The following is a 47,783-nucleotide window of genomic DNA, read 5'->3' as shown; positions in this document are numbered from 1 at the left end:
GTGAAACGAACTTGCGCCAATGATAGTGTACTCTTCGTATGCGAAAGTAGGTCATCCCCAAGCTCCTATTCTAAAAAGGCCTCAGCACCATGTGTTGAGGCCTTTTTTATTGCACGAAAATAGGGTTAGATATGAGGGCCGCCTCGTGAAATATACAAAAAAGCCTCTTTAAAAGAGGCTTTTTGCTTAGCGGATCGTTTAATTGATTGTTTGCCATTGCCCCTGTTCTGCTAAGCAAGCGCGATTGTTAGCTTGTTGTCGCTTACCCTGTTCTATCCATTCAAGCCGGTAAGATTTACATTTTTGATTGCCTTGCATAAAGTCTGCGGTTGGTGTGAGGTTGTATTCAATACGGCTATTAGGATTTACCCAATGAACTCGTTGGCCTATGCGTCCGAGTTCGAGGGCGTGGCCTATACAGCCCCTGTCATTATTATCAATCGCTTTGCCGATCTGGTTGCCGATGACTGCACCGATAATAGAGCCAAGAATAATCGCAATCGGTTTATTTGAGCCTTCGCCGACGCTGGCGCCAACTGCGCCGCCGATGACGCCGCCAGTGACTGTGCCGACAGTTTGCCACTGACATTCCCCACTGATGACGCCATAGTCATGCTGCCATTGATAGCCAGAATAGCCGCGATAATATGGGTCGTGTTTCTTCCTCCAGCCATGTGCTGGCGCGTGGGCAGGCGGGTCCGCGTAGCTGGTGCCTAATGTTGCGCACAGGGAGAATAAGACGCTGCTAATGATTACCTTGGTATTGTTCATGATTTGCTCCCGAGGGTCTATTGTTATGATGGGTACTGCTACTTGATTATAAAATGACTTTTTAACGGGTGTTGCGTTAAGCCTCAAAGAAAGGTAGGTAAGCAGCATGATGATGGCCACTTGTTGCAATATCAGTCGCTTGATTCTTCGTGTGCCAAAGAAGTGCATGCCTGCATGATAAAATGACAGGATGACTCAATATCATGTCCTGATTCCAAGTGCCGGCAGTGGCTCGCGTATGCAAAGTGTCGCGCCCAAACAATATTTGCCGCTCAATGGGAAACCAATCTTGCGTCACGCTATCGATACGTTTGAGGCGATACCTGTTATCAGCCGTATTTTTATTGTAACTGCACCTGAAGATGCTTATTGGTCGGGTGATTTGTTGCAAGGGTGTCATAAGACTCTGGTATTGTCTTGCGGTGGCGATAGTCGCGCGGCTTCTGTCTATCAAGGTTTGCAGGCGATGGCGTCATATATTGATCGCGAAGATTGGGTGTTAGTCCATGATGCCGCACGTCCTGGTGTCGATGCGGTGATGGTGCAGCGTTTAATTGACGCGATCGGACCGGCAGAAGTCGGCGGATTGCTTGCCTTGCCTCTGGCAGACACTTTGAAGCGTGCAGATGCTGAAAATCATGTAGCTGAGACTATTCCGCGTGAAGCATTGTGGCAGGCACAGACGCCGCAAATGTTTAAAGCTGGCATGTTGCAGCAGGCACTGGCTACATATTTGCACAGGCTGCCGACAGACGAAGCGCAGGCGATAGAGTGGGCAGGCCATTCACCCAAGCTGGTGCTGGGTGATTTGAAAAATTTAAAAATTACGTATCCGCATGATGTTGCCGTTGTCTCGGCGTTGATGCAGGCTACGCAGAGCGAACAGGATGCAGAATGATCCCCTTTAGAATTGGCCATGGCTTTGATGTACACGCGCTAGTGACTGGCCGCGACTGTATTATTGGTGGTGTTAATATCCCGCACAGCCACGGCCTGGACGGACATTCTGATGCGGATGTATTGCTGCATGCGATTTGCGATGCTTTGCTAGGCGCGGCTGCTTTGGGCGATATAGGCAAACATTTTCCACCAACCGATATGCGCTTTAAAGGCATAGATTCACGTGAGTTGTTGCGGCACGTGGTGGCCTTGCTCAACGATAAGGGGTATCTGGTTGGTAATGTGGACGCGACGGTGATTTGCGAAGCGCCACGCTTGGGTAAGCATACGGCGCAGATGTGCGCCAATATTGCGGCTGATTGCCAGGTCGCCCTGGATCAGGTGAACGTGAAAGCAACCACCACAGAAAAGCTCGGCTTTACCGGACGCAGCGAAGGCATCGCTGCCGAAGCTGTTTGTACCATTTATTCCAAGTAGTTTACATGCGATTGTTTAACCGTTTTGAAACGCTGATTTCTCCTTTTCCGCGAGAGATTATTTCTCAGCTGCCAACCAAGTTCTGGCCATTTATGTGGGCATGCTCGTATGGCATGCGCCGCTATATCCTGGCAATGACGATACTCACTGCCTGTATTGGTTCGTTTGAGGCGTTACTGTTCGCGTTGATGGGCAAAGTGGTCGACAAATTGACTGCGATTGAACCTAGCCAGTTGTGGACCAACCATCATGACACCTTGTGGCTGGTCGCCTCGATTTTAATGGGCAGTACGCTGATTATTGTCTTGCAAACCCTGATCAAGCACCAGACGCTGGCGGGTAATTTCCCCATGCGTTTACGCTGGCAGTTTCATCAGCATATGCTTAACCAGAGCATGGGTTTTTACCAAGATGAGTTCGCCGGTCGCGTCTCTGCAAAAGTCATGCAAACGGCGCTCGCCGTGCGTGAGGTCTGGTTTATTTTGGCCGATATCATGGTGTATGTGCTGCTGTATTTCACCACGATTGTGACGGTGGTCGGCAGCTTTCACCCATGGATGGTGCTACCGTTCCTTGGCTGGCTGTCACTCTATGCATGCGCCCTGGTGTATTTTATTCCGCGTCTGGCCAAGGTCTCCCAGCGCCAGGCCGATGCACGTGCCATGATGACGGGCCGTATTACCGATGCGTATACCAATATTTCTACCGTGAAATTATTTTCGCATGCCGGGCGCGAGGCGGGTTATGCGCAATCGGCCATGCAAGAGTTCCTGGATACCGTACATGGGCAAATGCGCATGGTCAGCGGTGTCGAGAGCATCAATCATTTCTTGAATATGTGTTTGATTATTGCCAGCGGCAGCATGGTGTTGTGGCTGTGGTCACAAAGCCTGGTGGCCGCCGGGGCAGTGGCGGCGGTGATGGCCATGGGTTTGCGCCTGAACGGGATTTCACACTGGGTGATGTGGGAGCTGACTTCGCTGTATGAGCAAATCGGTACCGTACAGGATGGCATGAATACCTTGTCGGTAGAAAACCAAGTGGTGGATGTGCCTGATGCGGTCGCTCTGCATGTGCCCAAAGGCGAAGTGGTGTTCCAGCAGGTCGATTTTGCTTATGACAAACAACCTCCCTTGCTACAAGGTTTTGACTTGCACATTCAGCCGGGCGAGCGCGTCGGTCTGGTCGGGCGTTCTGGCGCCGGTAAGTCGTCACTGGTGAATTTGCTGATGCGTTTTTACGATATCCAGGCCGGGCATATCCGTATTGATGGGCAGGCGATTGATACGGTAAAACAGGATTCTTTGCGCCAGCATATTGGCATGGTGACCCAGGATACGTCCTTGCTGCATCGTTCGGTGCGGGAAAATATTCTATATGGGCGCCCGGATGCCAGCGATGAAGAAATGATCACGGCAGCCAAGCGTGCCGAAGCCCATGACTTTATTCTCACCTTGCGCGATGCCAAAGGCCGCACCGGCTATGATGCGCACGTGGGTGAGCGAGGCGTTAAACTGTCTGGCGGCCAACGCCAGCGTATTGCCATTGCCCGTGTCATGCTCAAAAATGCACCGATACTGGTGCTGGACGAAGCGACCAGTGCACTGGACTCCGAGGTTGAATTAGCCATTCAGCATCACCTTGCCCAACTGATGGAAGGCAAAACGGTGATCGCCATTGCGCACCGCTTGTCGACCATTGCTGCCATGGACAGGCTGATTGTGCTGGATCACGGACGCATCGTCGAAACGGGGACGCATCATCAATTGCTGGCACAAGAGGGTATCTACGCCAAGTTGTGGGCACACCAGAGTGGTGGGTTTTTAGGCGAGTAACCGTCGTCACAATGGTGACGGTGCGCCTGAGTCACTTCTTTAATCAATTTAAAAACATATCAATAAATGTTATCCTCTATTGGGAGGTATCCGCCCAGGCAGAGTATGCATCTCATTACTTGGCAGTTTTGTTGTGTTAATCGAACATTACAACTGTGACAGTTTGTCATATTGCCGCCACTTTTCTGCAATCTAATCTGCTTAGTATTGTCATCAAATTTTCATGGAGTGTTAGCGATGTCTTGTCGTTCTATCTGGAACAGTCGCGGATTTACCTTACTAGAATTGCTGGTGGTGATGGTCATTATTGGCTTGCTGGCTGGCTATGTGGGGCCGAAGTATTTCCAGCAGATAGGTAAGTCTGAGGTGAAGACGGCGAAGGCACAGATTGCGGCGCTGGAGCAGGCACTGGATCAGTATCGATTGGATGTTGGTCACTATCCGGCCACCGAGCAAGGCTTGCAGGGCTTGATGACTAACGCCGATAACAATACACACTGGAGCGGCCCCTACCTGAAAAAAGAAGTCCCCAATGACCCGTGGGGTAAACCTTACCAGTACCGTGCACCAGGCCAACATGGCGAGTATGATTTGTTCAGTCTGGGTAAAGATGGCCAGGTTGGCGGCAGCGACGAAGCACAGGATATTACCAACTGGTAAATTGCCATGCATTATCAGGCAAAAGTTCTCAATGGTTCTACGTTGGCAATGGTGGAACTGCAGGCCGACGATGAACAAGATGCGTACGCGCAACTGAAATCCAAAGGCCTGATGCCAGTATCGCTGCATGCGCAAAAAGCGGCTAAGGTCTCCAGGCGCGAAGCGTTTCCGCTGGCCTTGTTCAGCCAAGAGTTGCTGGCGTTATTGCATTCAGGCTTGAACCTGGTAGAGGCCGTTGATGCCCTAGCGTTGCGCCAAGATCATACGCGTACGGTGTTGCAGGGGATCTTGCAGTCGCTGCAGCAAGGCAAATCATTCTCAGCTGCCCTTGAACGCCAGCCAACGGTGTTTCCGCCGCTCTATATCGCTACCGTCAAGGCCGCTGAGCGCACCGGTGATTTGGGCAATGCCTTGACGCGCTACATTGCCTACGACAACCAGGTCTCATTGCTCAAAAAGAAAATCGTCAGTGCGTCTATTTATCCAATGTTATTGATTGTGGTAGGCGGGTTGGTGATTGCCTTTTTAATGGGCTTCGTCGTACCCAAGTTCAGTAGTGTGTATGAAGGCACCGGCGCGGATTTGCCCTGGATGTCCAAAGTGATGTTGCAATGGGGCACGCTGATTTCGCAACATGGCGAGACCATGCTGGTGATATTGGCAGCGATGGTGGTTGGCCTGGTGTTGCTCTTCAAAACGCCGACAACGCGACAGTCTATGCTCAAAGCCATTTGGCGCATTCCGGCCATTGGTGAAAAACTCCATCTCTATCAGCTCGCCCGCTTTTACCGCACCTTAGGCATGTTGCTGGCAGGCGGTACACCGATTATGACCGCGCTTGATTCTTTGGGCGGCTTGCTGGACAGCAGCATGGCGCGCAGCCTGCAACAGGCGCAAACCATGATTAGCCAGGGGCAGCCGCTCTCCCATGCGTTTCAGACGGTCGGAATGACCACGCCGATTGGCGAGCGTATGCTGCTGGTCGGCGAGCGTGGTGGCAATGTGGCGCAGATGATGGACAGCATTGCCGGTTTTTATGATGAAGAACTGGCGCGCTGGATAGACTGGTTTACCAAATTGTTTGAGCCTTTGCTCATGCTGTTTATCGGCCTGGTCATCGGCGTCGTTGTGTTGTTACTGTATATGCCTATTTTCGAACTGGCGGGGCAAATCCAATGAACCAGCCTTTGTCCATGCTTTCGGCCGACGCGTTATCCCTTGCGCAAACACAGGCTTTGCAACAACAACGCCGCGTGATTGAAGTGCTGGAAGACATTGTCCCGGCTGACAGCGAAATGATGGTGAGCCAACTGGCGCAGTTGCTGCATTATCCGGTGGCGACCATGCGTGACATGCGCGAATGGCAAGTGGCCTTTGACGTGGTGAGCTATAACGAGGCACAGCAGAAAGAATGCCTGGCGTTTTATGATGCGGCACAAACCCTCATTCTGGTGTTTGCTGACCCGTTTAACCGCCAGTTGCCACTGTGGGCACAGCATGCGGTGCAAGTGCCGTTTGAGTGGCGCCTGGCGCATCGGTTAGAGATTAGTGCTTATCTGGCAGGCGAAGAAGAAACCATGCGCGCCATGGATGGCGTCGGGCTCTCGACGGAGCATGCCGCAGCCGAAGGCGACGAAGAAGTCGTCATGCAGTTATCGTTGAAGTCTATTCACGAAGATGCCAACCCCATCGTCAAACTGATTAACTCCACTTTGTATGACGCGCTGAAAACCGGTGCCAGTGACATCCACCTGGAAACGCATCCTGGCGGCCTGGCGGTGAAATACCGCATTGATGGCGTGATGGCCAGTATTGCCAACAGTCCTGGCCTGGACAGCGCAGAGCAGGCGATTTCACGTATCAAGGTGATGGCGCAACTGGATATTGCCGAGCGTCGCATTCCGCAAGATGGCCGCTTTAAAGTGCACGCCATGGGCAGGTTGATTGATTTCCGCGTTTCTATCATGCCGAGTGCTTTTGGTGAGGATGCCGTGTTGCGTGTGCTGGACCGCAAAGCCCTGACCGAGCAGGCGCAAGGCCTTAGCTTGAAAGCGCTGGGTTTTGATGCTGATGTGATTGCCCGGTTTAGAAAATTGGCCAGTGAGCCTTATGGCATGGTGCTGGTGACGGGGCCGACAGGTAGTGGTAAAACCACCTCTTTATATGCGGCGATTTCAGAGGTGAACACTGGTTTTGACAAAATCATCACCATTGAAGACCCGGTCGAATATCAATTACCCGGCGTGCTGCAAATCCCGGTTAATGAGAAAAAAGGCCTGACTTTTGCGCGCGGCCTGCGCTCGATTTTGCGCCATGACCCGGACAAGATCATGGTGGGGGAAATTCGTGATGCCGAAACTGCGCAAATCGCCGTGCAGGCCGCGCTCACCGGCCACCTGGTGTTTTCCACTGTGCACGCCAACAGCGTGCTCGATGTGATCGGCCGCTTTATGCATATGGGCGTCGATCCTTACCATTTTGTGTCGGCGGTCAATGGCATCGTCGCTCAGCGGCTGGTGCGCGCCTTGTGTCCGCATTGTGCCGAACCATTTGTGCCGGATGAGGACATGTTACGCACTTCTGGCCTGACTGCAGCGCAGGCTGCTGGCATGCAGTTCAAACACGCGCAAGGCTGCGGCCATTGCCGCGGCACTGGTTACAAAGGGCGCAAGGCCGTGGCAGAAATGCTTGTACTCAATGATGAGCTGCGCGAGATGATTATCGCCAGGCAGCCGATCCGTCAATTAAAAGAAGCGGCAGCCAGAAATGGCATGCGCACGATTCGCGAGGCTGCCGTCAGTGCGGCCGCAGAGGGCATGACCAGCTTACAGGAGATCAACCGTGTCACGTTTATTGCCTGAGTGGTCATGGTGTGGCCTGACCAAAGTGCTGGTGACCGCAGACCAGTTACTGGCAGAGCACAGGCCTGCGGGCTTGCGCACGCGTAGCCTGACCGCGCAAAGCAGCTGGAACGGCACTGATTTGCAAGCGGCGCTGCCAGCGCTGTTGTCACAACTCCCCGCCAGTCGTTGGCAGCGGATAGAAGTGTATATTGCCGACAAGCATGTGCACCTGTTGCGCTTGCCTGCCATGACGCAAAGCTTGCAGTCGCTGGATGTGTCTGGGCAGGAGCAGCAGGCCTATGCGCGCGCGATCTTGATGCAAACTTATGGTGAAGCGGCACGAGCCTGGCCGTTCCGTTTGCAGGATATACAGCCGCCGCAAGACAGCTTGCTGGTGGCGATTTCTGCCTTGGCATCCCTGGATATAAATGCATTATTGGCCAGCCATGCCATGCAGTGGACTGTGCAGCCTTATGCCAGCGCCTTGTGGGCGAATACGCGTTTGCCAGCAAGTGGGACTGTGCTGACGGCTGAGCCACAGATGCTGCGATTATTGCAACTGGATCACGGTCGCATGACCCATGTCGCCAGCCTGGCGGCAGACATGACTGACGTGGCGATTATCGCTGCCTGGCTCATGCGCGAACGTACCTTGCTTGGTGTGCAGGCTTCCTCGTGCTACTGGTTGCTGGAGCCTGGTTGCCAGGTGATGGAAAAGACTGGACGCCGCCTAAAACAGGCATTGTCCGACCAGGTGTCATGGCAAGTCTTGCCATCCAGCCGTGCGGTTGCCCCATTGCGGCAGGAGCTTGCGCATGTGGCCTAACCCGAATTACCAACTGGAATTTTCGCGGCCAGTATTTGCCTGGCAGGCGTTGCGCTGGCCGGGCGGCTTGCTGGTGGCGGTATTAAGCGTGCTGGTCGCTGTCAAGTACGCGGCATTCACTGAGATGGAGGCGCAATTGCAGCTTCTGGCGCAACGTCAGCAGCAATTGTCGCAACAACAAGCAAGTGCAACCACCGCAGTACATCAGTCTGTTAGCAAAGTGGTCGCCAGGCAAGCCGTCGCAGTCCTCAGTCAGCCGCAACAAAAGGCTGCCGAAAAAATGGTGCAACAGCTCAATGTGCGCTGGTTTGATTTGCTACAGGCGCTGGAGTCGCAACAAGTGCCGGAGATTGCTTTGTTGCAATTGTTACCAGATGCCAACCGCGCTCAGTTTGTGTTGTCAGGCGAGGCCAAGAGTTACCAAGATTTATTGAAGTATGTGAGTCAGTTGCAGGCGGTACCGGTGCTGAGCCAGGTACATCTGCAAAAGCATCAGGTCAACGAGAGCCATCCGCAGCGCCCGGTCAGTTTTGAGATTCAGGGGGGCTGGCAGCCATGACTGTAGTACGGTTCCCCTCGCCTATGTACGTGGTCTGGCTGGCGCGCCGCGCTGCCTGTTATCTAGGCTGGGTGCCCATGGTGTTATCGCTTGCATTACTGCTGATGTGGGGAGTGTTATCACATCAGCAGTCTTCGCAGGTGGCGCAGATAGACGCATTAGAAAAAGACATCCGGCAACTGGCGGCGCACCGCCTGGCCGCCGCGCCTGTGGTCGCAGAAAAAAACTCGGCGAAACCAGATTCTGCTGTTAAAGCACAGTCGTTACCGGATGATTCTGTGCAGTTGGCAGTGCTTTGGCAGCAGTTGCCAGCATTCAGTGATCTTTCGCCGCGCATGATGCATATTGCTAGCCTGGCGCAAAAACGGCAGATCGCCCTCAATGTGGGCGATTACCAGTGGCAGGCACACCAGGCTAACACTGCGACACATGACATTCAGCAATTTGATATGCGTTTTACCATTCAGGCCGACTACGCGACTTGTCGCCAGTTCATCCTGGATGTGCTGCGGCAATATCCCTCTATGGCGTTGACCGGGCTGGAGCTGCGTAAAAATGAAACGGTACAACCCGTTGTCGATGCCACGTTGACGTTCTCAGTGTTTATCCGCGGAGGGCGTGCTCATGGTGCCTGAATCCAAACCATCCACACGACCACTGTTGTGGCTGGCCCTGTTGCTCACGCTGGGCCTGGTCTATTGGCAATGGTCGCAAGAGGATGTCGCTGCTGAGACTACCGTTGTCGCTGCCAAACCAAGGGTGAACAGCCCCCTGCTGCGCGTAGAAGCGGCCGCGATGCCGCAAGCACCTGACAGTCAGCCCGTTGTTGCACCTGCGACGGCATCAGTCTCGGTCGCTGCCATGCCTGCCAGTGAGGGGACTTATTTCACACGCCAGTTGCCAGCCAAAAAGCTGAGTCATCCCCTTTTTGCGGCACATGAGTGGTTGCCACCGCCGCCCAAGCCGCAACCACCGCCACCGCCTGAGGCACCCCCTTTGCCTTATAGCTATGTGGGCAGCATGCAGGATGTGCCAGGCGGCGATGTGGTGATTTTAATACAGCAGAAAAAAGTGCTACTGCCCAAGCTGGGGAGCAATGTCAGTGCGCAGTGGCGACTCGACCGTGAGGATATGCAGTCTGTGTATTTCACCTATGTGCCACTGAATAAGGTGGTGGTACTGAGCAAAACCAAAACAGCGACAGCAGCTGGCCAGCGCCAGGCGATGGCTGACGCTGACAACAATCATCAGGAAGAAATGCTTAACCAATGAATGCTTTTCAGTTAAATCAGCCTTTGCGGACTGCGATCCCGCGTTATATCGCCATCAGCATGTCGGCCTGGGTGTTGTCATCGTGTGGCCTGTTTCCGCCCAAACTCACTGCGACCACACCAGAAGGTAAAGTGCATGAGTTGGCGCAACAAGTGGCAGAGCGCCCGGCGGATGTGGTGTTGCGTAACCGCTGGTTCCGCGAGCGCGAACAGGCGATTAATGCGCTGTCTGCCGAGGCTGAAGCTGCCGATGCCAGAGGAGATATGGCGGCGGCCAAGCAGGTGTACGCGCGTATTTTAACGCTGGATCCGCACCATATTAAAGCGCAGGCCTATGAAAACGCCAGTGCGCGTGAAGTTGCCTTGCGCAAGCAGTTGGATGCTGTCAAACAGCATATGGATAGCCCCAAACAGGCCTTGAAAGAGGTGCGTGATATCTTGCTGGAGCAACCGACCAATGCCGAAGCGCAGGCCCTGGAAAAGCAATTGATCGCCATGGAGCCGCGTGCCCGTGCAGCCTTGCCGCAATTGCAGACCAGCTTGAACAAGCCGGTGACACTGGAGTTGCGTGATGCCAATATCAAAGTGGTGTTTGAGGCCTTGTCTCGCGCCACTGGTGTGAATTTTGTACTGGATAAAGACATCAAGCCGGAAACCAAAGCGTCGGTGTTCGTGAAGAAAATGCCGATTGAAGAAGCCATCGACATGGTGTTGGCCAGCAACGGCTTGCAAAAGAAAGTGCTGTCTGCCAATAGCGCCTTGGTGTACCCGGCGACACAGCAAAAGAACAAAGACTACCAGGATTTGCTGATCCGTAATTTTTACTTTGCCAACACCAGTGCCAAGCAATGTGCTGATATGTTGCGCACTATTCTGAAAATCCGTGATGTGTATGTGGACGAGCGCCTGAACATGCTGGTGCTCAGAGACAAGCCGGAAGTACTGGCGCTGGCCGAGAAGATGATCAAGGCGCAGGATATTGCCGACCCGGAAGTCATGCTCGAAATTGAGGTGATGGAAATCACGCGCGGCAAAATGAACCAGTTGGGGATTGTCTACCCATCGTCACTCACGGTACTCGATAGCCAGTTAACGCTAGAAGCGCTCAAGCGCATCAAATCGTCTGATATCGGCGTCAGCCCTAATCCCAGCCTGCAATTCAAAACCACAGACAGTGATTTGAACCTGTTGTCCAATCCGCGTATCCGCGTAAAAAATAACGAAAAAGCCAAAGTACTGGTGGGTAACAAGGTACCGGTGATTACCACCAATACCACCGCCAACGTGGGGACGTCTGAGAGCGTGTCTTATGTGGATGTCGGCCTCAAACTAGAGGTTGAGCCACGCGTGATGCTGGATGATTTTGTCAGCATTAAAGTCAACCTGGAAGTCAGCTCACTGGGCGAAGCGATTACGCTGAGCAATAACTCCAAGGTGTATAACATAGGCACCCGTAACGCGACCACCATGTTGCGCCTCAAGCATGGCGAAACACAAATTCTGGCAGGCCTGATTCAGGACTCGGAACGTAAAAACGCTGACAAATTACCGGGCCTGGGTGAAATCCCGATTTTGGGTCGTTTGTTCTCGCGCCATATTGATGAAAAGAATAAAACCGAAATTGTGCTGGCGATCACGCCCAAAGTCATCAGCAATGTGACCTTGCCGGAAGCCACCTTCTCTGAATACTGGAGCGGGACCGACACGGTGATTTCTGACAAGCCGTTGTTAAACAGCATGCCGAGCAACACACTCACACGTAGCCAGCAGGCACGCGAACAACAGTTGCAACGTCAGCGCGAGTTGAATGATGCTGCAGATGTACCGGGTAATGATACGCCGGAGTCTGCGCCAGCCCCTGAGCCGGTGGCCTTGCCTGCCCCGGATGCACCACCAGCCAACAATGAGTCTACAGAGCCTGCGTCAGCCATGCCGGGTTTGTCTAACAATGTGAATGGCATTTCGGAGCAGGGCACAACCACCTTACCGGCCCCCAAGGTGATTCCTTGATGGTTGACAACGTGAAACGCACGCCTGGATTTACCCTGATTGAACTGATGGTGTCGCTGGCTATTATTGCCATCATGGCCAGTATCGCCACGCCCATGATACAACTGACGGTGCAGCGGCAAAAAGAGCAGCAATTGCGCGAGCATTTGCGCGAGATGCGGCGCGCGATTGATGCTTACAAAAAGGCAGCGGATGAGGGCAGGGTGAAAAAGAATGCCGATGCCAGTGGTTATCCGCCCAATTTGCAGGTGCTGGTCGACGGCGTGGAAGATGCCAAAAGCGCCAAGCATGAGCGCATACGTTTCTTACGTCACATTCCTCAAGACCCGATGATGAAAAATCAGGGCGCTGGCAGTTTAAATCAGGCGTGGGGGCTACGCAGCTATGACAGCTCACCTGAGCAGCCGCGCTATACGCAGGATGTCTACGATGTGTATTCATTAAGCACGCAAACCGGCATCAATGGAGTAGCTTATGCGCAATGGTAAGCGGCGTGGTTTTACGCTGGTAGAGCTGCTGGTGGTGCTATCGATTCTGGCTTTGCTGTTGTCGCTGGCGGTGCCGCGTTATTTTTCAGGCGTGCAACGCGCCAAGGATCAGGCGCTCAAACAGCAACTGATCACCACGCGTAAGGCACTGGATGAATATTATGCCGATCAGGGACAGTATCCGGACACCTTGCAGGAGCTGGTCGACAAACATTACCTGGACAAATTACCCTGGGACCCGATTGCCGAGCGCAATGATGTCTGGGTGATTACGCCGCCGGAGTTGCCTGTGGTGGGCGGCGTATATACCCTGCACAGCAGCGCGACCGGCCAGGCCGCCGATGGCTCTGCCTACACCGACTGGTAAGCGAAGGCATGCGCAGGCAAGACGGTTTTTCTTACATAGGTGTGATGGTGACGCTGGTGATTGCAGCCATTGGCATGCAAGGTGCCGCTGTGATGTGGCAGCAGCAATCCCAACGCAGCAATGAGGCCTTGTTGCTGGAGACCGGCGAAGCTTACCGGTTGGCGATCGGACGTTATTATGAATCGACCCCGCAGCCAGTCAAACAATACCCGATACGGCTAGAGGAGTTAATTGAGGACAAGCGTTTCCCGGTGCCCAAGCGGCATTTACGCAAGCTATATGCAGACCCGTTTGTTGTGAAGCAGGGCATGACCTTAATCATGCGCGATGGCCGGATTGTTGGCGTGCATAGCCAGTCCTTATTAGCGCCGATACGCAGTAGCGGCTACCAGGAGTCGCAGTCAGGTTTTCACGGCGCCAAGCATTACCGCGAGTGGCTGTTTGTGTATGAGCCGAATACCCTGGCTGACCTTGAGCTGGCGTGGGTCAATCGTTAAACCAGGTCAGTTACTGACTTGGCTGGCATAACCTGTGGGTGCAAGCCTGGTTTTGAACGCCTGGTAATAGCCAAGCACTTTGGGGATATATTGCCTGGTTTCGGCAAAAGGTGGCACGGCGTGCTGGTGGGTCTTCACTGCTTGTGGCCCGGCATTGTAGGCCGCCAGGGCCAGGGTGACATTGCCTTCAAACATATCCAGCATGCGCTTTAAATAATGTGAACCCCATAATATCTGCTGTGGCACTGACCATTGTCTGACCGGAATGGCGGTCATGGTTTGTGCTGTGGCGGGCAGCACTTGCATCAGGCCATAAGCACCTTTACGTGATAGCGCCTTGGGGTTGTAGCCGGACTCAGTGGCAATCACGGCGTGAATCAGTGCGGGCTCTATCTGCGTGGCTTCGGCGGCAGCCTGTACCTCAGCCTGATAGGGCACAGTACCGCCTTTCCATTGAGATGACTGGCGACCGCGGGCTGGCGCGAAAGCGTCATTTTCTGCCTCTGAGGCGTCAATATTACTGATGACTAATTCACTGTCACTGGAGTTATCCAACTGGATATGTTCGGCGAGTATCTGTGTTGTTAAACCAACAGCCGTTGTCTCCGCATTGGCGGTACCACAAACGATCGCCGTCGCTAACAACAGGGCCAGTCTGGTTCGGTGCGAGCTGTGAGCGGGTACATTCATGATGGCACTGATTGTGTCACAGTCATGTGACACGGCAAAGACAAGCGGCCATGCGCTGCCAAACATGCTTGGGCAAGCAATTCATGTGATTGTCACGCTTGTACAGGCCCGTGGCAATAAAACCAGGCGTTTAGAAAATGGCGATTTTCCCTCCTAGTCATGTCACTAATCCGTTGTCATGAATTTATCAATCAACTGACATGTGCGAATCATTTTTCTGTCACAAATTCTGAGCAAACTTGCTGCATTTATATAAATGTGGTTAACACATGGATACAACAATAACAGGGATGGATCAGGTCAACGACCAATGGACGTTGGCGCTGAACGAAGAGCAACGCGCGCTATTTATGGAAGTGATTGAGGAGTCGTTGCGCCTGCAGCATCGCTCACACCTTTTTAATTGGCTACAGCGAGGGTTTCAGTGTTTATTGGCGCATGAGGTGGTGATTATTGGTGTGCGTAGTTTAGAGCGTGCCAGTTATGACTATGAATACCTGACCTCCAGCCGTTATTTTGGCGATACCCAATTCGACCAGGTGCTTAATGATGAGGATGGCCTGGTGAATGAAGCCTTTACGCGCTGGAGCAAGCTAGGCATGCCGGTGTTCTACCATACCGAGCTCACCGCGCAGCAATATAACCATTACGCTGTTGAGCATGTGGAGGCTGAACGCATGCTGGCCTCAGAGCTCAAGCGCTTTGTGGTGCATGGCTTTGGCAATGAACACAGCCGCATTGCCACCATGGTCATGTTTGGTCGTTTGAGCTCACCGGCCAACGCGCAAACGGCCCATTTGCTTGAGTTACTGATGCCACATCTGCATTGCGCGATCGTCAAAGTCACGGCCAATAAATGTCCTTCGGTGCTATCTACTACCGCGCGCAATGGTCGTATCAAGCCGTTAAGCAAGCGTGAGCTCGAAGTGCTGGAATGGCTGCAGGCAGGCAAAACCAATTGGGAGATTGGTAACATCATGCAGGTCAGCCCACTCACCATTAAAAATCACGTACAAAATATCTTACGCAAACTGGATGTGGAAAACCGCAGCCAGGCCGCCAGCAAAGCGCTCAAGCTGGGGCTGATTACCCGTAAACAATAAATACTCCCCTGCCGTATTTTTACCGCTTTAATGCAATCACTCTAACTAGTCCGAACGGACTAGTTTTTACTTTAAGCCTGTCATGTTGAGTTCCTAAACTACTCAGGATTTTTATGCAGCTATTTTGCGCGGTCAGACTAGTCCATATGGACTAGGTTTACAAAGTAAGGCTGTCATGTAGCAACCGCATAATTTTTCGGGATGAGTTTCATCGTATTCGCTCAGGTATTAGTAGTTTGCTCTTTCTATCGGTTTGCTCAAAAAATTAAGGAGAAGTTTATGAAATTTCAAGTAAAAGCATTGGTTGCTGCATTGGCTCTGTCCGCTGCAACTATTCCAGCACACGCGGCTATGACATTTGCGACAAGCGGTAGCTCTAGCCTGATCCTGACTTTGCTGGACTTTAACAGCAATACGTCAGCCACTTTTGATCTGGGCTACGGCTACGATAGCTTCCAAAGCCTGGTGGTTGATGCGCATACAAACGGTACGTTGTCAGCAGATGGTTTGTCTAAAACCTTCTCTTTTGATTTGGCTGGTGGTGATTATGCTAATGCATGGAGCTCTTTCTGGAACACGGCTTCAGCTTCAACAACCAAGTGGGCGATTTATGCTGCTGATGGTACTGGCACTGGTTTAGATTCCCGTGGCATTATTTCCACTTACAAATCAGGTAGCAACCTGACCAACTCTAACCAGTTGCAAACTTCGATTGCAAACTTCAATAGCTACATGACTAACAACAACGCGTTGGATAACCACAACACTGTTGATGATGGTGCAAGTATCGTCACTTCAAACCTGTCACAAGCCTATGCAGGCCGTGCCGTCGCTTACGGCTCTACAGGCCGTATTAATGCCCAGGGCCACGTCTCTATGGATAACCTGGATAGCACTATGACGGTTGTGCAACAGAAAATGGGTGCAACACAAGCTTCTGCGCCTTCTTTTAACACATTGGGTCTGAATGGTAATTTCCAATTCAAGATGAACTCTAATGGTGCTTTGGAGTTTGTAGTACCAGTCCCAGAAGCTGACAGCTACGCAATGTTGCTGGCTGGCCTGGGTGTCGTTGGCTTGGTCGCTCGTCGTCGCAAGGCTTAATACAACATTAAAAAAAGCCATGAAAAACGGCCTGTTTACAAACTGGCCGCTAATCAAATCTTTTATCGAAGGAAGCGAAAAATGTTTAAATTTAATAAAGTATGCTTGGCTGTTGCAGCTACCCTGTTTGCTGGTCAAGCGTTTGCTGCCCCTGTGACTCAAGCACAGATCAATACTGCGCGTGGCAACGGTGCATTGAATGAAACCTGGATTTCTGGCGCTTCAGCACCAACTTACAACGTTTTCCAGGGCTTTGCTGCTGGTTGTGATGCAAACACACTATCCGTGTTCAACAACGGCTCAGCAACAGCCGCAGTAAGACCAGGTAACTCAGCTGCAAGCAACTTCCTGGCTTATGCTTGTACACGTGGTGGTAAGGTGTCTGTGGTTTACCACACGATTGATGGCGGTTCTTTTAACGCCTACGCACCACACATTCCTAACGATGTTGATGGTGATGGCACAGTGGGTACTACTAATTTGCGCCGTATTGGCAAACTGGGTGCTAACGCTGGTTGTGTGGCTCAAACTGGTTCTTTGTCTCTGCCAGGTCAAACTGCAATTGCAAGCTATCGCTCATGTGCGATTGTGACTCCAGCAACTGCTGCTGATGGCGCAACGGTTAAACCAGCAGGTGGTTTCTCTGACGTTGAAGCGGCATTGTTCGGTGTATCCGTTGACGGTTACGGTGTTGAGTCAAACGCTAACGTTGGCCAAGCATTCGGTATCGCTACTTCAACCTCCTTGTACCGTGCGATGCAAGTTGCACAAGGTATCTATGCAAGCGTAGCCGCAGCAAACTCTGCTGATCCTGATTACTTGCCAGCCAATGCTCCTAGCATCTCTCACGCACAGTATGCTTCTATCGTGAGTGGTACTGCTGCTGATGCGGGTATCTTGGTACCAGGTTCTACAGCTGCCTTGAATCTGGCTCGTCGTGTACCTACTTCTGGTACTCAAGCGTCTTCTAATGCGACTTTCCTGCGTAACCCATGTAACGGTGATGCTGCCATTGGTGGTGTGTTGGCTCCTGTAGGCCTGGCTGATTCTACACCTACCTTGATTATCACTGAAGGTTCCGGTACTGGTAACGCAAAAACTGCATTGTCTACAGCTGGCTTCGCGATTGGTGTGTTATCTCTGGAAAACAACTGGCGTACAGATACATCATCCAACGGCTATCGTTACATCAAGTTGGATAACGTTCACCCAGAAGCACCAGTAGCTGGCTCCGGTCAGACAACAGATGCTAACGCACGTTACACCGCTGCTCAAGGTTTGTACGATTTCCACATGGAAATGAAATCTTTTGTTGCTAACTCAGCTTCCGGTACATTCGGCGAGACTGTGATCAATGAAATCGTTGGTGCTTTTGCTGGTTTGGATTGTGCTGAAGTACCACGTGGTTTGACCATCAACCCGTTTGCCGGTTCATCCTGCACAGTCGGTACCATCGTTGCTAAAGGCTCACGCAATGGTAACAACTGCCAAGCACAGCAATTGTTCTAATCTCAAGCACTAGCAGTCAAAAGCTGCGACGCCTGATTAAAAGCACACCCGTACTGGGTGTGCTTTTTTATTGCCTAATTCAATCAAAAACCAGTCGCGACTCGCGGACATCTGAGTGTCTCCTGACAATGGCTCACATGGGCTATAAAAACAAGTCCGCGGACTAGTCCGTATTTCATCTTTGTGACACGCGGCGCTTTCAAAATGGCAAGCCTCGGGAAGTGCCTTAGGCGATTGAACCAAAAAAGAAAGGTGTTGCGATTGTTGCTGCGTGTGATGAGTTGTATGTGTGTTCTGTGGTCTTTTGCATTGCATGCAGAGGAGGCTTCAGAGTCCGCCCAGCAGCCTGTAAATGGTTGGGGGGCAGAGGTTCCCGGGCAAGCGGCTGCAGAAGTGTCCACTAAAGACCAGTTTGATATTTTTGAATACGTGGTCAATGGCAACTCCGTGCTCAGCGTGACAGAGATTGAAAAAGCTGTTTATCCTTATCTCGGTGAGCATCGCTCGATTGATGATGTAGAAAAAGCGCGTAGTGCGCTGGAGCAAAGCTTCCATGCAGCGGGCTACCTGACAGTGTTCGTGAGCATTCCCGAACAAGAAGTGAACGGTGGGGTCGTGAAGCTGGACGTGTTGGAAGGGAAGGTTGAGCGCTTAAGTGTGGTTGGTTCCCGCTATTACTCTCTGGGCAAAATCAAGCAAAACGTTACCGAGTTCAAAGAGGGGCATGTTCCCCACTTCCCAACGGTGCAAAAACAAATTGCCTCGGTCAATATTAACCAGGACCGTGTGGTAGCGCCTGTGCTGCGTCCAGGCAAGTCACCGGGCATGGTTGAAGTGGATTTGAAGGTGGATGACAAGTTTCCGTTACACGCCAGCATGGAATACAACAACCGGTACACACCGAACACGACAAAGACACGTCTTTCCGGCAACTTGAGATACGACAATCTGTGGCAGAGCGATCACAGCATTGGCCTGGGTTTCCAGGTGACGCCGGAAGATGCCAACGAGGTGAAAGTATTTTCGGGCACCTATGTGATCCCTTATGCTGGTGACTACTGGGCGACCTATGCTGTCGTTTCCCAAAGTGATATTAGTGCCGTTGGCGATTTGAATGTGGTGGGTAACGGTAACATTTATGGCTTGCGCTATATCCATCCGATGCCCAGCCCAATCAAGTCTTTTAATCACAATTTGACCCTGGGCGTCGATTACAAAGATTTTAAAGAAAGCACCCGCAGGCTGGGGGCTGACCTGGGCAGTAATCCGATTACCTATCTTCCCATGCTGATTGGCTATACCGGCAACCTGGTGACTCCAGAGAGTACCACCAAACTCGACTTGAACTTTGTCTTCTCAACCAAGGCATTAGTCAATGAAGAGGATGAGTTTGCACAGCGACGCTATCTGGCGCGACCAAACTTTTCTTATTTGAGAGGGCAGCTCGAGCATACCTGGACTTTACCTTATCAATGGCAATGGTACGGTTCTTTGGGGGGGCAAGTCACCGGCGACTCACTGGTTTCTAACGAACAGTTTTTTATTGGCGGCCTGGATACTGTGCGCGGCTTTCTCGAGTCCAGCGCGCTGGGGGATACCGGTACCAACCTCACCATGGAGTTGCGTTCGCCGCCGTTACAGAAGTATGCGGGCTCCTGGGTCAACGAAATGCGTTTGCTGGCTTTTTACGATTATGGTTTGGCGACCACGCGTGATCCGGTTACGTTTGCTAATGACCGCTTCTCGCAAATCCAGCGTTACATTTTGTCCTCTTACGGATTTGGCCTTGATGTGAAGGCTGCACACGGTTTGTTTGTGCGTCTGGATTTTGCGCGCGTGTTGCAATCAAGCTGGATATTGGAAAACGGAAACACGGCACCGCTCAAGCCAGCCGGAATGGCTGAAAGTGGTGATACGCGCCTGCATTTTAAAGTGGGTTTTGACTGGTAATAAGCGCTTAGCTGAAGTAAACGAGGTGAAATGATGAACAAGTTACGATTCAAACTGGTATTTAGCAAACGCTTAGGCATGTTAGTGCCGATTGCCGAAATTGCACGTACTCATCAAAAAACAGTGACTTTGGCGAGTGCTGCCACTGTGGGTGACAGTCAAGCTGGTGCTGAGCAGCCCTGGTGGAAAATTTCTACCGGCAGTATGGCCTTGTTGTTTGCTGGCTGTTTAACCTGGATGTCTGCACCAGTGCTGGCGATGGACGCCAATACCTTGCCAACGGGCCACAATATTGTGCCCGCCATCGGTAATATCAATGTCAATGGCAATACCATGAACATCAATACGGTGGTCAATAATGCAGTTATCCGTTGGGACAGCTTTAATATTGGCTCTAATGCCACCGTCAATTTTAAAATGCCTGATGCCAACTCTAGCGTGTTAAACCGGGTCATGGGTAGCGGTGCCAGTTTTATTAATGGCATGTTAAATGCCAATGGCCATGTCTATATTGCCAACCAAAATGGCATATATTTTGGCGCCGGTTCGCAAGTCAACGTCGGCTCGCTGACTGCGACGACGCTCGATAACCTGGCGAACAATAACATTGAGACTATTTATAAGAATGGTATTTTGTCTAACACCACCTCCCCGGTGTTTTCATTCGCGGATGCCATTGGCGTGATTGATGTTGCCAAGGGTGCGAACATTACCACGGCCACGGGCGGGCGTGTCATGTTGCTGGCACCAGATGTCACCAATAGTGGCGTGATTAAAACACCGGATGGCCAGACCATTCTGGCGGCGGGCAAGACTGTTTACCTGAGCACGCTGGATAAGTTTGCAGGGTTGCTAGTGGAGGTGAGTTCGGGCGGCAAGGCGACTAACCTGGGTGACATCATTGTCAATCATGGTAATGCCAGCCTGATTGGCCTGGCAGTGAATCAGCAAGGGAATATTTCTGCGTCTACTTCGGTGCGTGCCAATGGTTCGATTTTTCTCAAAGCCGAACAAATTGGCTCTAAAAGTGGCGAGCTGAATATCAATCCAGAGTACGGCAAAGTGACGTTAGGTAAAAATAGTAAAACGACCGTCACCATTGATGTGGATGATAAAGAAGAAATTATTGATGCACAAAAGCTGCCGGTATCAGTTTATAAGCTGGATGGTACACAAACGACAAAAACGGAGCTTGAAGGGTCGGTGATCAATATTCAGGGTAAGGATATTGTGATTGATGGCACCATCACAGCTAATAGCGGTCAAGTTTTTGTGACTGCTACAGATATCCAGACGAATAACAGTAGCATCTATCTGGGCGAGAACGCGGTGATTGATGTTTCCGGGGTAGATGCCACGGCCCCAATGAGCCGTAACCAACTGGCAATTCAGCTGTATTCTGACCAGTTAAGAGACTCCCCGGTATTAAGAGGCGGGGCCTTGTTTGGTGAAGTATTGTATCTGGATGCCCGTAAAGGAACTAAGATACTGAGCCAGAGCGTGATTGATCAGGCAAAAGCGGGTATCACCAGAACAGTGGCTGAACGCTCCACCAGTGGTGGTCAGGTGAATTTGTCCGGTGTGAATGTCGTCAGCAAAGCAGGTTCTACGATTGACTTGTCGGCAGGCAGTACCACTTACACCGAAGGTTCTATCCGAGAAAGCAGTTTGCTCATTAATGGTAAATGGGTACTTGCGTCTGAGGCATTGCCTAATCTGCCGTATCAGGGCATGAGTGACTATTATTCTGTGACCAGTGGCCGTTGGGGGCAGACCCGGCAATGGGCGCTGACAGCCAATGCTTTGAATGGTGTTTCTGCGCAAAGTGTCGCCACAGATGCGACAGTCAGCGGTTATTCACAGCCCACTTATCAACAGGGTGGTGATGCCGGGACGCTGAGTGTTTCTACCACCAATATGGCGTTGCAGGGCAATGTGCTTGCCAGTACGGTGAGCGGTCTTTATCAGCGCGGAGAGACTGACGCACATAACATACCGTTGGGTGGTACCTTCAAGTTGACCTATAACAACTCCGGTGCTTTAAATATCGTTTCATCTGCAGCCCCGCTGTCTGAGAGCTTTAATGAAGACAGCCAACTGAGCACAGAACAGAAGCAAACGTCTGAGTTAAGCACCGCCATGCTGGCCAATGGGGTAAATCATGTGGTAATCAAAACCACTGGGCAGGTCAACCTCAACACAGACATCAATATGCAGGCAAATGGTAGCCTGCATGTGCTAGGTAGTGGCGGTGTAAACGTTAATCACGATATTCGTTTGCCTTCCGGCACAGTCAATCTGTCTGCTAGTCAAAGTGCCGACGTGACCGTGGCTAACAATGTAAAGATCAATGTTGCGGGCCTGTTTACCAATGATTTGCCTGGCGTCAATGGAGCAATGCTGGGTAAAGTTGCGCTCAATGGCGGCAACATTACCATCGGCAGCATGGTTGTTCACAAGGATACCGGTGACATCATTACCGATAGCAGCACTCCCAAAGAAGACACCATTACCATTAGTAGTGGTTTGCGTATGGGGCAAGGTGCAAGCATGGATGCCTCATCTGGGGCATGGCTCAATAATAAAGGCCAATTGAATGCTGGCCATGGTGGTGACATTACCGTGACCATGGCAGATAACAAGATCGGCGCTGGCAGCTTTAGCAGCTATGGCATGATGGTCGATGGTCAGCAAACACAAGGTGGCCATTTAACCGTGAAGTTACAGGGTGAGCAGGCGACGGGGATTGTTGATCATATCCAGTTGGGCGGCATCAATCCCCAGCAAGAAAATACACTGTGGTTATCTGAAGGCTTTTTTCAGCAGGGTGGTTTTTCAAACTACACCATAAGTAACGCGGGCCGCCTAAACGGTGATGTGATGATCGGTGACCAGGTCAATAGCCTGGTGACAATACACCCGGAGCAACACTCGCGTGTTCTTGGGGGCTCTGCGCGGATGGCACAAAGTGGTAGCGACTTAAGCACACTGGTGAGTAAGACATCACTCGCCGGTAGCATGCGAACACCAGCCAGCCTGGCTGTCGTGGCGGGAGATGACCTGACGCTGCAGTCGAATGCCAGTATCGTGACAGATACCCCCGCTAGCCAATCTGGGCCTAGAGGCAATGTGAGCCTGACGTCTAAAGGCCAGATGACCATTCTGGGGGATATTACTGCGCCTGGTGGTGACATTAAACTAGCTATAGACGCGATTCCCGATACCAGTGATCTGACCCTGCCGAATAACAGCTTTGACCCTACACTGAGTTTGTTTGTAGGTGATACTGCTACGCTGAGCGCACGGGCGCAATACGTGAAGCCGCCATCCAGTGATGGTAACCTGCGCACGGCTTTTGTGACCAAAGCAGGAAATATTTCTTTATCGGCAGGCAATGGTGTACTCATTACCAAGGCGGGCTCGGTGATTGATGTTTCTGGCACCAGTGGCAAAGTTGATTTGCCAGTGTCAGGCGGTTATTCCCGGCAGTCTGTGGCAGGCAGTGCAGGCGTGATTGCGATTAACGGCCGTGATGGTATCGCGCTGGATGGCACCCTGATGGGTAATCCCTCTGGGGCCGGTGAAGGGGGCACACTGAATATCACCCTCGGTGGCAAGAATGCCTCGGGGATTGAAAACGACATCTCCACCCCTCTATATTTTACAACTGGCACACGTGTATTGAACGTTACTAACAGCAAAGAACTGATGGCCGCCAATAATACCGCTGGTGGTAGTACTGCTAACCTGATTAACACCTCCAATTCGTCTACTGAGCCATTGAGCACAGCACAAGGAGTCGGTCAGATTTCAGCCGATCAGATTCGTCAAGGTGGTTTTGACAATGTCAGCTTGAAGGTGGATAACGTGAGTGCCGCGACTGGCGACACTATCCATTTCGCCGATACCACCCTGAATGTGCCTTCGCTGCTGACGCTGGATGCGACCACGCTATCGGGATCGGCCAATATCAACGCGTCTACCTTGGTGTTAGCCAACAACAGCACGATTACCATGAGCGATAGCCAACTGGCCGCAGGCACAGACCGCTTTACTGCCAAGGCAAACTTTATTGACTTGCAGGGCAATATTGCGATGAACGGTGTTGCCGAAACACGTTTGCACAGTAAAACGGATATTCGTGCGCGTGGCATTACATCGTCTCTGCAAGGAACGGCCTCTCTTGCTGCGCCAGGCCTGATTCAGCTAGATGCCGCCCAAATTTACCCGGCAACCGCGGTTGATTTCACGGTGACGGCCACCGGTGCTGGCAGTCGCATTGAAGTGACCAACCAGTCTAAAACCGCAAGCACGGTGCCTTTGTCAGCGGTGGGTAGTATGACATTAAATGCAGACTCTATCTTGCAGGCCGGTGTGTTACGTGCGCCTTTAGGGCAAATTACCCTGAATGCTGCCCATGATTTAACGCTGGCCCCAGGTAGCCTGACCTCAGTGTCTGCTGAGGGTAGCTTGATTCCCTATGCCGTGACTGTATTGGGTGGTAGTGAGTTGGCTGATACCAAAGGTGCCATCAACAACTTTATGGCTGCAGTTGATAAGAAGAAGGTCACGCTGAACGCCAATAATATGAATCTGCAGGCGGGCGCACGTGTCGATATTTCCGGTAACGGCGATACCATGGCTTACGAGTGGATTCAGGGCATAGGCGGCTCGGTCGATGTGCTATCCCAGGCAGGCTATTATGCTGTGCTGCCGTCTCTGGGTAATCAGTATGCACCGTATGACTATTTAATGAGTGCCGGTTCTGACGTCGGCATCGGCCAGGCTATCTACTTGTCTGGTGGCAATGGCCTGGCAGCAGGTAAATACACGCTCCTGCCTGCGCACTATGCGCTGTTACCAGGCGCGTTTCTGGTCAGTGCCAACGGTGCCAATATGCAGATCAATACGCAGTTAACGCAGGCAGATGGCACAGGTTTGTCTTCAGGATATCTCACTAAAATTGATGGCACTAGCCGTGGTCAATATACGAGTTTTAATATTGTTAATGGCAATAGTTTTTACAAAGACTACGGCACCAAGAACTATAAAGGCCTGGCAGAGTATCTGGTCAGCTCGGGTAATGCCCTGTTAACCAAGAATGCCATCCGGGATGGCAAAGAAACCCCAAGGCTGACAAACGATGCTGGTCAATTGGTACTGGCAGCAGGCAGCAGCCTTAACCTGGAATCGGATATTAATACCAGCAATGTGGCAGGTGCCAAAGGGGCATTGGTAGATATTTCTTCTAACGATATTCGTGTGGTTTCAACCGTTGATCCGCAGCAGGCAGGAGTGTTGCAGATTTCTGCTGATCAGTTAAGTAAAATCAGTGCTGACTCCATTCTGTTAGGCGGGAGTCGTTCTGTCAGTGGCAAGACGCAGACCATCACGACCACTGCTTCTAACGTGACGTTCAGCAACGATGCAGATCATGCGGTGCAAACGGATGAGTTAATTGTTGCCTCCAAAGATACGATTACTGTTAATCAAGGCGCGGTGGTGAAGACCGGCGCCAAGCAAGACAAAACAGGGACGACCACCTTGGTCGCTAATGGTGATGGCGCGCTGTTGGCAGTGTCAGCCAAAAACGACTTCGACTTCTCTAGAACAGGCGTGACAGCAACGCCAACGACAGGTAAGTTAACTATTGAAGATGGCGCAAGTGTGAGTGCCGCAAGATCTATGGTACTCGATGCAACGAGTGCCTTTGATCAATCGGGCGCGATTGAGGTCGCTGATGGTGGCACGGTGACTTTGGGCGCCAATCAATACGCCATTGGTGATCAACCTGTGAATGGTGCGACACGTATTACTTCAGAGACCTTGGCTGATTTTGGACGCTTGTCAGGGATTACCTTTAACAGCTATAAAAATATTGACATCTTAGGCGCTGTTAATTTTGGCAATAACAACCTGAATATCACGTTTAATACTGCTGGAATTGCGCATCATGACGCCGGTAATGTGAATATTAATGCCAATAACTTTGTCCTTAAAAACACAAATAATGCTTTATTTACTGCCCCTGCAGCACTTAACGGACAACTGGCCATTAACGCCAACCAGATTACTTTCGGCGACACAGGGAGTGTGTCCAGCAATATTGGTGGATTTAATAGTGTCAGCCTGAATGCCAATAAAGACATCCGCTTTACAGGCACTGGGACAGTCAATATCAATGCTGACCAGACCACCATGAGCAGTGCTGTGATGACGGCGGACTCTGGCGCCAACTACTCCTTCGCTAGCAATGGCAGTCTGCAGACGTTGAGCAATGGACAACAGCCGACAAATACTTCTGGGCTGGGCGCAACACTTAATTTGTCTGCCACCGAGATGCAATTGGGAGGCAAACTGGTATTGAATGCCGGGGCCGTGAATGCTGTGGCGCGCAGTGGCAATCTGACCGTGGCCTCAGGCGGGGCCATTGACGTTTCTGCGGCAACGGTTGCGTTTGATAGCACCCATTCAGCGACGACGGATGCAGGTAATGTGCACCTGACTTCTGCGCAGGGCAATGTCCAGATCGAAAGTAATGCGCTGTTAAACCTCAAGGGAGGGACCACTGCCGGGGATGCTGGTACGTTGCAAGTGGATGCGAAGAGTGGTCACTTTGTGGTGGCGGATGGTACGCTACAGGGCCAGGCAGCCAAGGGTGAAAAAACAGCATCACTCAAGCTGGATGTTGGCAGCCTGGATAACTTCAGTGCAGTGAACCAGGCTCTGGAAAGCGGCCACTTTAATGAAAGCCGTGACATTCGTGTCCGTAGCGGGGATGTCACGATTGCCGCTGGCGATACAGTCACTGCGCATGCATTGACCATCGGGGTTGATAACGGTAATGCGACCGTTGCCGGGCATATTAATGCAGATGGTAGCAAAGGTGGTGATGTGGCCATTTATGCCAATGGCTTGGTGACATTGGCTAATACTGCGCAAATCACGGCCCGCGGCCAACAGGCTAATCAGTCTCTCGGCGACTTGCAAACCGGCTCTGGCGGTTCTGTACTGTTATCCTCGAACAGTGTATCTACTGCGAATGCCGTATCTGCTGAGGCTGGCGCCCTGATTGATACCAGTGGCTATGATGCTGCGGCCAACGGTAATAAAGGGGTTGATGGTTACGATGGCTCGGTGACATTAAGAGGTGCACGCGGAACGACCGGCACTGCTAATACCGTGAATGTGGCATTGAACACGACTGCTGCAATCAAAGGGGCCAGTGAAGTGACGGTTGAAGGTAGCCGCACCTATACCACCACGGCATTTACCGCTGCCAATATGGCCAGCATGATCAGTGATACCAACAGCTTCTATAATGCGAATGCTGGTGCAGGAGGCTATGCAGCGACGCAGGATGGCCTGGCTGCAAAAGTGCTGCCACATATTGAAGTGCGTAGCACCACGGGTAACACGGCAACCGCCATGACCGTGGGCACGGCAGACGTGAACCTGCGCTCATTTGGTGCGCTGCTGGCAGGGCGCGGTGGTTCGCTGACCCTGCGCTCAAACGGTAATTTGACTTTCAGTGGCTCTTTAAGCGATGGCTTCAACACAGCGACGACAGCAGGCGTGTTGCAGTCGAATGCAAACACGTTTAACTACAACCTGATTGCCGGGGCTGACTATAGCGCTGCGAATATCACCGAGACCAAAGCCGGGGCGGGTGATTTCACGCTGGCCAATAATAAGTTAATCCGTACGGGTGAGGGCAATATCACCATTGCTGCGGGTGGCAATATGACCTTGGGGAATGTTGGCTCTGTTATTTATACGGTAGGTAAAGAGGCGGCACCACTGGCCGGATTTACGCCTGCATCAGGTGGGACTAATGTGCCAACGGCGGCCAGCTATGTGAATAATGGCGGAGATATTACCATTGATATCGCTGGCAATATCTTCGGTGCAGCCACGACGCAAAGTGTTAACCAGTGGTTATTGCGCCAGGGCGGTAATGGCACTGATACCAGCTGGTGGGTGCGCCCGGACTTGTTCCAGCAAGGCGTTGCAGCATTGGGTGGCGGTAACGTTAATATCCAGGCAGGTGGAAACATCACTAACGTATCAGCTTCTTCAGCAACCAATGCACAATTTGTTAAAACGCTGGATGCTAAAGGAGATGAGGTCCGCACGAGTTTGGTCAACGGTGGCGGTGATGTGTCTGTTTCCGCAGGCGGTAATTTGACGAATGGGGTGTACTACGTTGGTCGTGGCGAGTTAGCGTTAGAGGCCGGGGATAGTGTACTTAAATCGGGAACGACAGGCACTGTGATTGCCTTGCAGGACGCTAGTGCGGACGTGCGTGCAAAAAACAATGTGAAAATTGAGACCGCGTTTAATCCTACTCTTTGGGTGCAAGGCAGTACATTGGCGCAGAACCAGATTGCAAATAGTACTTTCTTTAATACCTATTCGGCAGATTCTGCCTTGAATGTAGCTTCTTTATCAGGCAACGTTGAAGTCGGGCAAAGTAACAGGCAGTCGATTGCGAGTACGGGCCTTAACTCAGCGGGGTACACGACATTAACCAATAATGATATGGCGGCTATCCACCCGGGTACAGTCAATGTGACTGCGTTTGCTGGGGATATTACGACCTATAAGATGCTGTTGGCGCCAGCAGCGAGTGGCAACTTAAGTTTATTGGCCGCTGGTAGTGTTGTCAGTGGTGTGAATACAAGTGGAAACATCAATCCTACAGCGAATATCTTGATTTCGGATGCCGATTTAAGCGCTGTGTTAAACGTCTTTAATCCTACGACAGGCAGCCCAAGCGATAGCAGCATTACAAGCATCTTGGGTAGCATCAAAACAGGCGTTTCCGCGGTACCCGTGCATCAAAACGATTCAACAACAGCTGTGATTGTGGCACGTGATGGCGATATTCGACTGACTGGGACGCCTACTGACAGAGATAGTACCAATATCTATGGTATCAAGTCATCAAAACCGGTTTATATCAATGCTGGTAGTAATGTGACCTTGCATGCGTCTATTCAGCATAATAATGTGGATGATGTGTCAGAAATTCACGCCGGTAAAGATTTTGTCATGGAGAACGGTAAACAGCAGGCGCGTATTGATATCAACGGCCCTGGTGAAGTGTTAATCAAGGCTGGCCGCACGGTCGACTTGGGTAATACCAGCGGTATTCTTTCGTTGGCGAATACGGTGAATCCTAACCTGGCTGACAACAGCGCTAACATCACCTTACTGGCTGGCCTAGGCAAATCAGGCACCAATATTGATGGTTTTGTCAGCACCTATATTGACCCAACGGGAAGTGGCCCTGCATCGCTGCAAGGTGATGCTAAGGCACTGGCCAACTATCGCCAGTCAGCAGCGGCACGCGTACAGGCTTACATGAATGAAATCACCAGCAGCAAAAACCCGGCGACTGGCAAGCCGTACACTGCGCAGGAGGCCATGGCAGAGTTCTTGACGTTGGATACGACCAGAAAAGAGATTTTTGCCTTGAGACAATTCCAGGCGGAATTGCTGGAAGCAGGCAGGGAGTATATTAAAACCGCTAGCACCACCAGAAGTGATGATGTCATTGCCTCCTTGTTCTCTGGCAAGGACTACTCCGGTGATTTGTTGATGTATCAAAGCCAGATCAGGACTTCCAGGAACGGCAATATCAATCTGTTTGCACCTGGTGGCTTGATTAATGCTGGCGTGGCTTCTAATAACTCACTTGAGCATGATATTGGTGTAGTGACTGAGAAAGGTGGCAATATCGGTGCTTATGCAGATGGTAACTTCCTGGTCAACCAGTCGAAAGTGATTACGCAATATGGTAGCGATATTCTGATCTGGTCTAATCATGGCGATATCGATGCCGGTCGGGGCTCCAAAGCAGCACAGTCTGTGCCTGAGCGTGTGGTCAGTATCAATGCCAACGGTGATGTGACCGTCGAGGTCAAAGGGGTGGCTTCTGGCTCTGGTATTCGTGCACAGACTTATGACCCCGATGGTCCTAGTGGTCCACTGCAAGGTCCTAAACTCGAGGATGCTACAGTTGCGTTATTCGCGCCGCGTGGTGTATTGGATGCGGGTGAAGCAGGGGTTGCCGCTGGTAATTTGCTGGTCGGTGCTACCCAGGTGTTGAATAGCTCTAACATTACTGTGTCTGGTACCTCCTCTGGGGTGCCTGTAGCAGATACAGGTAGTCTGGCCGGTGCTGCGTTAAGCTCTGCAAGTACTTCTGCAGGGGCCGCGAACACTATGACTGAAAATCTGGGTAACCAGATGAATAATCAAAACGTTGCCCCTAAAGAGTTGCCACCTATCGTGACAGTGAAGACGATTCGTTTGGAGGATTAATGCGCTTGTAACAAGATGGTTCTTTGATAAAACGCCCACCTTTGGTGGGCGTTTTTATTGCTAGCAGGTTAATGTATCGCTTGGAAGTCATTGAATGCCTTGCGCAGTTCAGCAATCGCAAACACTTGCGCTTCCCTGGCTTTGGCGACAACATCAGCCATGCCGAAGAACTCATGCGCCACGCCATCAAAATGGCGATAGTTCACCGGGACACCGTCTTTTTGCAGCCGTTCGGCAAAGGCCCTGCCTTCTTCACATAAAGGGTCGATTTCTGCCGTGATGATAGTCGAGGGAGGTAGCTCTTTCAGTGAGTGTGCTTTATCGGGTAGCGCATAGGCGCTTTCGGCCTCAGCAGGTTGGCTGTAGTGTCCGAAAAACCAGTGCATCATGGCGGCATTCAATGGTTTGGCGTGGGCATTGTCCTCATAAGACGCATTCTGCGTATCGTTATTGACCAGTGGGTAAATCAGCAATTGATGGATCGGCATAGGTACATCCTTGTCGCGCGCCATCAATGAAATGACAGCCGCAAGATTACCGCCCGCACTTTCTCCGGCGACGGCAATGCGCTGGTGGTCGCCATTCAATTCTCCTGCATGCAGCCGCAGCCATTGGTAAGCTGCAAATGCTTCATTGGGCTGGGTAGGGAACGGGTGCTCGGGCGCCAGGTGATAATCGACCGCGACCACGATAGCCCGTATACCTTGTGAGAGTGCCAGAATCGACGCTTCATAGGTTTTACTGTCGGCTAGCACAAAGCCACCGCCATGAAAGTAGAGGATGACCGGAAAAGGCCCTTCGCCGATAGGTGTGTAGACGTGTGCGGGAATACTCTCTAACGGCCCGCCGGGTATGCTGATTTCCTGGCTGGAAACCTGGGCAGCGGCGGGGAACTGGCCTTTTTCCTGCAACAAGCGCTTGACCGCATCTGCGGGTGTCGGCTGCTGACGCGCTTCCGTTGGCGTCAAAGTTTCAATCGGCTTGCCACCCAGTGCCGTCAATGCATCCAGCACTAATTGCATGTCCGGGTCCACCTGTGGTGGCTCAGGTAGCGCAGGCATCATTTCGGCCAATGGGGCACCGCCTTCAATGCCAGGCACTGTATCAATACTGGGTACTAGGGCTGCGACTTTGTCGAGTAACGATTCATGTGTGTTTGCCATTCTGCGTCCTTTCTTGAGTTCAAACTGATCAAAATCAAACTGTAGGCCAGCTTGCGGGAGATGGCTGTCGGGTACGAGAGCAATCTCATGTAGGACAAGCCATCCGGCACGCTTTTGGTGCATATGACTAGGCGTCAGGTCTGGTCATTGACCAAAAACTGTACCAATTGCGGCCGATTTATGGTGGTTTTCTAGTCCGACCTGCCTAGCACGCTGGAGTGAAACTTAATATTGACGGCAATCTAAATTGCTAAAGTGTTCAGGCTTTTATCGAGTCATAAAAACTTCGGAGTCCTGAATGAAATTGAAAAAAATGCATTGGGCGTTGGCCTGGTTAGGCCTGTCTTCCCTAAGTCTTCCTGTCTATGCTGAGGTGGTGATTAGCCAGATTTATGGCGGCCAGGGCAGTGTGTATAACCAGGACTTTGTTGAGTTATTCAATGCTGGTTCTGCCGCGGTGAATATCAATGGCTGGTCTGTGCAATATGGTAGTGCGACCGGTACCGGCAACTTCGCTGCCAATGGCGTGACCACACTGTCTGGCGTATTGCAACCTGGTCAATACTACCTGGTGGGCTTGCGCAGTGCCGCCAACGGCCTGGCATTGCCTACGCCTGATGTGGGCAACAACGCTACCGACATGAGCGGCACCAATGGCAAGGTGGTGCTGGTGAATAACAGCACTGGCCTGGCCTGTAACGGTGGTTCAGTGGTGTGTAGCCCGGCCCAGTTAGCACAGATTGTGGACCTGGTCGGCTATGGTACGGCTAACTTCTTTGAAGGCGCAGTGGCTTCGGCCATCAACAGCAGCACCGCTTTGTTACGTAAAAACAATGGCTGCCAGGATACTAACCAGAACGCCAGTGACTTTGTTACTGGCGCGCCTGCACCGCGTAATAGCAGCAGTGCAGTCAATGTGTGTGGCGGCGGCAGCGGCACCAATCAGCCGATTGTGACTTCTTGTCCGGCAGTGACTTTGCAAGTGGGCGAAGCTGGCTCGGTATTGCTGCAAGCGTCTGATGCTGACAGCATCGTGAATGCGGCAACCTTGTCAGCCTCTGCGCCAGCTGGCGTCACATTAAGCAACTTTGTCGCCGCGGGCAGTGATGGCCAGTCCGCCAGTGCGAGCTTGCAACTGGATGGCAGCTTGCCAGCAGGTAACTATGCGGTTGACGTGCAGTTTGCCAACAACGAAGCGCAAACGGCCACTTGCAGCGTGAGCATCAATGTACAAAGCAGCAGCATTACCCGTATTTTCCAGATTCAGGGCAGCGCCTTAGGCGTGGACTCAGTGAGTCCGCTCAATGGGCAGACCGTGACCACTGAAGGTGTCGTGACAGCGGTGTTCCCAGGTTTGAATGGTTTTTACATGCAAGATGTCAGCGGCGATGGCAATCCACAGACCTCTGACGGTATTTTTGTTTACCTGGGTTCGGGCGTGACACCGACGGTGAGCAAAGGCCAGAAAGTCCGCATGACCGCCAGCGTGACAGAATTCAACACTATCACCGAGCTGATCAATATCAGCGGCTTGCAAGTGTTGAGCAGCAACAATGTGATTCTGCCAACAGACATCACGCTGCCAGAAGTGACGGAAGGCGATCTCGAAGCGTATGAAGGCATGCTGGTGCGTATCACCACGCCAATGACCGCTTCACAGAATTACTTTCAAGGCCGTTATGGCCAGGTGACCTTGTCTGCCGAAGGCCGCATGATCAAGCCTAGCAATGTGTTCCCGGCGACGTCTGCGGCGGCGGCACAACTAGCGGATGACAATGCGCGCCGCCGTCTGGTGCTGGATGACGGCAGCAGTGTGCAAAACCCGAATCCGATTCCATTTATCGGCGAAGATAACACCTTGCGTGCGGGTGACGTCGTGGAAAACCTGACCGGGGTGATAGACCATGGCCTGATCACGGCGTCTAACCCAGGCCCGCGTGATTACAAACTGCACCCCACGGAGGCTGTGCAATTTACGCGTGAAAACCACCGTACTGCCGCACCTGCCAGCGTGCAGGGCAATCTCAAAGTTGCCAGCTTTAACGTGCTTAACTATTTCACCACCTTCACTAACGGCGCCACTGCCAGTGGTCAAAGCGGGCAGGGTTGCAGCCTGGGTGGCAGCGTGTCTGCGTCTAACTGCCGCGGTGCCAATAACCTGGTCGAGTTCAACCGCCAGCGTAACAAGATCATCCGTGCCTTGACGGCGATCAACGCCGATGTGGTGGGCTTGATGGAGATCCAGAACAATGGCACAGCTGCGGTGCAAAACTTGGTCGATGGTTTGAATGGCGTCTTAGGTGCCAATACCTATGCTGTGATTGCTGACCCGGTGACCGGCACTGGTACTGACGCGATCAAGGTGGCCATGATCTACAAACCGTCCAAACTGACCCCGACGGCTGCGGCACTGTCTGATAACGACAGTATCAATAACCGTCCAACCCTGGCGCAGACCTTTAAGGCGGCCAATGGCGAGAAGTTCTCGGTACTGGTTAACCACTTTAAATCCAAGAGCTGCTCGGATGCTGCAGGCGGTAACCAGGATCAGGGCGATGGCCAAGGCTGCTACAACCCGCAACGCCTGGCCCAGGCCAACCGTTTGTTGCAGTTCATCAATACGGTGCAAACGCAGTCAGGCGATAGCGATGTGGTGGTGATTGGCGACCTCAATGCGTATGGTAAAGAAGACCCTATCCTGACCCTGGCGGCGGGTGGTTTGCAAGACCAGATCGCCCGTTTTAACGGTGACACGGATTACTCCTACGTGTTTGATGGCGAAGCCGGTTACCTGGACCATGCCCTGGCGAGCAGCAGTATGGCCGCACAAGTGACAGGCACCTCGCACTGGCATATCAATGCGGATGAGCCGTTTGTGATTGATTACAACACCGAGTTCAAACCGCAAGACCTCTATAGCGATAGCCCTTACCGTTCTTCAGACCATGACCCGGTGATCGTCGGCGTGCAACTGGTGAAAACCATCAGCGGCAGCAGCCAGCGCGACACGCTGGTAGGCACCGTGGGTGACGATGTCATCACCGGTGGTGTGGGTGCAGACACTATCACCGGGCTGGCTGGGCATGACACCTTTGTCTACCAAAGCATGCGTGATGCGACTGACACCATCACTGACTTTACGCCAGGCGAAGATCAACTGGACATCGTTGAACTGCTGCAAAGCATAGGTTACACCGGTAGCCAGCCGTTTGCAGACGGTGTTGCACGCTGGGTAAGTGTTACAGGCGGTGTGCAATTGCAGATCGACACCGACGGCACTGCAGGGGCGGCGACTGCCAAACCGCTGGTGACCTTAAAAGGATTAGCCATGAATCAACTGGACGCCCACAGAGATGTGCGCTGGTAATTCAGTATCAATCATCAATCAATGTTTCAAATATCTAGTGAGAGGATAGTTTTATGAAAAAGATCAGTTTAATCGCCGCTTTGTTGTTGTCCAGCCAGGCCAACGCGGCCCTGAATGCCGGTGACATCATGTTCACTGCCTTTAACGCCGACGAAGATGGTTTGTCTTTTGTGACCTTTGTCGACATTGCCGCTAACACCACCATCTACTTCAGCGATAACGAGTGGACTGGCAGTGCATTCAATACTGGCGAAAGCTACAACCAGTGGGTTTCCGGCGATGTGGTTGCTGCTGGTACTGTGGTGCGTTTCTCCGCTTATGATAAAACCACGCTGTCAGCTTCTACCGGTGTGTTGTCCCGCGTGACCGTGGCTGGTAGCAGCAACTGGGGTATTTCTAACAGCAACGAAACTGTGTATGCCTACCTGGGCACCGGTGCAACAGCACCAACCACTTTCCTGTCTGCCATCACTAACGGCAAATTTGTGAATGATGGTTCTTTGACCAACACAGGTTTAACAGCAGGTGTTAATGCCATTGAATTAACCGCCAAAGCAGGCGCTTCCAGCGAGCCTGACTACGCTGAATATAACGGTGTGCGTGATGGCCTGAATAACTTTGCTGATTACAAAGCGCAAGTGGCAAACGTGAATAACTGGAACGTAGACACCGTGAATAACAGTGCCTCTGCCGCATTGGTGCCTAACACCACTGCCTTTACTGTCGCTGCGGTGACTCCAGTGCCAGAAGCTGACAGCGTAGGCATGTTGCTGGCTGGCTTGGGCGTATTGGCCCTGGTACGTCGTCGTCAATCACGTTAATCAATAAGCGTAATGCGTGCCGTGATGCGTCACGGCACGACATGGAGAATACAATGTTTAAACTGAAACAATTAACCGCTTGCGTGGCACTGGCATTGACTGCCGGTGCTGCCTGGGCTGAGGGTGTGACGGTGTTACACGTGGGCGACCAGGAAAGCTGGTTGCTGTCTGCACAAGGTAACCTGCGCGATAACGCTGGTCAGGCCATTTCTTTTTATGGTGGCATCGACCGCCTGGCGTCTGTGATTAAAAATGCAGAAACCGCAGCGACCAGCCAAGGCCGCACTGTACTGAAGTTGAATGCTGGTGATGCATTCTTGCCTGGCCCGCGTTTCACCGCCAGCCTGAACAATCTGGCCAATAGCTACACCGATGGCGGCCAGGATTTTTACGATGCGATTGCCTTGCGCCAAATCGGTTTTGACGCCATGGTGTTTGGTAACCACGAGTTTGACCTGGGCCCGCAAGTGGCGGCGCGTTTTGCCAAAGTATCCGGCAGCACCTATCTTTCCAGCAACCTGAATTTCAATGCTACGGCTGAATTCAGCGCACTGAAAGCCAGCGGTAAAGTGGCGCCTTCCAAAGTCATCACCACCACTGCAGGTCATAAAATCGGCCTGGTGGGTGCAACAACACCTTTGTTACCGAATATCTCCTCCCCGGGTGCCGTGAATGTGATTGGTTATGACGCAGGCAATACGGAAGCGCAAAACCTGCAAGCATTGATCCCGCTGATTCAGGCAGAAGTGAACCGTCTGCGCAGCGAACAAGGCGTGACGACCGTTATCCTGATGAGCCATTTGCAAAATGCGGCCAATGAAATCAGTGTCGTGGTGCCGGCGTTGACAGGCGTGGACCTGGTATTGTCCGGTGGTGGCCATGAGTTGATGGTGGACCCTGATGATGCGCTGATCAATGGTGGCGTGGCAGCGACTTATACGTCACATCCAGTAAATGCTGTCGATGCACACGGCCGTACCGTGCCGGTACTTACTAGTCATTTCGGCAACCGTTATGTCGGTCAGGTGAATTTTACTATTGATGATGCCAACGGCACTTTTGTCGGTATTGAGTCCAGCAAAATGATGCGTGTCAGCGGTGCGACGGCCGATGCAGACCGCGTGAATGGCGATGCGACGATTCAAACGCAAGTGATCACGCCAGTGCTTAACTACATTTCTGCATTGAACGCACAAATCATCGGCACCACGGCCGTGAAATTGAATGGCCCGACCCACACCACGTGTGCCGCGCTGCCTTGTACGTTTGTGGCAGGCGTACGTAACGCGGAAACTGGCCTGGGCAACCTGGTGGCTGACGCAATGCGCTTTGCTGGCAAAACCGAAGTAGCGATCCAGAATGGTGGCGGTATTCGTACCAATATCGCGACAGTGGGTAATGTGTCTATCGGCGATACCTTTAATGTGCTGCCATTTACCAACTTGGTCAAACGCGCACCAGAAGTCAATGCGACGCAGCTGAAAGACCTGCTGGAACACGGTTATGGCGATACCAGCCCGACCGGGCGTGCCAATGGCCGTTATCCGCAAATCTCGGGCATGCAAGTGGTGTATGACAGCCGTAACACCGCCAGAACCACGCAAGGCACGGGCAACCGTATTCAACGCGTGGTGCTGGATGATGGCACGGTGCTGATTGATAACGGTGTCGTTGTGAACAATAGCCGTACCTTCTCGTTCACCACGATAGACTTTACTGCCGCTGGTGGTGATGGCTTCCCGTTCGCCGCCAATGCCGTGGTGTTTGAAGATAGTCCGTTCACCATCACCTATCAGGAGGCACTGGCGAATTATATTCAATCGCCTAAAGCTGAAGGTGGCCTGGGTCGCTTGAGCAATGCAGATGGTGATGAAATCACCAGCAATATGTACGGCCTGGAAAATCAGTATGACAAAGGCGGCCGCCTGATTGACCTGGCCATTGCAACGACCACGCCTGGCGTGACGCGCACTGGTACAGCCAGCCGCGATGTGTTGGTGGGCACGGCCGGTGATGACATTATCAACGGTGGTCTGGGTGTGGATACGCTGACCGGTGGTGCTGGCAACGATGTGTTTGTGTATAGCAGCATGCGCGACGCTGGTGACACCATCACTGACTTCACGCCTTATGCCGACAAGTTACAGCTGACGGCTTTGCTGTCTTCCCTGGGGGTCTCTGCCAATACAGCACTCACTGGCGGTTACCTGCACTTAGTTGATGTAACGGGTGGCGTACAGGTGATGGTCGATACTGACGGTGCCGCAGGCCCGGCAGCCGCCAAATCATTAGTGACTCTCAAAGGCTTGACCGCGAAACAAGTGTCGCCAGCCAGAGATTTCATACTTTAATGTTTACTAAAGGAATTTTGCAATGAACACATTCATGAAAAAAATCACGCTAGTGGCCTTGTTGGCTGTGGTGATGCCCGCCCAGGCGGCCATTCAATCCCTGCAGTTTGCAGGCCAGGTCGAGTCAGGTTATTACAACGGCACCAGCTACCAGGGCCAGTTCAGCTTTGACGATGCTGGTTTGCTGGCCTCAGGCACTGAGCTGATCAATCTGAGTACTTTGAATTTCAACTTTGGTGGCAGCCTGTTTAACCTGGGTACACCAGCCTTGGCCGATGCCACGGCTGTGTTTCAGGACGGCGTGTTTACAGGTCTGGAGTGGTCTGTGGACTCAAACAGCCCAGCCATTGGTTTTAGCCTGATTGCCGGTTATGCCGATACTTCAGATGCTTTCTTTGCTTATGACACGGCGCTGGGCCTGTCTGGCACCGGTAGTCTGGCCTATGCTGCAGCAGTGCCAGAGCCGACACAATCCGGCCTGATCCTGGCTGGTTTGGGCCTGATTGGCTTGATCGCTGCCCGCCGCCAATCTTAAGACTATCCACGTGTGCAATGCACGACAAAGCCCGGTTCGCCGGGCTTTTTTGTTGCCTGTCATCCTGCCCAAAAAGTGTGTGTCAGAAATAAATAGTCCGACTAGTCCGATCTTAATTTGTCTGCAACATTCGCTCTATAGACTTGCTGCTCGAATTAACTCGTCAGCGAAGCTATGAAGAAAACACTTGGTTTATTGGTTGGATTATTAGGGCTCAGCCTGTCTACGACAGTCATGGCAGCATGGAATGCAGATTGGGCGACACAACAAAAAATTACGATAGAAACCGCCAATATTAAAGAGGCTGTGAATCAGGCACCGGTACTGGTACGCCTGCATTCTGGCAACTTTGATTTCACCGGTGCCAATGTTGATGGCGCTGACCTGCGTTTTATCGCTGTGGATGATAAAACAGAACTTAAATTCTCACTGGAAAAATACGACGCGGTGAATGAGCTGGCTGTGGCCTGGGTGGTGTTGCCGCAAGTGTCTGCCGCTAATAAAGAACTGGCGATCAGCTTATATACCGGTAACGAAAGTGCCAAGGCCGCCAGCGATGCACAAGCCTTGAATGACCCTGCCTTGCTGGCGCGGTTCGCTTTTTCAGACAATGCTTTGCTTAAAGATAGCGGCCCTAGCCAGCTGACTGCGAGTGGTAATGCAACGGTGCAAAAGGCCGGTCTGATTGCCGAAAGTGCCACACTGAACAATAGCCCGCTGACCATCACGTTGCCAGCAGCACCAGTGTTGGCCAATGGCAGCACCTGGTCTGTGTGGTTAAAACCGGCCAACCTGCCGCAAACCGCCGAGATTTTTAAAAGCGGTAACGTCACATTGAAACTCGACGGCAGTGCTTTGGCATTGCAAGCAGGTGCTGCCAGCACATCAGGCGGCGAGTTAAAAGCGGGTCAATGGCAACACATTGCGCTGGTGTTCCAGGGCGGCCAGGCCATGGTTTATGTCAATGGCCAAGTTGCGGGCCAGGTTGCTGCAAGCGATGCGCAGGCCGCTGCTGGCTTCACGCTGGGGCAAAATCTGAACGCAGAGGTGGACGAGTTACAACTGGCTGCTACTGCACGCAGTGCTAGCTGGCTGGCATTGGTGGCGCAATCACAAGGCGCGGATGCCAGCATGGTCAAAGTGGTGGCTGGCGACGCTGAAGAAGAAGGTGAAGGCGGCGAAGCCAACTACATGGGCATCCTGATCGACAGCCTGACCGTGGATGCCAAAGTGGTGATCGCGATCCTGGCGGTGATGTTCGCCATCAGTGTCTGGGTCATGGTGAGCAAAGCCCGTTTGGTGGTCCGTACGGATAAAGATAACGCCTTGTTCCTCAAGCGCTTCCAGCAGGCTTCTGCCAAGGATTTGCTAGACCTGGATAAAACCGGCACCTATGCCAACTCCAACCTGTTCGGTTTGTATAAAGCCGGTTTGCGTGAGATTAAAAAACGTGAACATGAAGGCAAAGTTGAATTGAGCGGCGCGTCGATTGATGCCATTAAGGCAGCCGTCGATGCCGACCAGGTACGTGAAACCCAACGCCTGAACAGCATGATGGTATTACTCACCATCGCGATTTCCGGTGGTCCTTTCCTCGGCCTGCTGGGTACCGTAGTCGGTGTGATGATCACCTTTGCTGCGATTGCAGCGGCGGGTGACGTTAACGTCAACGCGATTGCGCCGGGTATTGCGGCAGCGTTGCTGGCCACTGTGGCCGGTCTGGGTGTCGCGATTCCAGCCTTGTTTGGGTACAACTACCTGGCCAGCCGCGTCAAAAACATCACCATCGCCATGCAGATTTTTGTCGATGAATTCATTACTCGTACCGCCGAACTGTACGGTAAGGAATAAGGCAGCGAGATGTCAGAAGGCGTCAAAGAAGAGAACCAGCTCTACGATGAAATCAATATTACGCCCATGCTGGACCTGGCGTACGTATTGCTGGTGATTTTTATCATCATGACCACGGCCTCTGTGCAAGGCGTCAAAGTCGACATGCCACACACAGTGAACTCCGCCGCACTGGCTAAACCGCAAATGCGCGCGATCACGGTGACCAGTGACGGCAGTGTCTACCTGGATGCTTTCCCGGTGGATATGGCGCAACTGGAACAACGCCTGGCGGAATATAAAAGCAGTAATCCCGAGTTGCCGGTGGTGCTTAAAGGCGATGCTGCAGCGCATTATGAAAAGGTGTCTGAAGTGCTGGAAATCTGTAAGCGGCTGGACATTACCGAAGTCGGCCTGGTGACCAAGAAAGTGGTGGAGTAAACCATGCAGGTACAAAACGACGCCCAACCTTACGACACCATCAATATCACGCCGATGCTGGATTTAGCTTATGTGCTGCTGGTGATTTTTATCCTGATGACTACCGCTGGTGTGCAGGGTCTGACCATGAATCTGCCCAAGCCGTCCAATAAGCCGAGTACCGAAAAACACGATATCAAAATCGTGCAGGTGCAGCAGGGCGGCACGCTGACAATTAATGGGGTTGGTGTGAGCATGGCCGAGCTGGAAACCCAGCTCAACCAGGCCAAGGCTATGGACCCGAAATTCAACGTCATGATCAAAGGTCAGGCGCAAGCGCCTTATGCCGGGGTCATCGGCGTGATTGACCTGGTCAATCGACTGCAAATTGAAAATGTCGGCCTGGTGACCGGCAAGATCGGGACATAAGCATGGCATTGCATGAAATGGATGCCGTGGCAGAAGAAACCCCTGTCTCTGCCACGCGCTTATGGACGACACGCATTGTGATTGCATTACTGGTGCTGGCTGTGCTGGCAGGCATAGGCTATGGCATTAAAAAGTTATTGTCAGGTGGCCCTGCGCATAAAAAGCAAATCACCACGGTGAAGTTGTTGCCGGATACACCGCCGCCTCCGCCACCCCCACCGCCGAAAGAGCCCCCCAAGGAAACGCCGAAAGAACAGCCTAAGGAGGCCCCAAAAGAACCAGAGCCTAAACCGGTTGAAGCTCCACCTGCAGAGAACCTGAAGATGGAGGGTGCTGCTGGAGATGGACCAAGCCCTTTTGGGGCTGGTGCGGTGAACAACGAGTACAAAGGTGGCGATGTCACCACTGGCCCAAAAATTGGTGGCAAGAAAAATATGGCGGCATTCGCCTGGTTCACCAACAAGGTCGATGCGCAGATTAAAAAGGCGCTGGATGCTGAAAGTGGATTGAACAAGGTCAAGTATCAGGTCGATGTCAGGGTGTTCTTAAATGCGCAGGGAGATATTGATCATGCCGAACTGATTGATACCAGCGGCGATGCGGAAGTGGATGCCTTGATTCGCAAGGTGTTGAGCAGGATTCCGCCATTGAAAGAATCTGCGCCTGAGGATATGCCAAGAAAAGTCGTCGTACGCATGGCTTCAAAAAATATGTCTTAAAAATGCGACAGGCAACGCGGTAAACGCGCTTAGTAATTAGGGAAAGAGAATGAATATTAAAGCAAAAAACTGGATGATTCCTTTGGTGGTGGCCAGTCTGTTTGGTACACAATCAGCAAGTATAAGTGCGGGTGAACGCGAGTCACTGGAGGAAGTGCGGGCAACCACCATGAGTTTGATTGAGTTGCTGGTGCAAGAAGGCGTGCTGTCAAAACAAAAGGCGGATACCTTATTGCAACAGGCTCAACAAGCCAAACAGAAAGCCAAGGAAGAAGCCGAGACTTTAGCAGCGCAGAACACGCAGCCACTAGATCAGACGGTGGCTGGTCAGCCCAAGGCTATTCGTGTGCAATATGTGCCTGAGCATGTTAAAAATGAAATGCGTGCTGAAATTGAGCAAGAAGTCATGAAAAAGCTCAATTACAAGGCGGGAGAGCGACTGGGCATCCCTGAGTGGATAGACCGCATAGAGTGGACCGGTGCCCTGCGTTTACGTTATCAGCAGGATATGTTTAGCGATAGCAATGCCATTCCCGGCGCTTTGGCTAGTAGCGAAGTGCAGAATATGGTCGTTAATAACACGACTGAAGATCGCGAGCGTCAGCGTGTGCGTGCATTCTTTGGCGCGAATATCCATATTAACGACTGGCTGGACGGCGGTATCCGTTTCACCACGGGCATGTTGCAAACGCCAGTGACGCCTAACCAGACTGAGGGTTTTTCCCAGGGCAAATTTGTGTTCGGGCTGGACCGCGCTTTTCTTGAGGCTAAGCCGTATGACTGGCTGATATTGACAGGGGGGCGTTTTGCTAACCCATTTTTTACCGGCAACCAGGTGTTTGGCACTGATTTGCTCTGGGATCCTGACCTGGCATTTGATGGATTTGTGGCGCGGGCGAACCCGGCTATTAACAGACATTGGAAACTGTTCTCCTCCGTGGGCGCGTTTCCGATTGAAGAGGTGGAAAGCTCTAATACCAATAAGGCCGGTGACAAATGGTTATATGCGGCGCAGGGTGGCATTGAGTGGACAGCCAGCAATGACAGCAAAGTGAAGTTAGGCGTGGCTTACTACGATTTTAAAAATGTAGAAGGTGAGCGCAATCCACTTAACGATAGCCTGAAATATGCCGGCACCGTGCCGTTGTGGCGTCAGAAAGGCAATCATACATTTAGTATTAATGATGGCTCGACTAATGGTAATCGATGTAACGCTGGTGGTCTCTGCGGGCTGGCCTCTCAGTTTCAGTTGATTAACTTTACCGGTGAGGTGGATTTGGCTGTGTTTGATCCGGTACATGTCATCTTGCATGGCGCTTATGTGCAGAATATCGGCTTTGATCAGAAGGAAATTCAGCGCCGCACTGGCAACACCTACAAAAAAGAAAATGAGGGGTATGAGCTTGCATTGATGGTGGGTCATCCCATGATCAAGAAACTGCATGACTGGCAAATGTTTGGTGGCTATCGCCGTTTGGAAGCCGATGCCATGCTGGATGGTTTCACCGACTCTAACTTCCGTCTCGGTGGTACAGATGCCAAAGGCTTTTATGTGGGCGCGCAGTATGGTGTAGGCAAAAATGCCTGGTTATCCTCAAGATATGTCAGCGCAGACGAGATTTCTGGCCAGCCATTCTCGGTGGATACATTCTTTGTCGACTTTAATGGCAGATTCTAAAGGAATAGCATGAAAACCATGGTGTCACTCTTGCTGAGTGTTTGCTGCTTGAGCTTGTATGCAAACCACAGTATGGCCGCCGAAAAGCAGGACAAGGCAGCCAAGCGCGCGGCGATTTTAATGCAAAAGATGAAACAGGATCTGGAGACTGAGAAATCGGCGATGCAGAGCCAGTTTGAGCAAGAGAAAAAAGATTTGTCACAGGCTTTGGGCGAGGCGCAGAGTTCGCAGAAGGCGCATTCGGCCAAACTGCAGGGGCAGGTTAAACGTAATCAGCAGCTTACGTCTGATAACCAGAAGCTGAGCCAGGAGAAAACGGCGTTGTCAGCACAGGTGCAGCAATTGCAAGCGCAGCTAGCCGAGCAGACGCAATTGCTCGAAAAGACCGAGCAGCAACTAAAGGTGGCGAAAGCGGACCTGGATACCAATGACCAGCAACGTAAAGGCCTGGTGAATAAGGTGAGCGCAGAACACCAGCAACTGGTGGCCTGTGAAGAGAAAAACAGCCGCTTGTATAGTTATGGCCACGACCTGGTGAATTTGTACGCGGATGCGGGGGCTTATCAGCGCTTCTTGCGCGCAGAACCATTTTTCCAGCTCAAACGCGTAGAGCTGGAAAATATTTTACAGGGCAAGCAGACGCAGCTACTGGAAAATAAAGTTGATACAATAGCTGCGCCCTGAGCATTTTCGCCTGTGGCAGGCTTTTGAGGATCGGCTGGCATCATGACTGCGTTATTAAGCTCTTGGTTTACCCGGCATGAATGTGCCCGCATTTACCCGTTTGCCGGATTCATCCTGCTGTTGGCGGCAGAACCGTGGCTGGCCGCTGCCTTGACCTGGTTGGGCCTAGGCGCCGAACCAACCTATCTGCTGCGCAGTGTATGTGCCTTGTGGCTATTATTGTATTTCCGCCATGACTATCTCGAGCTGCGCGTCACGCCTACCTTTAACCAGGCCCTAGCCGCACTGTTGGCCGGTTGGCTGGTCTTCCTGCTGTGGATTGCGCCTTATCCAGCCTGGCTAGGCGGGCATGGTGCCAGCCCAGTCGTGGCGATGCCCACGCAAACTCATGCAGATATATTCTGGTTAATTTGTCGCTGGAGTGGCTCGGCGCTGGTGGTGCCCGTGATTGAAGAGCTGTTCTGGCGGTCTTATGTCATGCGACGGCTGGATAGTGCTGACTTTATGTCGGTTGCGCCTGCTACTGTGACGGCTTATGCAATTGCAGTAAGTAGCGTATTATTTGCAGTGGAACATCAACTCTGGTTAGCCGGGTTGTTGGCAGGACTGGTATATGCCTGGTTATACCGTCAATTCCAGGTGCTCTGGGTGTCAATACTTGCCCACGTGACGACCAATGCCGTGCTCGGGTTATGGGTGGTGTATGGCGGTCACTGGCAATATTGGTAACAAGAGTGTGTTAGCATGTGTTTTGCAAATGTTGCCTATAAGGACTAAAGTGAGGCCTGAGAGGGGCCGTAATTAGTTTGGCGACTTGTCGCAACAGAACACAAAAAATACCAAATATTAAAGGGTGATGATGAAAAAAATCGCATTAATCGTGCCAGCACTGATGCTGGCCATGGCCGGGTGTAGTAAACATGACGATGCTGCCAAAGCAGGCTCGCAAGTCGTTGCCAAAGTGAATGGCAGCGAAATTACTGTACACCAATTAAATTTTGCCTTGTCCAAACTGGGCAAGCTGGATCAGTCACAAGTCAAGGCTGCTTCTGAAAAAGTATTGCAACAAATGGTTGACCTGGAGTTGCTCAAGCAGAAGTCTGTGGATGAAAAGCTGGACCGTGATCCAAATGTATTGCAAGTATTGGAAGCGACCAAGCAGCAGGTATTGGCACAAGCCTATATGCAAAAGCTGGCGGCCAAACAAGCGACGCCTTCCGCTGATGACATCAAGAAGTTTTACGATACGCATCCTGAATTGTTCAGTGAGCGTAACGTCTATGTGATCCAGGAATTTGCCGTGAAAGACGGTACGGAGCATGCCAGCGAGATTGAAGCTGGTATTGGTGCTGCCAAAACAGCAGATGATCTGGCCAAGTGGTTAAAAGACAATAACTACATTTTCAGTGCCAATGCCAGCCGTAAAGCGGCCGAGCAATTGCCTTTAGAGTTGCTGAAAAAACTGAACACCTTGAAAGCGGGCGATACGCTGGTCGTGAAAAGCCCACAAGCCCTGGTATTGCTGTTTTTGGCCAAAGTTGACCGTCAACCGGTGGACCTGGAAAAAGCCAAACCAGTGATTCAGCAGTTCCTGGTGAACTCTAATCAGCAAACAGTGATCAAGAATGAAGTGTCTGCCTTGCGTAAAGAAGCTAAAGTAGAGTTCTACGGTGACTTCTCCAAACTGACCCTGGATAGCAATGCGACAACTGCACCGGCAGTGCCAGCCGCACCTGCTGAGGCTAAGCCAGAGTCAGCGGTGGCTGCCCCTGTGTCTGAAACCACTGAGCAGCCTGCGCATCATAATCAAGCGATTGAAAAAGGCCTGTCAGGCTTGTAATCAGCCGCTGACCTCGTTAAAAACCCCGGTAATGCCGGGGTTTTTTATTGAACAACGCTATTCATTTAAACACGTTGCTTTCTGCGCCAGCTAAGCCAGCCTGCCCATAACAATAAGGCTGGCAGGCCAAATTGAAAGCCATTAAATAATAAGATTAGCCAAGTCTGTTTGGCAGGCAGCGCAATCACGCTGTCTCGCAATGGCGTGACAGCTAAACTCACACTGGGCTGGTTATTGACCACCCATTGCAGGCTTTGCATGCTCAGTGCCAGATTGCCGCCGCGCTCTAACTGGCTATTGGTGAAAAACTGGCGACTGCCAATGATCAGAATGCGTTGCCGGTCACCAGTCGCCAAGTTTTTTTCCAGGGCCAGCATGACGGTGGCTGGGCCTTGGATATCCGTCTCAGGATGAAACACCGGTAGTGTTGTCGACTGCCCAGGGCGGTAACGTGTGCTGGCCCAGCCATGTTCTGCCGCGGCCACCAGCGGCAGCGTACGCCATGTGTCATTCGGTTGTCGCAGGCGCTGGATGGCATGCGCTTCATCAAAAAAGGTGCGTAGGGCAAAGTCTTGCGTGGGGCCTTGTGCGGCATAGTGCTGTGTACTTAAGGCATGCAGCGGAATATCAAACTGGCGATTGGCTGGATCTATGACCATGCCTGGGCTGATATTGAGGCCTAACCCTTCAGCTAGCGCTTGCAGGCCTTGTGTTTGTGCCGAGTCCACCAGCCAAACCAGGTTGCCGCCCTGAGCAAGGTGTGCCTGGATGGTGGCTGCCTGGGCTGGTGTGTAAGCACGGGTAGCCCCGGCCAGGACCAGGGTCGGCAATGGTTTGTCCTTGCTCGCTACCGTGGTCAGCGCGGTGTTTGCCAATACCTGTAACCCGGCCGCTTGCATGGCCTGGGCCAATTGGCTGCCGCCACTGGCAGAGGTATTGTCCAGTGCGGTTTCACCCTGTCCGCTGGCAAATAATAGGGGCGCGCGTTCACCATGCTGTAATTGTAGCAATACATTGGTAAACGCTTCTTCGGTGTATGGCAAATACATGCGCTTTTCCTGGCTGCGATAGCGGATGATCATTTCGCCTTCTTTTTTGATCTGCTGCTCGCGTGCCAGGGTCGGTGCCGTGGCTGGGTCAATAAATTGCACACGTAAGTTTGCATGCAGGTATTGATAACGCTGTAGCAACGAGGTGATGGACTTTCTGAAGTAACGTCCTTTGTAAGGGCTATTGCTGCAAAACGCGGTGATTTCAATGGTGCCTGGTAAGTGTTGCAACACTTGGATGCTGGCCGCAGACAAGGTATTGCGGTGATTATGCGTGGTATCGACCATGATATGGCATTGCCAGGCAAGCGCGCCTAGTGACAGCGTGAGCAGCAGTAAGGCAGGCACCGCCAGGCGGTGTTGCCACCAGTGAGCCGTTAAGGCGAAAGAGAGGCGTGATGCCGCGTTGGATTTAGCCATAGAGTCGGTCAGCATCTAAGCGACGAATAGAAAGCAGGATGAAAAACACGGTAAACAGCACAAAAAACATCACGTCGTAACTATTGAGCATGCCCAGGGAGAATTGGCGGTAATGCTGCATTAGTGACAGGTCATGAAACAGCGCCTGGCGGTCGTCACTAAAAAACTTGTCCAGCAGCAGGCAGATGCTTAGCGCTGTCAGACTACAAAAAGCCGCCAATATCGGCTGTGCTGTCAGGCAGGACACATAGAGTCCCAGTGCGCTACTGGCCACCACTAGCAACCATA

36 protein-coding genes (1 of these 36 cut by a window edge) are annotated in these 47,783 nt (G+C 52.0%); 31 read left to right on the top strand and 5 right to left on the bottom strand.

All coding sequences use genetic code 11. The features are described 5' to 3' along the window. Positions 1–198: 198 nt before the first annotated feature. Complete coding sequence (locus tag ACIDE9_RS05325; protein WP_411993293.1) at positions 199–771, bottom strand: glycine zipper 2TM domain-containing protein; 573 nt, start codon at positions 769–771, stop codon at positions 199–201. 190 nt (positions 772–961) lie between these two features. Here ACIDE9_RS05325 and ispD point away from each other — a divergent pair, with 190 nt between their 5' ends. The 14 genes from ispD (at position 962) to ACIDE9_RS05255 (ending at position 13,504) form a co-directional block, all read left to right on the top strand. Then, complete coding sequence (gene ispD / locus ACIDE9_RS05320; RefSeq protein ID WP_411993291.1) at positions 962–1,669, top strand: 2-C-methyl-D-erythritol 4-phosphate cytidylyltransferase; 708 nt, start codon at positions 962–964, stop codon at positions 1,667–1,669. Next, the gene (gene ispF, locus ACIDE9_RS05315) at positions 1,666–2,148 is read left to right on the top strand and encodes a 2-C-methyl-D-erythritol 2,4-cyclodiphosphate synthase (protein WP_411993289.1); all 483 of its coding nucleotides are present in this window, start codon (positions 1,666–1,668) and stop codon (positions 2,146–2,148) included. Before ispD ends, ispF begins: the two co-directional genes overlap by 4 nt. A 5-nt stretch (positions 2,149–2,153) precedes the next feature. Continuing rightward, positions 2,154–3,983, top strand: coding sequence for an ABC transporter ATP-binding protein (locus ACIDE9_RS05310; RefSeq protein WP_411993288.1), 1,830 nt, complete (start codon positions 2,154–2,156; stop codon positions 3,981–3,983). Between the two features lie 237 nt (positions 3,984–4,220). Further along, positions 4,221–4,643, top strand: coding sequence for a type II secretion system major pseudopilin GspG (gene gspG / locus ACIDE9_RS05305; RefSeq protein WP_411993286.1), 423 nt, complete (start codon positions 4,221–4,223; stop codon positions 4,641–4,643). Between the two features lie 6 nt (positions 4,644–4,649). After that, entirely contained in the window at positions 4,650–5,822 is a 1,173-nt protein-coding gene (locus tag ACIDE9_RS05300) for a type II secretion system F family protein (RefSeq protein WP_411993284.1), read from the top strand. After that, positions 5,819–7,504 (top strand): GspE/PulE family protein, encoded by a 1,686-nt coding sequence (locus ACIDE9_RS05295; protein ID WP_411993282.1) that lies wholly within the window; start codon positions 5,819–5,821, stop codon positions 7,502–7,504. The genes ACIDE9_RS05300 and ACIDE9_RS05295 overlap by 4 nt, the downstream gene beginning before the upstream one ends. After that, positions 7,485–8,312, top strand: a complete 828-nt coding sequence (locus tag ACIDE9_RS05290) for a hypothetical protein (RefSeq protein ID WP_411993280.1) — start codon at positions 7,485–7,487, stop codon at positions 8,310–8,312. The genes ACIDE9_RS05295 and ACIDE9_RS05290 overlap by 20 nt, the downstream gene beginning before the upstream one ends. Next, positions 8,302–8,871 carry a PilN domain-containing protein gene (locus ACIDE9_RS05285; protein WP_411993278.1) on the top strand — a complete coding sequence of 190 codons (570 nt, stop codon included), beginning with the start codon at positions 8,302–8,304 and terminating at the stop codon, positions 8,869–8,871. The genes ACIDE9_RS05290 and ACIDE9_RS05285 overlap by 11 nt, the downstream gene beginning before the upstream one ends. Next, positions 8,868–9,506: a hypothetical protein gene (locus tag ACIDE9_RS05280; protein WP_411993276.1), complete on the top strand. Its 639-nt coding sequence runs from the start codon at positions 8,868–8,870 to the stop codon at positions 9,504–9,506. The genes ACIDE9_RS05285 and ACIDE9_RS05280 overlap by 4 nt, the downstream gene beginning before the upstream one ends. Then, complete coding sequence (locus tag ACIDE9_RS05275; RefSeq protein ID WP_411993274.1) at positions 9,496–10,143, top strand: hypothetical protein; 648 nt, start codon at positions 9,496–9,498, stop codon at positions 10,141–10,143. The genes ACIDE9_RS05280 and ACIDE9_RS05275 overlap by 11 nt, the downstream gene beginning before the upstream one ends. Further along, positions 10,140–12,152 carry a secretin and TonB N-terminal domain-containing protein gene (locus tag ACIDE9_RS05270; protein ID WP_411993272.1) on the top strand — a complete coding sequence of 671 codons (2,013 nt, stop codon included), beginning with the start codon at positions 10,140–10,142 and terminating at the stop codon, positions 12,150–12,152. Before ACIDE9_RS05275 ends, ACIDE9_RS05270 begins: the two co-directional genes overlap by 4 nt. Further along, entirely contained in the window at positions 12,152–12,640 is a 489-nt protein-coding gene (locus ACIDE9_RS05265; protein WP_411993270.1) for a type II secretion system protein, read from the top strand. The genes ACIDE9_RS05270 and ACIDE9_RS05265 overlap by 1 nt, the downstream gene beginning before the upstream one ends. Further along, on the top strand, positions 12,627–13,007 hold the full coding sequence (locus ACIDE9_RS05260; RefSeq protein ID WP_411993269.1) for a type II secretion system protein: 381 nt from the start codon (positions 12,627–12,629) through the stop codon (positions 13,005–13,007). Before ACIDE9_RS05265 ends, ACIDE9_RS05260 begins: the two co-directional genes overlap by 14 nt. An 8-nt stretch (positions 13,008–13,015) precedes the next feature. Continuing rightward, complete coding sequence (locus ACIDE9_RS05255; protein ID WP_411993267.1) at positions 13,016–13,504, top strand: type II secretion system protein; 489 nt, start codon at positions 13,016–13,018, stop codon at positions 13,502–13,504. A 6-nt stretch (positions 13,505–13,510) separates the two neighbouring features. Here the strand turns inward: ACIDE9_RS05255 and ACIDE9_RS05250 are convergent, their stop codons facing one another. After that, a complete protein-coding gene (locus tag ACIDE9_RS05250; RefSeq protein ID WP_411993266.1) occupies positions 13,511–14,194 on the bottom strand; it encodes a lytic transglycosylase domain-containing protein in 684 nt (227 codons plus the stop codon). A gap of 269 nt (positions 14,195–14,463) precedes the next feature. On the opposite strand from ACIDE9_RS05250, the gene epsA reads away from it, so the two are divergent. The 5 genes from epsA (at position 14,464) to ACIDE9_RS05225 (ending at position 30,189) form a co-directional block, all read left to right on the top strand. Next, the gene (gene epsA, locus ACIDE9_RS05245) at positions 14,464–15,297 is read left to right on the top strand and encodes an XrtB/PEP-CTERM-associated transcriptional regulator EpsA (protein ID WP_228519834.1); all 834 of its coding nucleotides are present in this window, start codon (positions 14,464–14,466) and stop codon (positions 15,295–15,297) included. Positions 15,298–15,576: 279 nt separating this feature from the next. Continuing rightward, positions 15,577–16,401 carry a PEP-CTERM sorting domain-containing protein gene (locus ACIDE9_RS05240; protein WP_411993264.1) on the top strand — a complete coding sequence of 275 codons (825 nt, stop codon included), beginning with the start codon at positions 15,577–15,579 and terminating at the stop codon, positions 16,399–16,401. 81 nt (positions 16,402–16,482) lie between these two features. After that, a complete protein-coding gene (locus ACIDE9_RS05235; RefSeq protein ID WP_411993262.1) occupies positions 16,483–17,910 on the top strand; it encodes a hypothetical protein in 1,428 nt (475 codons plus the stop codon). A gap of 285 nt (positions 17,911–18,195) precedes the next feature. After that, positions 18,196–19,860 (top strand): ShlB/FhaC/HecB family hemolysin secretion/activation protein, encoded by a 1,665-nt coding sequence (locus ACIDE9_RS05230; protein WP_411993260.1) that lies wholly within the window; start codon positions 18,196–18,198, stop codon positions 19,858–19,860. Between the two features lie 30 nt (positions 19,861–19,890). Then, positions 19,891–30,189 carry a filamentous haemagglutinin family protein gene (locus ACIDE9_RS05225; protein WP_411993258.1) on the top strand — a complete coding sequence of 3,433 codons (10,299 nt, stop codon included), beginning with the start codon at positions 19,891–19,893 and terminating at the stop codon, positions 30,187–30,189. Positions 30,190–30,257: 68 nt separating this feature from the next. Here the strand turns inward: ACIDE9_RS05225 and ACIDE9_RS05220 are convergent, their stop codons facing one another. Continuing rightward, a complete protein-coding gene (locus tag ACIDE9_RS05220; protein WP_411993256.1) occupies positions 30,258–31,352 on the bottom strand; it encodes an alpha/beta hydrolase in 1,095 nt (364 codons plus the stop codon). 298 nt (positions 31,353–31,650) lie between these two features. Between ACIDE9_RS05220 and ACIDE9_RS05215 the strand changes: the two genes are divergently transcribed. The 12 genes from ACIDE9_RS05215 to ACIDE9_RS05160 all read left to right on the top strand — a co-directional run bounded on the left by ACIDE9_RS05215 (position 31,651) and on the right by ACIDE9_RS05160 (position 46,026). Beyond that, complete coding sequence (locus ACIDE9_RS05215; protein WP_411993254.1) at positions 31,651–34,719, top strand: ExeM/NucH family extracellular endonuclease; 3,069 nt, start codon at positions 31,651–31,653, stop codon at positions 34,717–34,719. A gap of 53 nt (positions 34,720–34,772) precedes the next feature. Further along, positions 34,773–35,540 carry a PEP-CTERM sorting domain-containing protein gene (locus ACIDE9_RS05210; protein WP_411993252.1) on the top strand — a complete coding sequence of 256 codons (768 nt, stop codon included), beginning with the start codon at positions 34,773–34,775 and terminating at the stop codon, positions 35,538–35,540. Positions 35,541–35,593: 53 nt separating this feature from the next. Further along, positions 35,594–37,891 (top strand): 5'-nucleotidase C-terminal domain-containing protein, encoded by a 2,298-nt coding sequence (locus ACIDE9_RS05205; protein WP_411993250.1) that lies wholly within the window; start codon positions 35,594–35,596, stop codon positions 37,889–37,891. A 22-nt stretch (positions 37,892–37,913) separates the two neighbouring features. Then, on the top strand, positions 37,914–38,426 hold the full coding sequence (locus ACIDE9_RS05200; RefSeq protein ID WP_194753954.1) for a PEP-CTERM sorting domain-containing protein: 513 nt from the start codon (positions 37,914–37,916) through the stop codon (positions 38,424–38,426). Positions 38,427–38,600: 174 nt separating this feature from the next. Beyond that, positions 38,601–40,277 (top strand): DUF2341 domain-containing protein, encoded by a 1,677-nt coding sequence (locus ACIDE9_RS05195; protein WP_411993248.1) that lies wholly within the window; start codon positions 38,601–38,603, stop codon positions 40,275–40,277. A 9-nt stretch (positions 40,278–40,286) separates the two neighbouring features. Next, complete coding sequence (locus tag ACIDE9_RS05190; RefSeq protein ID WP_019883051.1) at positions 40,287–40,697, top strand: ExbD/TolR family protein; 411 nt, start codon at positions 40,287–40,289, stop codon at positions 40,695–40,697. A 3-nt stretch (positions 40,698–40,700) separates the two neighbouring features. Beyond that, a complete protein-coding gene (locus tag ACIDE9_RS05185; protein ID WP_019883050.1) occupies positions 40,701–41,105 on the top strand; it encodes an ExbD/TolR family protein in 405 nt (134 codons plus the stop codon). Positions 41,106–41,107: 2 nt separating this feature from the next. Beyond that, complete coding sequence (locus ACIDE9_RS05180; protein WP_411993245.1) at positions 41,108–41,824, top strand: TonB C-terminal domain-containing protein; 717 nt, start codon at positions 41,108–41,110, stop codon at positions 41,822–41,824. A 49-nt stretch (positions 41,825–41,873) separates the two neighbouring features. Then, positions 41,874–43,502, top strand: coding sequence for a putative porin (locus tag ACIDE9_RS05175; protein ID WP_411993243.1), 1,629 nt, complete (start codon positions 41,874–41,876; stop codon positions 43,500–43,502). Between the two features lie 9 nt (positions 43,503–43,511). Beyond that, complete coding sequence (locus ACIDE9_RS05170) at positions 43,512–44,186, top strand: hypothetical protein (protein ID WP_411993241.1); 675 nt, start codon at positions 43,512–43,514, stop codon at positions 44,184–44,186. A gap of 42 nt (positions 44,187–44,228) precedes the next feature. Then, a complete protein-coding gene (locus ACIDE9_RS05165; RefSeq protein WP_411993239.1) occupies positions 44,229–44,915 on the top strand; it encodes a CAAX prenyl protease-related protein in 687 nt (228 codons plus the stop codon). 127 nt (positions 44,916–45,042) lie between these two features. After that, the gene (locus ACIDE9_RS05160) at positions 45,043–46,026 is read left to right on the top strand and encodes an EpsD family peptidyl-prolyl cis-trans isomerase (protein ID WP_411993237.1); all 984 of its coding nucleotides are present in this window, start codon (positions 45,043–45,045) and stop codon (positions 46,024–46,026) included. A gap of 65 nt (positions 46,027–46,091) precedes the next feature. Here the strand turns inward: ACIDE9_RS05160 and ACIDE9_RS05155 are convergent, their stop codons facing one another. Together ACIDE9_RS05155 and ACIDE9_RS05150 are read right to left on the bottom strand one after the other, a co-directional pair. After that, on the bottom strand, positions 46,092–47,495 hold the full coding sequence (locus tag ACIDE9_RS05155; RefSeq protein WP_411993235.1) for a DUF4350 domain-containing protein: 1,404 nt from the start codon (positions 47,493–47,495) through the stop codon (positions 46,092–46,094). Then, positions 47,488–47,783, bottom strand: partial view of an ABC transporter permease gene (locus ACIDE9_RS05150; protein ID WP_411993233.1) — the 3' portion only. 451 nt of this gene lie beyond the right edge of the window; the window shows 296 of its 747 coding nt (coding positions 452–747); its start codon lies off the right edge, out of view; it ends in the stop codon at positions 47,488–47,490. The genes ACIDE9_RS05155 and ACIDE9_RS05150 overlap by 8 nt, the downstream gene beginning before the upstream one ends.

It is taken from the genome of Methylophilus sp. 'Pure River', from assembly GCF_046765995.1.
In the GTDB taxonomy this organism is placed as follows: Bacteria; Pseudomonadota; Gammaproteobacteria; order Burkholderiales; family Methylophilaceae; genus Methylophilus.
Note: the sequence above shows the minus strand (reverse complement) of the source record. Positions and strands in the feature narration are given on the sequence as shown.

What these genes read in the sequence shown, in the direction of transcription:
- ACIDE9_RS05225 (WP_411993258.1), top strand. Translation starts at nt 19,891, where the DNA reads ATGATGAACAAGTTACGATTCAAACTGGTATTTAGCAAACGCTTAGGC.
- ACIDE9_RS05190 (WP_019883051.1), top strand. Translation starts at nt 40,287, where the DNA reads ATGTCAGAAGGCGTCAAAGAAGAGAACCAGCTCTACGATGAAATCAAT.
- ACIDE9_RS05265 (WP_411993270.1), top strand. Translation starts at nt 12,152, where the DNA reads ATGGTTGACAACGTGAAACGCACGCCTGGATTTACCCTGATTGAACTG.
- ACIDE9_RS05235 (WP_411993262.1), top strand. Translation starts at nt 16,483, where the DNA reads ATGTTTAAATTTAATAAAGTATGCTTGGCTGTTGCAGCTACCCTGTTT.
- ACIDE9_RS05310 (WP_411993288.1), top strand. Translation starts at nt 2,154, where the DNA reads ATGCGATTGTTTAACCGTTTTGAAACGCTGATTTCTCCTTTTCCGCGA.
- ACIDE9_RS05220 (WP_411993256.1), bottom strand. Translation starts at nt 31,352, where the DNA reads ATGGCAAACACACATGAATCGTTACTCGACAAAGTCGCAGCCCTAGTA.
- ACIDE9_RS05200 (WP_194753954.1), top strand. Translation starts at nt 37,914, where the DNA reads ATGAACACATTCATGAAAAAAATCACGCTAGTGGCCTTGTTGGCTGTG.
- ACIDE9_RS05185 (WP_019883050.1), top strand. Translation starts at nt 40,701, where the DNA reads ATGCAGGTACAAAACGACGCCCAACCTTACGACACCATCAATATCACG.
- ACIDE9_RS05280 (WP_411993276.1), top strand. Translation starts at nt 8,868, where the DNA reads ATGACTGTAGTACGGTTCCCCTCGCCTATGTACGTGGTCTGGCTGGCG.
- ACIDE9_RS05160 (WP_411993237.1), top strand. Translation starts at nt 45,043, where the DNA reads ATGATGAAAAAAATCGCATTAATCGTGCCAGCACTGATGCTGGCCATG.
- epsA (WP_228519834.1), top strand. Translation starts at nt 14,464, where the DNA reads ATGGATACAACAATAACAGGGATGGATCAGGTCAACGACCAATGGACG.
- ACIDE9_RS05250 (WP_411993266.1), bottom strand. Translation starts at nt 14,194, where the DNA reads ATGAATGTACCCGCTCACAGCTCGCACCGAACCAGACTGGCCCTGTTG.
- ACIDE9_RS05285 (WP_411993278.1), top strand. Translation starts at nt 8,302, where the DNA reads ATGTGGCCTAACCCGAATTACCAACTGGAATTTTCGCGGCCAGTATTT.
- ACIDE9_RS05325 (WP_411993293.1), bottom strand. Translation starts at nt 771, where the DNA reads ATGAACAATACCAAGGTAATCATTAGCAGCGTCTTATTCTCCCTGTGC.
- ispD (WP_411993291.1), top strand. Translation starts at nt 962, where the DNA reads ATGACTCAATATCATGTCCTGATTCCAAGTGCCGGCAGTGGCTCGCGT.
- ACIDE9_RS05205 (WP_411993250.1), top strand. Translation starts at nt 35,594, where the DNA reads ATGTTTAAACTGAAACAATTAACCGCTTGCGTGGCACTGGCATTGACT.
- ACIDE9_RS05170 (WP_411993241.1), top strand. Translation starts at nt 43,512, where the DNA reads ATGAAAACCATGGTGTCACTCTTGCTGAGTGTTTGCTGCTTGAGCTTG.
- ACIDE9_RS05300 (WP_411993284.1), top strand. Translation starts at nt 4,650, where the DNA reads ATGCATTATCAGGCAAAAGTTCTCAATGGTTCTACGTTGGCAATGGTG.
- ACIDE9_RS05275 (WP_411993274.1), top strand. Translation starts at nt 9,496, where the DNA reads ATGGTGCCTGAATCCAAACCATCCACACGACCACTGTTGTGGCTGGCC.
- ACIDE9_RS05260 (WP_411993269.1), top strand. Translation starts at nt 12,627, where the DNA reads ATGCGCAATGGTAAGCGGCGTGGTTTTACGCTGGTAGAGCTGCTGGTG.
- ACIDE9_RS05155 (WP_411993235.1), bottom strand. Translation starts at nt 47,495, where the DNA reads ATGGCTAAATCCAACGCGGCATCACGCCTCTCTTTCGCCTTAACGGCT.
- ACIDE9_RS05255 (WP_411993267.1), top strand. Translation starts at nt 13,016, where the DNA reads ATGCGCAGGCAAGACGGTTTTTCTTACATAGGTGTGATGGTGACGCTG.
- ACIDE9_RS05215 (WP_411993254.1), top strand. Translation starts at nt 31,651, where the DNA reads ATGAAATTGAAAAAAATGCATTGGGCGTTGGCCTGGTTAGGCCTGTCT.
- ispF (WP_411993289.1), top strand. Translation starts at nt 1,666, where the DNA reads ATGATCCCCTTTAGAATTGGCCATGGCTTTGATGTACACGCGCTAGTG.
- ACIDE9_RS05165 (WP_411993239.1), top strand. Translation starts at nt 44,229, where the DNA reads ATGACTGCGTTATTAAGCTCTTGGTTTACCCGGCATGAATGTGCCCGC.
- ACIDE9_RS05295 (WP_411993282.1), top strand. Translation starts at nt 5,819, where the DNA reads ATGAACCAGCCTTTGTCCATGCTTTCGGCCGACGCGTTATCCCTTGCG.
- ACIDE9_RS05270 (WP_411993272.1), top strand. Translation starts at nt 10,140, where the DNA reads ATGAATGCTTTTCAGTTAAATCAGCCTTTGCGGACTGCGATCCCGCGT.
- ACIDE9_RS05230 (WP_411993260.1), top strand. Translation starts at nt 18,196, where the DNA reads ATGTGTGTTCTGTGGTCTTTTGCATTGCATGCAGAGGAGGCTTCAGAG.
- ACIDE9_RS05240 (WP_411993264.1), top strand. Translation starts at nt 15,577, where the DNA reads ATGAAATTTCAAGTAAAAGCATTGGTTGCTGCATTGGCTCTGTCCGCT.
- ACIDE9_RS05210 (WP_411993252.1), top strand. Translation starts at nt 34,773, where the DNA reads ATGAAAAAGATCAGTTTAATCGCCGCTTTGTTGTTGTCCAGCCAGGCC.
- ACIDE9_RS05180 (WP_411993245.1), top strand. Translation starts at nt 41,108, where the DNA reads ATGGCATTGCATGAAATGGATGCCGTGGCAGAAGAAACCCCTGTCTCT.
- ACIDE9_RS05175 (WP_411993243.1), top strand. Translation starts at nt 41,874, where the DNA reads ATGAATATTAAAGCAAAAAACTGGATGATTCCTTTGGTGGTGGCCAGT.
- ACIDE9_RS05195 (WP_411993248.1), top strand. Translation starts at nt 38,601, where the DNA reads ATGAAGAAAACACTTGGTTTATTGGTTGGATTATTAGGGCTCAGCCTG.
- gspG (WP_411993286.1), top strand. Translation starts at nt 4,221, where the DNA reads ATGTCTTGTCGTTCTATCTGGAACAGTCGCGGATTTACCTTACTAGAA.